53 protein-coding genes and 1 pseudogene (2 of these 54 cut by a window edge) are annotated in these 55,184 nt (G+C 71.5%); 31 read left to right on the top strand and 23 right to left on the bottom strand.

Features of this window, described 5'->3' with window-relative positions; all coding sequences use genetic code 11:
- The 6 genes from EHO50_RS12795 to polX form a co-directional block, all read left to right on the top strand.
- Nucleotides 1-981, top strand: partial view of a pyridoxal-phosphate dependent enzyme gene (locus tag EHO50_RS12795; protein WP_128430008.1) — the 3' portion only. The gene continues 381 nt to the left of window position 1, outside the view; only the last 981 of its 1,362 coding nucleotides appear in the window; its start codon lies off the left edge, out of view; its stop codon occupies nucleotides 979-981.
- Between the two features lie 5 nt (nucleotides 982-986).
- A complete protein-coding gene (locus EHO50_RS12790) occupies nucleotides 987-2,216 on the top strand; it encodes an aminotransferase class V-fold PLP-dependent enzyme (protein ID WP_128430007.1) in 1,230 nt (409 codons plus the stop codon).
- Between the two features lie 97 nt (nucleotides 2,217-2,313).
- Nucleotides 2,314-3,087: a class I SAM-dependent methyltransferase gene (locus tag EHO50_RS12785; RefSeq protein ID WP_128430006.1), complete on the top strand. Its 774-nt coding sequence runs from the start codon at nucleotides 2,314-2,316 to the stop codon at nucleotides 3,085-3,087.
- Nucleotides 3,088-3,250: 163 nt separating this feature from the next.
- Nucleotides 3,251-4,378, top strand: coding sequence for a GNAT family N-acetyltransferase (locus tag EHO50_RS12780; protein WP_128430005.1), 1,128 nt, complete (start codon nucleotides 3,251-3,253; stop codon nucleotides 4,376-4,378).
- A 158-nt stretch (nucleotides 4,379-4,536) separates the two neighbouring features.
- Nucleotides 4,537-5,772 (top strand): DegT/DnrJ/EryC1/StrS family aminotransferase, encoded by a 1,236-nt coding sequence (locus EHO50_RS12775; protein ID WP_128430004.1) that lies wholly within the window; start codon nucleotides 4,537-4,539, stop codon nucleotides 5,770-5,772.
- Between the two features lie 70 nt (nucleotides 5,773-5,842).
- Complete coding sequence (gene polX / locus EHO50_RS12770; protein WP_128430003.1) at nucleotides 5,843-7,579, top strand: DNA polymerase/3'-5' exonuclease PolX; 1,737 nt, start codon at nucleotides 5,843-5,845, stop codon at nucleotides 7,577-7,579.
- Between the two features lie 6 nt (nucleotides 7,580-7,585).
- Here polX and EHO50_RS12765 read toward each other — a convergent pair whose 3' ends face one another.
- Nucleotides 7,586-8,773, bottom strand: coding sequence for a flavin-dependent monooxygenase (locus tag EHO50_RS12765; protein ID WP_128430002.1), 1,188 nt, complete (start codon nucleotides 8,771-8,773; stop codon nucleotides 7,586-7,588).
- Nucleotides 8,774-9,070: 297 nt separating this feature from the next.
- Between EHO50_RS12765 and EHO50_RS12760 the strand changes: the two genes are divergently transcribed.
- The 8 genes from EHO50_RS12760 to EHO50_RS12725 all read left to right on the top strand — a co-directional run bounded on the left by EHO50_RS12760 (nucleotide 9,071) and on the right by EHO50_RS12725 (nucleotide 16,171).
- Nucleotides 9,071-10,186 (top strand): Gfo/Idh/MocA family protein, encoded by a 1,116-nt coding sequence (locus EHO50_RS12760; protein WP_128430001.1) that lies wholly within the window; start codon nucleotides 9,071-9,073, stop codon nucleotides 10,184-10,186.
- Entirely contained in the window at nucleotides 10,183-11,121 is a 939-nt protein-coding gene (locus tag EHO50_RS12755) for a DUF6807 domain-containing protein (RefSeq protein WP_128430000.1), read from the top strand. The genes EHO50_RS12760 and EHO50_RS12755 overlap by 4 nt, the downstream gene beginning before the upstream one ends.
- Entirely contained in the window at nucleotides 11,115-11,867 is a 753-nt protein-coding gene (locus EHO50_RS12750) for a cupin domain-containing protein (RefSeq protein WP_128429999.1), read from the top strand. The genes EHO50_RS12755 and EHO50_RS12750 overlap by 7 nt, the downstream gene beginning before the upstream one ends.
- Nucleotides 11,868-11,929: 62 nt before the next feature.
- Nucleotides 11,930-13,213 carry an ABC transporter substrate-binding protein gene (locus EHO50_RS12745; protein WP_128429998.1) on the top strand — a complete coding sequence of 428 codons (1,284 nt, stop codon included), beginning with the start codon at nucleotides 11,930-11,932 and terminating at the stop codon, nucleotides 13,211-13,213.
- Nucleotides 13,210-14,154 (top strand): carbohydrate ABC transporter permease, encoded by a 945-nt coding sequence (locus EHO50_RS12740; protein WP_128429997.1) that lies wholly within the window; start codon nucleotides 13,210-13,212, stop codon nucleotides 14,152-14,154. Before EHO50_RS12745 ends, EHO50_RS12740 begins: the two co-directional genes overlap by 4 nt.
- Complete coding sequence (locus tag EHO50_RS12735) at nucleotides 14,151-15,017, top strand: carbohydrate ABC transporter permease (RefSeq protein ID WP_128429996.1); 867 nt, start codon at nucleotides 14,151-14,153, stop codon at nucleotides 15,015-15,017. Before EHO50_RS12740 ends, EHO50_RS12735 begins: the two co-directional genes overlap by 4 nt.
- Nucleotides 15,018-15,022: 5 nt before the next feature.
- Nucleotides 15,023-15,613 (top strand): hypothetical protein, encoded by a 591-nt coding sequence (locus EHO50_RS12730; RefSeq protein ID WP_128429995.1) that lies wholly within the window; start codon nucleotides 15,023-15,025, stop codon nucleotides 15,611-15,613.
- A gap of 105 nt (nucleotides 15,614-15,718) precedes the next feature.
- Nucleotides 15,719-16,171: a phospholipase gene (locus tag EHO50_RS12725; protein WP_128429994.1), complete on the top strand. Its 453-nt coding sequence runs from the start codon at nucleotides 15,719-15,721 to the stop codon at nucleotides 16,169-16,171.
- 72 nt (nucleotides 16,172-16,243) lie between these two features.
- On the opposite strand, the gene EHO50_RS12720 is transcribed toward EHO50_RS12725, so the two are convergent.
- Both EHO50_RS12720 and EHO50_RS12715 read right to left on the bottom strand, forming a co-directional pair.
- Nucleotides 16,244-18,499 carry a heavy metal translocating P-type ATPase gene (locus EHO50_RS12720; RefSeq protein ID WP_128429993.1) on the bottom strand — a complete coding sequence of 752 codons (2,256 nt, stop codon included), beginning with the start codon at nucleotides 18,497-18,499 and terminating at the stop codon, nucleotides 16,244-16,246.
- Between the two features lie 67 nt (nucleotides 18,500-18,566).
- Nucleotides 18,567-18,782, bottom strand: coding sequence for a heavy-metal-associated domain-containing protein (locus EHO50_RS12715; RefSeq protein WP_128429992.1), 216 nt, complete (start codon nucleotides 18,780-18,782; stop codon nucleotides 18,567-18,569).
- 215 nt (nucleotides 18,783-18,997) lie between these two features.
- Between EHO50_RS12715 and EHO50_RS12710 the strand changes: the two genes are divergently transcribed.
- From EHO50_RS12710 to EHO50_RS43975, 3 genes are all read left to right on the top strand, one after another.
- A complete protein-coding gene (locus tag EHO50_RS12710; protein ID WP_128429991.1) occupies nucleotides 18,998-19,975 on the top strand; it encodes a hypothetical protein in 978 nt (325 codons plus the stop codon).
- A 142-nt stretch (nucleotides 19,976-20,117) separates the two neighbouring features.
- Entirely contained in the window at nucleotides 20,118-20,573 is a 456-nt protein-coding gene (locus EHO50_RS12705; RefSeq protein ID WP_128429990.1) for an NUDIX domain-containing protein, read from the top strand.
- Nucleotides 20,574-20,581: 8 nt separating this feature from the next.
- Entirely contained in the window at nucleotides 20,582-21,316 is a 735-nt protein-coding gene (locus EHO50_RS43975; protein ID WP_164904800.1) for a hypothetical protein, read from the top strand.
- A gap of 90 nt (nucleotides 21,317-21,406) precedes the next feature.
- Here EHO50_RS43975 and EHO50_RS12700 read toward each other — a convergent pair.
- The 3 genes and pseudogenes from EHO50_RS12700 to EHO50_RS12690 form a co-directional block, all read right to left on the bottom strand.
- Nucleotides 21,407-22,142 (bottom strand): annotated as a pseudogene (locus EHO50_RS12700) (FecCD family ABC transporter permease); the annotation flags it as partial.
- 92 nt (nucleotides 22,143-22,234) lie between these two features.
- Nucleotides 22,235-24,070, bottom strand: coding sequence for a glycoside hydrolase family 15 protein (locus tag EHO50_RS12695; RefSeq protein ID WP_128429989.1), 1,836 nt, complete (start codon nucleotides 24,068-24,070; stop codon nucleotides 22,235-22,237).
- A gap of 606 nt (nucleotides 24,071-24,676) precedes the next feature.
- Nucleotides 24,677-25,456 (bottom strand): DeoR/GlpR family DNA-binding transcription regulator, encoded by a 780-nt coding sequence (locus EHO50_RS12690; RefSeq protein WP_128429988.1) that lies wholly within the window; start codon nucleotides 25,454-25,456, stop codon nucleotides 24,677-24,679.
- Nucleotides 25,457-25,587: 131 nt separating this feature from the next.
- Here EHO50_RS12690 and EHO50_RS12685 point away from each other — a divergent pair, with 131 nt between their 5' ends.
- Complete coding sequence (locus EHO50_RS12685; protein WP_128429987.1) at nucleotides 25,588-26,469, top strand: SIS domain-containing protein; 882 nt, start codon at nucleotides 25,588-25,590, stop codon at nucleotides 26,467-26,469.
- 20 nt (nucleotides 26,470-26,489) lie between these two features.
- Nucleotides 26,490-27,344 (top strand): ketose-bisphosphate aldolase, encoded by an 855-nt coding sequence (locus EHO50_RS12680; protein ID WP_128429986.1) that lies wholly within the window; start codon nucleotides 26,490-26,492, stop codon nucleotides 27,342-27,344.
- 21 nt (nucleotides 27,345-27,365) lie between these two features.
- On the opposite strand, the gene EHO50_RS12675 is transcribed toward EHO50_RS12680, so the two are convergent.
- Complete coding sequence (locus tag EHO50_RS12675; RefSeq protein WP_128430685.1) at nucleotides 27,366-28,499, bottom strand: methyltransferase; 1,134 nt, start codon at nucleotides 28,497-28,499, stop codon at nucleotides 27,366-27,368.
- A 90-nt stretch (nucleotides 28,500-28,589) separates the two neighbouring features.
- Here EHO50_RS12675 and EHO50_RS12670 point away from each other — a divergent pair, with 90 nt between their 5' ends.
- On the top strand, nucleotides 28,590-29,327 hold the full coding sequence (locus tag EHO50_RS12670; RefSeq protein ID WP_128429985.1) for an alpha-ketoglutarate-dependent dioxygenase AlkB family protein: 738 nt from the start codon (nucleotides 28,590-28,592) through the stop codon (nucleotides 29,325-29,327).
- Between the two features lie 36 nt (nucleotides 29,328-29,363).
- A complete protein-coding gene (locus EHO50_RS12665) occupies nucleotides 29,364-30,605 on the top strand; it encodes an ROK family protein (RefSeq protein WP_128429984.1) in 1,242 nt (413 codons plus the stop codon).
- A gap of 10 nt (nucleotides 30,606-30,615) precedes the next feature.
- Here the strand turns inward: EHO50_RS12665 and EHO50_RS12660 are convergent, their stop codons facing one another.
- A complete protein-coding gene (locus tag EHO50_RS12660; RefSeq protein ID WP_128429983.1) occupies nucleotides 30,616-30,993 on the bottom strand; it encodes a YybH family protein in 378 nt (125 codons plus the stop codon).
- A gap of 28 nt (nucleotides 30,994-31,021) precedes the next feature.
- Nucleotides 31,022-31,309: a hypothetical protein gene (locus EHO50_RS12655; RefSeq protein WP_128429982.1), complete on the bottom strand. Its 288-nt coding sequence runs from the start codon at nucleotides 31,307-31,309 to the stop codon at nucleotides 31,022-31,024.
- A gap of 119 nt (nucleotides 31,310-31,428) precedes the next feature.
- Between EHO50_RS12655 and EHO50_RS12650 the strand changes: the two genes are divergently transcribed.
- Nucleotides 31,429-31,896: an RpiB/LacA/LacB family sugar-phosphate isomerase gene (locus EHO50_RS12650; protein ID WP_128429981.1), complete on the top strand. Its 468-nt coding sequence runs from the start codon at nucleotides 31,429-31,431 to the stop codon at nucleotides 31,894-31,896.
- Between the two features lie 25 nt (nucleotides 31,897-31,921).
- Here EHO50_RS12650 and EHO50_RS12645 read toward each other — a convergent pair whose 3' ends face one another.
- From EHO50_RS12645 to EHO50_RS12630, 4 genes are read right to left on the bottom strand one after another with little or no spacing between them, the layout of a single operon-like run.
- The gene (locus EHO50_RS12645; RefSeq protein WP_128429980.1) at nucleotides 31,922-32,353 is read right to left on the bottom strand and encodes a tautomerase family protein; all 432 of its coding nucleotides are present in this window, start codon (nucleotides 32,351-32,353) and stop codon (nucleotides 31,922-31,924) included.
- Nucleotides 32,354-32,394: 41 nt separating this feature from the next.
- Entirely contained in the window at nucleotides 32,395-32,571 is a 177-nt protein-coding gene (locus EHO50_RS12640) for a DUF1272 domain-containing protein (protein WP_128429979.1), read from the bottom strand.
- A gap of 17 nt (nucleotides 32,572-32,588) precedes the next feature.
- A complete protein-coding gene (locus tag EHO50_RS12635; RefSeq protein WP_128429978.1) occupies nucleotides 32,589-33,161 on the bottom strand; it encodes a DUF4865 family protein in 573 nt (190 codons plus the stop codon).
- A complete protein-coding gene (locus tag EHO50_RS12630) occupies nucleotides 33,161-33,763 on the bottom strand; it encodes a TetR/AcrR family transcriptional regulator (protein ID WP_164904826.1) in 603 nt (200 codons plus the stop codon). Before EHO50_RS12630 ends, EHO50_RS12635 begins: the two co-directional genes overlap by 1 nt.
- 183 nt (nucleotides 33,764-33,946) lie before the next feature.
- On the opposite strand from EHO50_RS12630, the gene EHO50_RS12625 reads away from it, so the two are divergent.
- The 3 genes from EHO50_RS12625 to EHO50_RS12615 are packed head-to-tail and all read left to right on the top strand — an operon-like array spanning nucleotide 33,947 to nucleotide 37,541.
- Nucleotides 33,947-34,228 carry an SHOCT domain-containing protein gene (locus EHO50_RS12625; RefSeq protein ID WP_128429977.1) on the top strand — a complete coding sequence of 94 codons (282 nt, stop codon included), beginning with the start codon at nucleotides 33,947-33,949 and terminating at the stop codon, nucleotides 34,226-34,228.
- Nucleotides 34,225-34,974 (top strand): ABC transporter ATP-binding protein, encoded by a 750-nt coding sequence (locus EHO50_RS12620; RefSeq protein WP_128429976.1) that lies wholly within the window; start codon nucleotides 34,225-34,227, stop codon nucleotides 34,972-34,974. Before EHO50_RS12625 ends, EHO50_RS12620 begins: the two co-directional genes overlap by 4 nt.
- 5 nt (nucleotides 34,975-34,979) lie before the next feature.
- A complete protein-coding gene (locus tag EHO50_RS12615; RefSeq protein ID WP_128430683.1) occupies nucleotides 34,980-37,541 on the top strand; it encodes an ABC transporter permease in 2,562 nt (853 codons plus the stop codon).
- A gap of 137 nt (nucleotides 37,542-37,678) precedes the next feature.
- Here the strand turns inward: EHO50_RS12615 and EHO50_RS12610 are convergent, their stop codons facing one another.
- On the bottom strand, nucleotides 37,679-38,221 hold the full coding sequence (locus EHO50_RS12610; protein ID WP_128429975.1) for an ATP-binding protein: 543 nt from the start codon (nucleotides 38,219-38,221) through the stop codon (nucleotides 37,679-37,681).
- A gap of 184 nt (nucleotides 38,222-38,405) precedes the next feature.
- Nucleotides 38,406-38,729 carry a hypothetical protein gene (locus tag EHO50_RS12605; protein WP_128429974.1) on the bottom strand — a complete coding sequence of 108 codons (324 nt, stop codon included), beginning with the start codon at nucleotides 38,727-38,729 and terminating at the stop codon, nucleotides 38,406-38,408.
- Between the two features lie 342 nt (nucleotides 38,730-39,071).
- Here EHO50_RS12605 and cds1 point away from each other — a divergent pair, with 342 nt between their 5' ends.
- The gene (gene cds1, locus EHO50_RS12600; RefSeq protein WP_128429973.1) at nucleotides 39,072-40,196 is read left to right on the top strand and encodes an L-cysteine desulfhydrase Cds1; all 1,125 of its coding nucleotides are present in this window, start codon (nucleotides 39,072-39,074) and stop codon (nucleotides 40,194-40,196) included.
- Between the two features lie 28 nt (nucleotides 40,197-40,224).
- Here the strand turns inward: cds1 and EHO50_RS12595 are convergent, their stop codons facing one another.
- Nucleotides 40,225-40,704 (bottom strand): SRPBCC family protein, encoded by a 480-nt coding sequence (locus EHO50_RS12595; RefSeq protein ID WP_128429972.1) that lies wholly within the window; start codon nucleotides 40,702-40,704, stop codon nucleotides 40,225-40,227.
- A gap of 90 nt (nucleotides 40,705-40,794) precedes the next feature.
- Nucleotides 40,795-41,622 (bottom strand): DeoR/GlpR family DNA-binding transcription regulator, encoded by an 828-nt coding sequence (locus EHO50_RS12590; RefSeq protein WP_128429971.1) that lies wholly within the window; start codon nucleotides 41,620-41,622, stop codon nucleotides 40,795-40,797.
- 291 nt (nucleotides 41,623-41,913) lie between these two features.
- On the opposite strand from EHO50_RS12590, the gene EHO50_RS12585 reads away from it, so the two are divergent.
- Complete coding sequence (locus EHO50_RS12585) at nucleotides 41,914-44,268, top strand: hypothetical protein (protein ID WP_181449608.1); 2,355 nt, start codon at nucleotides 41,914-41,916, stop codon at nucleotides 44,266-44,268.
- Nucleotides 44,269-44,389: 121 nt separating this feature from the next.
- Here EHO50_RS12585 and EHO50_RS12580 read toward each other — a convergent pair whose 3' ends face one another.
- From EHO50_RS12580 to EHO50_RS12565, 4 genes are all read right to left on the bottom strand, one after another.
- Nucleotides 44,390-46,831 (bottom strand): right-handed parallel beta-helix repeat-containing protein, encoded by a 2,442-nt coding sequence (locus tag EHO50_RS12580; protein WP_164904825.1) that lies wholly within the window; start codon nucleotides 46,829-46,831, stop codon nucleotides 44,390-44,392.
- 109 nt (nucleotides 46,832-46,940) lie between these two features.
- Entirely contained in the window at nucleotides 46,941-47,546 is a 606-nt protein-coding gene (locus EHO50_RS12575) for an Rv1733c family protein (RefSeq protein WP_128429970.1), read from the bottom strand.
- A 180-nt stretch (nucleotides 47,547-47,726) separates the two neighbouring features.
- A complete protein-coding gene (locus EHO50_RS12570) occupies nucleotides 47,727-48,554 on the bottom strand; it encodes an MOSC domain-containing protein (RefSeq protein ID WP_128429969.1) in 828 nt (275 codons plus the stop codon).
- A 42-nt stretch (nucleotides 48,555-48,596) separates the two neighbouring features.
- The gene (locus EHO50_RS12565; protein WP_128429968.1) at nucleotides 48,597-49,031 is read right to left on the bottom strand and encodes a DUF6643 family protein; all 435 of its coding nucleotides are present in this window, start codon (nucleotides 49,029-49,031) and stop codon (nucleotides 48,597-48,599) included.
- Nucleotides 49,032-49,328: 297 nt separating this feature from the next.
- On the opposite strand from EHO50_RS12565, the gene EHO50_RS12560 reads away from it, so the two are divergent.
- Complete coding sequence (locus tag EHO50_RS12560; protein WP_128429967.1) at nucleotides 49,329-50,612, top strand: TerD family protein; 1,284 nt, start codon at nucleotides 49,329-49,331, stop codon at nucleotides 50,610-50,612.
- 15 nt (nucleotides 50,613-50,627) lie between these two features.
- Here EHO50_RS12560 and EHO50_RS12555 read toward each other — a convergent pair whose 3' ends face one another.
- Nucleotides 50,628-51,803, bottom strand: a complete 1,176-nt coding sequence (locus EHO50_RS12555; RefSeq protein ID WP_246101125.1) for a glycosyltransferase — start codon at nucleotides 51,801-51,803, stop codon at nucleotides 50,628-50,630.
- Nucleotides 51,804-51,860: 57 nt separating this feature from the next.
- On the opposite strand from EHO50_RS12555, the gene EHO50_RS12550 reads away from it, so the two are divergent.
- Together EHO50_RS12550 and EHO50_RS12545 are read left to right on the top strand one after the other, a co-directional pair.
- The gene (locus EHO50_RS12550) at nucleotides 51,861-52,646 is read left to right on the top strand and encodes a glutamate racemase (RefSeq protein WP_128429965.1); all 786 of its coding nucleotides are present in this window, start codon (nucleotides 51,861-51,863) and stop codon (nucleotides 52,644-52,646) included.
- Between the two features lie 107 nt (nucleotides 52,647-52,753).
- Complete coding sequence (locus EHO50_RS12545; protein WP_128429964.1) at nucleotides 52,754-53,296, top strand: hypothetical protein; 543 nt, start codon at nucleotides 52,754-52,756, stop codon at nucleotides 53,294-53,296.
- Nucleotides 53,297-53,398: 102 nt separating this feature from the next.
- On the opposite strand, the gene EHO50_RS12540 is transcribed toward EHO50_RS12545, so the two are convergent.
- Nucleotides 53,399-54,466 (bottom strand): O-antigen ligase family protein, encoded by a 1,068-nt coding sequence (locus EHO50_RS12540; RefSeq protein WP_128429963.1) that lies wholly within the window; start codon nucleotides 54,464-54,466, stop codon nucleotides 53,399-53,401.
- A 379-nt stretch (nucleotides 54,467-54,845) separates the two neighbouring features.
- On the opposite strand from EHO50_RS12540, the gene lnt reads away from it, so the two are divergent.
- On the top strand, nucleotides 54,846-55,184 hold the 5' end (the start) of the coding sequence (gene lnt, locus EHO50_RS12535; protein ID WP_128429962.1) for an apolipoprotein N-acyltransferase. The gene runs 1,272 nt beyond the window's last position; the window shows 339 of its 1,611 coding nt (coding positions 1-339); it begins with the start codon at nucleotides 54,846-54,848; the stop codon falls past the right edge of the window.

The raw sequence follows: 55,184 nt of genomic DNA, 5'->3' as shown, positions 1-55,184 counted from the left end.
CCCACCGCCACCGACGACCCGCTCACCCTGTTCCACCGCACCCTCTCCGAGCCCGACAGCACCTGTCTGCACACCGACCAGTACTTCAACCCACGCAACACCGAAGCCCACTTCGCCGGCACCGGACCGGAGATCGTCAAGGACCTCGACGGCCAGGCCCCGGACTGGTTCATCGCCTGCGTGGGCACCGCCGGCTCCTCCACAGGCGTCGCCCGCGCCCTGCGCGAACACGACCCCGCCGTACGGGTCGTCGGCCTGGTCGCGGCCAAGTCCGACTTCATCCCCGGCATCCGCACCATCGACGAGGCGCACGAGGTGGGGCTGTTCGACCCCGGGACCTACGACACCATCGAGACGGTGAGCGCCGACGAGGCGATCGAGGGGATGCTGACCCTCAACCGTCGCTGCGGCATCCTGGCGGGCCCCACCGGAGGCGCCGCCTACTTCGGGGCCGTACGCCAACTGCGCGCCGCCGACGAAGGATCGGGCGACGCGGAATCGGGCGACGAAGAACCGACGCAGCGGCAGTCGGCCGTGTTCATCGTCTGCGACCGCGTGGAGAGCTACCTGAGCTACGTCCGTCAGCGTCGCCCCGACCTCTTCGGCCGTCCCCGCCGCAGGAACTCCCCGGCCGACCTGTCGGACGCCGAGATACGCACGGCACCCGCCATCGGCGTCGCCGACGCCCAGACGTGGATCGCCACCGGAGAACCACTCGTCGTCGACCTGCGCAGCCCCTACGCCTACGCGGCCCTGCACATCGACGGCTCGGTCAACATCGTCGACGAGCTCTTCGAGGAACTCCTGCACGGCGGGCTGCCGTTCAGCCGCAACCGCCCGGTCCTGCTGGCCTGCCCGGTCGGCGAGAAGTCCGCCCGCTACGCCGCCCTGCTGACCCGGATGGGACACCCGGACGTCCGCAGTCTCACCGGCGGCGTCATCGCCTGGCGCGACGCGGGCGCACCGCTCGTACGGGACTGACGCCCATGACCACACCCAGGATCGACACCCAAGGTGCGCCCGTCATCGAGGAGTTGACCGAGGAGCTGCGGGAGTGGCAGCGCGCCCTGCGCGCCCAGTTCCCGATCATCACCGCCCACCCGGAACTGGCCTACCTGGACAGCGCCGCCACCGCCCAGAAGCCGCAGGCCGTACTCGACACCGTCCACACCTACCTCACCACGACCAACGCCAACGCGGGCCGCGGCACCTACACCTGGGCCAACCGGACCACATCCCTGGTCGAGCAGGCCCGCGACCGGATCCGGCGGTTCCTTAACGACCCCGACCCGACGCGCTCGGCCGTGCACTTCACCAGCGGCACCACCGAGGGCCTGCGCACCATCGCCCGCGACTGGCTGCCCGGGCTCCTCGCCGACGGCGACGAGATCGTGGTCCCGGTCGCCGACCACGAGGCCAACATCGCGCCCTGGCTGGAGGCACAACGACAACTGGCGCGGCAGGGCGTCCACATCCGCGTCCGGCCGATGCCGTACCAGCAGGCGTCCGGCGACTACGACCACACCGCGCTCACGGAACTGGCCGGTCCGCGAACCCGGTTCGTCGCCGCCAGCCACATCCACCACGTGTACGGCGGCAACATGAACATCCACCGCATCCGCCGTGCGGTCGGCCCGCACGCGGTCATCTGCCTGGACGCCGCCCAGAGCATCGGCCATCTGCCGGTGTCCGTCGCCGACCTGGACGTGGACTTCGTCGTCTTCTCCGGGCACAAGGCCATGGCGCTGCCCGGCACGGGAGCGGTCTGGGCCCGTCAGTCACGTGGCCCGGAGTTCACACCGGGCGGTTGGTCCGGCAGCCCCAACACGGTCGGCATCGCCTCCCTCGCCACCGCCCTGGACTGGCTGGACACCGCCGGCAGCGACCGGATCGGGCAGTGGACCGTCGCCCTGGCGGCCCGGCTCACCGACGGCCTGCGGCGCCTCGACGCCTACGAGATCCTCGGCTGCCAGAGCAGCCTGGCCGCCGACGCGTCCGCACAGCGGCGCCAGGGCATCGTCACCTTCCGGCACCACGCCATCGACTCCGGGGACCTGGGCTTCGTCCTCTTCAGCCACGGCTTCATGGTCCGCTCCGACCAGCACTGCCAGGGCAGCGCGGGGGAGAGGACAGGGTCGGTGCGGGTGAGCCTGCATGTGTACAACACCGCCGACGAGATCGACCGACTGCTGGCCGTCCTTGCCACCCTCGGGTGACGTACCGCCATCAGAGGTAATGGGAACCGTTTCCATCTTGTAGTGTCGGGCGCCGACAGGGTGAGTCGGGTGCGAGACGGCGAGGTGGCACGACCGGATGGGGCTGAGCCTGGCGACGGCGGAGCGGTGGGTGGAGCGCTGGGAACGCCAGCAGCAGCGGTACGCCGTCGACCGCGAGGAGCGTTTCACGGTGATCGGTGACGTGGTCGAGCAGACCGTGACGGGCGGCCCGGCCACGCCGCTGGTCCTCGACCTCGGCTGCGGTCCCGGATCGCTGGCGGCCCGACTGGCCCGGCGGTTGCCGCAGGCGGACATCGTGGGCGTGGACATGGACCCGTTGCTGCTGGAGCTGGCCCGCACCCACCACCCGGACGCGGCCCGTTACGTGGACGCGGTGATCGGCGAGGAGGGCTGGACGCAGGCCCTGCGGCTGGACCGCCCGCTAGACGCGGCCGTGTCGACGACGGCCCTGCACTATCTCGGCGTGGACGCCCTGCACCGTGTCTACCGGCAGCTCGCGGCGCTGCTGCGGCCCGGCGGCGTCCTCGTCAACGGCGACCACTTCCCGCACGACGACACGCGGCTCGCCGAACTCGCCGGCTGCGTCGGCCGCCGCCACGCCGAACGCGGGCACGCCCTCGCCCACGAGGACTGGGCGTCCTGGTGGACGGCAGTCGAGCAGGATCCGGAGCTGACCGACCTCATCGCGGAGCGTGGACGCCGACCCCGACAGCCGAAGACGGCTGCGGCCGACAGCGCGGCGCGCCTGTCCGTGTCCGCACATCAACGACTGCTGAGGCAGGCGGGGTTCGGGCACGTCGGCGTCGTCTGGCAGTACGGCGCCAGCCACGTCGTCGTGGCACTGCGCTGACCGGGAGTCCGCACCAAGCACAGCTAAAGGTTCCTGCAGGCACCTTGACAGCGTGCGTACTGTTTCGCGACGTTTGAGCCTCGCCGCATAGTTCGACATGGGGGAAAATGTGGCGAGGCGCTAGGAATGCGTCTTGGGGGGATTTTTGGGGGGAGCATTCGCCGTGCGATCCAAGAGCGCCATCACGATTCACAGACCCGACGAACTGACCGAGTCGCTGCGCCGGGCGTGGCACGGGGCGATGGACTCCTCGCCCGACTACGCCAACCCGTTCCTGGCGCCGGAGTTCGCGAGGGGAGTCGGCAGGTACCGCGGTGGGGCGCGGGTGGCGGTACTGCACGAGGACGGGGAGGCCGTCGGCTTCTTCCCGTACGAGCGCACCGCCCTCGGTGTCGGGCGTGCCATCGGTCTCGGCCTCTCCGACTGCCAGGCCCTGGTGCACCGTCCGGGCGTCACCTGGGACACCCGGGAACTGCTGCGGGCCTGCGGACTGTCCGTCTTCGAGTTCGATCACCTCGTCGAGGAGCAGAAGCCGTTCGGCCCGTACGTCACCGGCACGTTCGCCTCTCCCGTGCTCGATCTGAAGCCCGGCGAGGGCGACTACGCGCAGTGGTTACGCGCCACGTACCCCGGACAGGCCAAGACGACGCTGAAGAAGGAGCGCCGCCTGGGCCGGAACGTGGGCGAGGTGCGGTTCGTCTACGACGAGCGCGACCCGCGGGTGCTGCGCACGCTCATGCGATGGAAGTCCGCCCAGTACCGCAGGACGGGGCGGATGGACCGGTTCTCCAAGCCGTGGATCGTCGACCTCGTCGAGCACCTCCTCCAGGTCCGCGAGGAACACTTCACCGGCATCCTGTCGGTGGTGTACGCCGGTGACCGGCCGGTCGCCGCGCACTTCGGGCCGAGGTCGCGGACGGTGTTCGCGGCCTGGTTCACCGCGTACGACCCCGAGTTCAGCTACTACTCGCCCGGACTGATGATGCACCTGCGGATGGCCTACGCCGCGGGCCGGGACGGCGTGACGCTGATGGACATGGGGCGTGGCGAGAAGGAGTACAAGGACTGGCTCAAGACCCGTGAGCTGCGGGTGGCCGAAGGGTTCGCGGTGCGCGCGCATCCCGTGGCGGCGGCCCACCGGCTGTGGCGCAGACCCGTGCGCGGCCTGAGGAACACGGTCCTGGCCCACCCCAGACTGCGCGACCCCGCCGACCGGCTGCTGAAGACCGTCGGCACCCTGCGCACCTCGGGCCTGGCCCACTCCTCGGGAGCGGGAGCACGCGCCCGCTGAACGGGGCCCGCTCTCGTCATGCGTAACGCGTCGGCGTCTTGTCCATGGCGTCGCGCGGTCTCGGTTCCCCCTGCACGGCGGCCTCGATCCTCGCGCGCCGACGTGCACCGCCCGCCTCGGGCGACCCTTCCTCGTACCCTTCCACGGAAGAGGTGACCATGCCGTACGGATCGCGGCTCGCCGCGATGATGACACGGCGCATCGGACGCGAATGCGTCTACACGCCCTCCGCCCGGCTCGCCCTGTACCTGGCGCTGCGGCGCTGGTGCCGGCCCGGTGGACGGGTGCTGATGTCCCCGGTGAACGACGACGTGATCCTCTTCGTCGTCCTCGCCGCCGGACTGCGCCCCGTGCAAGCCCCGGTGTCCCAGTGGGACGGCAACATCGACCCGGCCGCCGTACCGGAGTCCACCTGGCGGAACGTGGACGCCGTCCTGACCACGAACCTGTACGGGCTGCCGGACCGGGTCGTCGAACTGCGCCGCCGCTGCGACGAGTTGGGGATCCCGCTGATCGAGGACGCGGCGCACGCCATCGGCACGCATGTCGACGGGCAGCCGATCGGCACCTTCGGCAGGGCGGCGGCGTTCAGCCTGTCCAAGCACGTGGCGGGGATGGCCGGCGGTTTTCTCGCCGTCGAGGACGCGCGCACCCGGCGGGAGTTGGAGCTGCTGCGCGACGATCTGCTGACCCCGCGACGCCTGCGCGCCGACCTGTCCACCACACTGCGCCCGCTGGCCCGCTCCGCCGTACGCTCGCTCCACCTGGTGCGTCCCGTGTGGCGCACCATGCAGCGCCTGGGGCTGCTGGAACGCGACGACTTCCGCATGGCCCTGCACGCACCCCGCCTCGCCGGCAGCGCACGCCACGCGCCGAGCCTGACCGCGTACGAGCCCTGGGTACGGGTCGACCTGCATGGCTTCCGGTCCCGTCACGGGGCCCTGGTCCGGGGGCAGTTGGAGCTGCGGATGGCCATGCTCGACGGCGACCTGGCTCGGCGCCGGGCCGGTGTCTCGCTGCTGTCGGGCACAACCTGGGCCAGCCCGGCACTGCGCGACCGGGCGGGCGACGGCCCGCCGCCCCTCTTCCGGGTACCGCTCCTCGTCCACGACCGCGACGCGCTCCTCGAACGCCTGGTGAATCACGGCGTGGTCGCGGGATACGTCTACGACCCGCCGCTCGACGACTACGCGGGTGCCGAGTTCGTCGAACCGTCCCCCGACCCCTCCGGCGCCCGCTGGTTCGCCGCGCACACCCTGCCGGCCGACCCCCTCCTGGCCCGCAGGATCACCAACGCCCTGACGAAGGAGCGGGCGACCACCGCACACCCGCCGGTCCCGACCACTCCCGTCTTCGACACCACGACCAGGCCGCCCACCCCCCTGGGCCAGTAGCGGTCGTCTTCCGGGTGCCCCGGCGGCGTCGGCCCGCGCCGCCCGGCCCCACCTTGCCTACCCTGGAGGTGTGGCCCGTCCCAACGACGAGGTCGCCGCGCTGCTCCAGGAGTACGCGGATCTGATCTCGATCACCGGAGGAGACGCGTTCAAGGCGCGCGTCTACGAGAAGGCCGCCCGGGCGATCGGCGGCCACCACGCCGATGTGTCCAAGCTCGACGTCAAGGGCCTGAAGGAGATCCCCAACGTCGGCAAGTCGATCGCCGAGAAGGTCGTCGAGTACTTCTCCAACGGCAGCGTCTCCGCCGTCGAGGAGCTGCGGGCGAAGATCCCCGCCGGGGTCCGGCAGCTCACCGCCATCCCCACGCTCGGCCCGAAGAAGGCCCTGGTCATCTACCAGGAGCTGGGCATCTCCACGACCGAGGAACTGGCGGACGCCATCCACGAGGAGCGGCTGCGCGACCTGAAGGGCTTCGGGCCGAAGACGGAGGAGAACATCCTGCACGGCATCAGCCTGCTCCAGTCCTCCGGCGACCGCGTCCTGATCGACGTCGCCATGAGCCTCGCCGAGGACATCGTCGCCGAGATGTCGCAGGTCACCGGCTGCAAACGCTGCTCCTACGCCGGCTCGCTGCGCCGCGTCCGCGAGACCATCGGCGACATCGACATCCTCGTCGCGGCGAAGAAGTCCGAGCCCGTGATGCGGGCCTTCACCGAGCTGCCGTACGTCTCGGAGGTCATCGCGCACGGCGAGAAGAAGACGTCGATCCGCACGAGCAAGGGCCTCCAGGTCGATCTGCGCGTCGTACCGCCGGACTCCTGGGGCGCGGCGCTGCAGTACTTCACCGGCTCCAAGGCGCACAACATCCGCACCCGGGAACTCGCCGTCCACCAAAAGCTCAAGCTCTCCGAGTACGGGCTCTTCGACACCGAGACCGGAAGGAAGATCGTCTCCGAGACCGAGGAGGACGTGTACGCCCGGCTCGGCCTGCCCTGGATCCCGCCCACCCTGCGTGAGGACCGGGGCGAGATCGAGGCCGGGCTGCGCGGCGAGCTGCCCGACCTGGTCCAGGAGAAGGACATCCGGGGTGATCTGCACACCCACACCGACCTCACCGACGGTCTCGCCCCGCTGGAGGAGATGGTCGCCGCGGCCGCCGAACGCGGCTACGCCTACTACGCGGTCACCGACCACGGCCCCGACATGGCCATGCAGCGCATGACCGACGAACGGATCCTGGCCCAGCGCGAACGCGTCCGCGAGCTCGACACGGAGTACGGCAAGCGCGGAAAGCGGGCCGGCATGCGGCTGCTGCACGGCGCCGAGCTGAACATCGGCCCCGACGGCGACGTGGACTGGCCGCCGGAGTTCCTCGCCGGCTTCGACCTGTGCGTGGCCTCCGTGCACTCCCACTTCAACCAGGGGCGCGAGGCACTCACCCGGCGGATCGTGCGGGCCTGCGAGAACCCGCACGTCCACATCATCGGCCACCCCACCACCCGCCTCCTCGGCAAGCGGCCCGGCATCGACGCCGACCTCGACGAGGTCTTCGCCGCCTGCGCCCGCACCGGCACGGCCCTGGAGATCAACTCCCATCCCGACCGGCTCGACCTGCGCGACGAGGACATCCTGCGGGCCGGACGGCACGGCGTGAAGTTCGCCGTCGACAGCGACGCACACGCCGTCATCCACCTGGCCAACCTGCGCTACGGCGTGGGCACGGCACAGCGGGGCTGGCTGACCAAGGACGACGTGATCAACACCTGGCCGCTGACCCGGCTGCGGCGCTTCCTGGACAAGGGCTGACAGCGCCTAGAGGAACGGCGTACCCGGGTCGAGCCCGGACAGGACCCGGCCGTAGATCTCGAGGTTCGTGGCGGGGTTCACGAACGCATGCAGATTCAGGGCGTGCAGGTCCCGCACGGCCCGCTGGATCGGCACTTCCCGGTGCAGGGACGACGCCCCCGACGCTGAGCCGAGCAGATCGACGGCCTCCTTGCACAGCCGCGCCACATAACCGCTCTGCGCCCGGACCCTGGCCCGCTCCTCGGGCGTGTACGGCTCGCCGGACTCGGCCCGCGACTCGATCAGGGCGACGAATTGCGCGGTCAGCAGCTCGGCGCAGGAGATCTTCATGGCCGCCTCGGCCGCCTGGAGATGGGTGAGGGTGGCCTCGTTCTGCCGCGCGTGGAAGGTGTACGTGATGCCCCGTCGGCGACTGCGCTCGCTGAACTCCGCCAGCGCCGAGCGGGCCAGACCGAGGGCGATCGGCGCCGTCCACGCGCAGAACAGCAGCAGCACGGGCATCCGGTAGAACGGGTCGTCGGCGTTGGCCTTCGACGGGAACTCGCCCGCCAGCAGCGGCCCGACCGGCAGCGTGCGATGGGCGGGCACGACCACGTCCCGCGCCACGACGCTGTTGCTGCCGCTTCCGGCCAGCCCCGACACGTACCAGTCGTCGAGGATCTCCAGCTCGGCCATCGGTACGGCGGTCCACAGCAGCTCGGGCAGACCGTCGCCGGAGTCGGACTCGGGCTCGACCCGGACCGTCAGCAGGTGCCAGTCGGCGTCGTGGCAGCCGGTGGCGAAGCCCGAGGTGCCGTTGACGACGTAGCCGCCGTCGGAGCGGACCGCCGTCGCGTCCGGGACCAGGGTGCCGCCGACCCGCACATCGGGGCTCGTGAAGATCTCGTCCTGTGCCTCGTCGGGGAACAGCGCCGCGATGTAGGAGCAGCCGGCCTGGATCACCGTCTTGAACGCGGTCGAGCCGCACGCGGCGGCGATCTCGGCCACCGCGTCCACCTGGGTGCTCGGCCGGCTCTGGTAGCCGCCGTACCGTCGGGGGACGTTCATCCGGTGGATCCCGGCGTCCGCCAGTGCCGCCGCGACCTCGGGCGCGACCCGCCGCTCCTGTTCGGTGCGCAGCGCGTGCTCGCGGACGACGGGCCGTAGAGCCCGTACGCGGGCGACCAGATCGACATCGGTGCCGGCTACTGCCATGGGTGACCTCCCGGGCACGACGAGTCATCACCGTGACGCGGATGCCGAGTGCTGTCAACGCCCCACTCCTGAGCCCAAGTTGAAGCGCTGGATCGCTTCGGCGCGCCCTGTGATCTTCGTTCGTTTGAGCGGCGGTCGCGACGGGGAGCGTGCGGAACGTGGGTCGAGCCGAACGGGTCAGGCTTTGCCCATGTCGCCGCAGAGGGGTTGTCCTGACATTAGGTCCCTGCCTAGGGTCAACTCGAAGTGCAAGCGCTTTCTGAGCGGGCTGTCCGTCGGCCGTCCGAGGAGAACTGCATGTCCCCAAGCACCGCCCGCCGTCGCGTCGCCGTGATCGGCACCGGCGCCATCGTCAGCGGCAGCCATCTCCCCGCGCTGAGACACCACGCCGACCGGGTGGAGCTGGTCGCCGCCGTCGACGTGGACCAGGCCAGGCTGGACGCCTTCCGGGAGCTCGCGGGCGAGGACGTCGCCGGGTACACCTCGGCCGGCGACATGCTGGATGCCGTACGCCCCGACCTGGTCCTGATCGGCACGCCGCCGTGGCTGCACCGGGAGCAGACGGTCACCGCGCTCAAGGCGGGCGCCTGGGTGCTGTGCGAGAAGCCGCTGTGTCTGTCGCTCGCCGAGTACGACGACATCGCGGCGGCCGAGGAGGCGTCGGGCGTGTACGCGTCCGCGGTCTTCCAGCACCGGTACGGCTCCGGTGCCGTGCACGCCCGTGAGCTGATCACGAGCGGTGAGCTGGGCGCCCCGCTGGTCGCGCACTGCCAGACGACCTGGCACCGTGACGCCGCGTACTTCGCGGTGCCCTGGCGCGGGCGGTGGGCGACCGAGGGCGGCGGGCCGACGATGGGGCACGGCATCCACCAGTTCGACCTGCTGCTGCATCTGCTCGGACCGTGGGCGGAGATCCGGGCCATGGCCGCGCGCCTGGTCCACGACACCGAGAGCGAGGACGTCTCTACGGCCCTCGTGCGCTTCGAGAACGGCGCCCTCGCCACCGTCGTCAACAGCGTGCTCTCCCCGCACGAGGTGAGCCGCATCCGCATCGACTGCGCCGACGCGACGGTCGAACTCACCCACCTGTACGGCAACCGCAACGACGACTGGGTCTACACCCCGGCCCCCCACGTCCCCTCCGAGCGTGTCACCGCCTGGCGCACCCCCGCGGCGGACGTGCCCAGCTCGCACACGGCGCAGCTCGGCACCCTCCTCGACGCCTACGACAACGGTGTCCGACCGCCCGGCAGCGGCCCCGACGCCCGGGCCACCCTCGCCTTCGCCGCAGCCCTCTACAAGGCCGCGTTCACGGGAAGCCCGGTGCTCGCGGGCGAGATCAGCCCCGGCGACCCCTTCTACCAGGCCATGCACGGCGACCACCCCCACTGGGCCCTCAAGGAGCGCGCATGAGCATCCGCGTCACCCACGTCCACGGCGACCACATCGCCGTCGAGGCGGCGAACGGCACGGAGATCCTCCGCTACGTCTACCGCCCCGACCCGGAGGCCTTCGAGTCCCGCAAGCCCTACGCCCACCCCGTGCGCACCCTCGCCGGGCACACCGTGACCGGCTACCGGCCGAGCGACCACCGCTGGCACAAGGGCCTGCAGATGACGGCGAGCCATCTGTCCGGGCAGAACTTCTGGGGCGGCAACAGCTATGTCCACGGCGAGGGTTATCTCCCGCTGCCCGAGCGGGTCGGCTCCATGCGGCACGACGGCTTCGCCGACTTCGCGGCCGAGGACGATCGGCTGGCCTTCACCGAGGAGCTCACCTGGGTCGAGAACGGCGGCCAGGAGTGGGCGCGCGAGGTGCGCGGGCTGACCGTCCACTCGGTGGACGAGGAGGCCGGCGCCTGGGCCCTGGACTGGTCGATCCGGCTCACCAACCTCCGTGCCGAGCCGCTGGCCTTCGGCTCGCCCACCACCGCCGGACGCGAGATGGCCGGCTACACCGGACTCCAGTGGCGCGGCCCCCGGGACTTCACCGGCGGCACCGCCTTCGGCCCCGACCTCGACGGGGGAGCCGGCGCGGACGCGGGCAAGCTGATGGGCACGCAGGGCCCGTGGCTGGCCTTCACCACCGAGCACGACGACGTCGACGGCCACTCCACGCTCGTCTTCGCGCATGCGCCCGAGAACCTCGACGCGAACGCCGCGATCCACGAGTCCCACTGGTTCGTGCGCTCGGAGCCCATCCCGACGGTGGCGTTCTCCTGGGCGTTCTTCGAGGAGTTCGAGCTGCCGCCGGGCGAGTCCTTCGCGTACCGGTACCGCGTGGTGTTCGCCGACGGGGCCTGGGACCGGGAGCGGGTGGGCTCTCACCTGGAGGCAATGCCGTGGTGAAGCCGAACCTTCCGCATCCGCTGCCCGGCGCCGTAGGCCTGTCCCATCTCAGCGCCTACGACTGGGAGGCCGCGGACGGGGTGTGCGGAGGCAGCCCGCATCTGCACCTGGTGTGCACGGAGGCGTACGTCGTCACCGGCGGCCGGGGTGCCGTACAGACGCTGAGCCCCGACGGCTACCGGGACATCCCCCTGGAGGCCGGCTCGGTCGCCTGGTTCACGCCCGGGACTGTGCACCGTATGGTCCAGGGCGGCGATCTGCGCATCACCGTGCTGATGCAGAACAGCGGCCTGCCCGAGGCCGGGGACGCCGTCTTCACCTTCCCGCCCGAAGTGCTCGCCGACCCCGAGAAGTACGCGGCCGCCTCTGTACTCCCGCCCGGTACCGGCCCGGAGACCGCCGAGGCCGCCCGGCGCCGCAGGGACCTCGCCGTCGAGGGCTACCTCGCCCTGCGCGAGGCGCTCGTCGCCGGTGACAACGGCCCGTACCGGGAGTTCCAGCGCGCCGCCGCCCGGCTCGTCCGTGCCAAGGTGCCGAACTGGCGGGAGCTGTGGCGGGCCGGCGCGCTGGCCACGGCCGAGCGCACGGGCGCCCAGCTCGATGCGCTGGAGGCGGGCGAACCGGCGTACCTCGCCGACGCGACAGCGCACGAGGCCGGGCCGACCAGGCTCGGCGGGTTCGGGATGTGCGGGCGCCGGGACGAGTACAACCTGCCGGGGGTCACGCTGCCGTACCAAGGCGAGTAGCAGGCTCAGGGGGGCCGAGGGGGGCCAACAGAAAGTCCGAGGAGAGAAGAGGTGACCTCGGCATGCCCGGACACAGGACAACGGGGTTCTGCGCGTCGGCCGCCGCACTCGTGCTCTGCGCGATGCTGGCCGGCTGCGGAGGATCCGGGGAGTCGGTCGGCGGCGGCAAGGTCGTGCTGCGCTACACGTGGTGGGGCAACCCCGACCGCGCGGAGCGCACCGAGCAGGCCGTCGCCCTGTTCGAGAAACAGCACCCGAACGTCCGGGTGCAGACGTCGTTCTCGGCCTACGAGGCCTACAAGCAGAAGCTCGCCACGCAGGCCGCGGGCGGTGACGCCCCCGACGTGATGCAGCTCGACTACCGGCAGATCGACCAGTACGCCTCCGGCGGCGTCCTGCTCGACCTCGCCGAGCAGAAGGCCGACTTGCGCACCGGTGAGATCGACGCGGGCCTGCTCGCCACCGGAAGGCTGGACGGCACACAGTACGCGATCCCCCAGGGGCGTGGCACCGAGACCGTCGTCTACGACGTCAAGGCGTGGAAGGCGTCTGGCGTCCCCCTCCCCGCCAAGGACTGGACCTGGAGTGAATGGGCCGACGCCATGCGGGCGTTGGCGAAGAAGACCGGCAAGCCCGGCGCCACCGACCCCGGCCAGAGCGAGGACTGCTTCGAGGTGTGGCTGCGCGGCCAGGGCAAGTCCCTCTACACCAAGGACGGCGGGCTCGGCTTCACCGCCGCCGACCTGGCCCGCTGGTGGACCTTCACCGACGAACTCCGGCGCGCGGGCGTCGTATCGCCCGCCGAGCAGACCACCCAGCTCGACGGCTCCGTCGAGAACACCCCGCTCGGACGCGGCGAGGCCACGGCCGACGCCAACTGGGATGCCCCGTCCAGCGGTTACCTCGCCCTCATACCGAGCGGCGTCGCCCTCGCGCCGATGCCCTCGGGCGAGGACGGCACGCCCGGCCAGTACTTCAAACCGTCGATGTTCCTGGGCGTCGGGGCCAACACCGGCCACCCGAAGGAGGCGGCCCAGCTCGTGGACTTCCTCATCAACGACGAGCAGGCCGCGAAGATCCTCGGAGCCACCCGCGGCATCCCCGTCAACGAGTCGATCCGTGAGGCGATCGAGCCGCAGCTCAAGGACTTCGACAGGACGATCGCCGACTACCAGGCCTCCCTGGAGGGCTCCCTCAAGGCACCGCCTCAGGCACCGCCCTCCGGCGACAACGCCCTGCAGGCCACCTTCCAGCGCGACTACGACCAGGTGTCGTACGAGCGCATGTCGCCCCGCGAGGCGGCCGAGAACTACGTCACCGAGGCGAAGGCGGAGCTGAGGTCATGACCACCACCGACATCCCCGCGCCCGCCGCCAGGAAACCGGGGGCGACCACCGCCCCGAAGCGCCGCCCCAAGCGCGAAAGCCAGGGCCCCGCCTGGGTGTTCCTGTCCCCGTGGGTGCTCGGCGCGATCGTCCTGACGCTGCTGCCGATGGCTGTCTCGCTGTACCTGTCCTTCACGGACTACGACCTGTTCAATCCGCCGCGCTGGGTGGGCCTGCGCAACTACGTCCAGATGTTCACCGAGGACCCGCGCTACTGGCGGTCGGTGCTGACCACACTGACGTACGTCGTCATCGCCGTGCCCCTGCAACTCGCGCTCGCCCTCGTCGTCGCGCTCGCCCTGAAGTCCATGAAGCGCGGCAAGGGCTTCTACCGGTCGGCGTTCTACGCCCCCTCGCTGCTCGGCGCGTCGATGTCCATCGCCCTGGTCTGGCGCGCGATCTTCAACGACGGCGGCACGGTGGACAACCTCCTCGGCACCGGCGGCTGGGTCAACAAGCCCGGCTGGGCGCTGCTCGCCGTGGCGTTGCTGACGGTGTGGCAGTTCGGGGCGCCGATGGTCATCTTCCTGGCCGGCCTCCAGCAGATCCCGGGCGAGCTGTACGAGGCGGCGGCAGTCGACGGGGCCGGGAAATGGCGGCAGTTCCTGTCCGTCACGGTGCCGATGCTGTCACCCGTCCTGTTCTTCAACCTCGTACTCCAGACCATCCAGGCCTTCCAGGTCTTCACGCCCGCCTTCGCGCTGAGCGCCGGCAAGGGCGGCCCAGCCGACTCGACCCTCGTCTACACCCTCTACCTCTATGACCGCGGCTTCGTCGCCTCTCACATGGGCTACGCCTCCGCCATGGCCTGGGTGCTGCTGATCGTCATCGGCGGCGTCACAGCGGTGCTGTTCCGCACCTCGCGCTCCTGGGTCTTCTACGCCTCCGAGGGGGACCGATGACCACCACCACAACTCCGGTTGTCCGCAAGCCCGTTGCCTGGGGCCGGATCGCCCTGCACGTCGGCTGTCTGGCCGCGCTGCTGGTCATGCTGTACCCGCTGGCGTGGCTGCTGGCGACCTCTCTGAAGCCCGCCGACGAGGTCATCGCGAGCCTTGACCTGCTGCCCAGCCACCTGGAGTGGTCGAACTACTCCACCGCCCTGGACGGCGTGAACGACGTGTCCGTCTGGCGGCTGCTGTCCAACTCGCTGCTGATCGCCGGTGGCGCGGTCCTCGGCAACGTCATCAGCTGCTCCCTCGCCGCCTACGCCTTCGCACGCCTGCGATTTCGCTTCCGCGGCCCGCTGTTCGCGTTCATGATCGCGACGATCATGCTGCCGCACCACGCGGTACTGATCCCGCAGTACATCATCTTCAACCGGCTCGGCCTGGTGAACACGTACTGGCCGCTGATCCTGCCGAAGTTCCTCGCCACCGAGGCGTTCTTCGTCTTCCTCATCGTGCAGTTCATGCGCGGTCTGCCGCGCGAGCTGGAGGAGGCGGCCCGTATCGACGGCTGCGGCCCGTTCCGCAGCTTCTTCAAGGTCGTGCTCCCGCTCACCCGGCCCGCGCTGATCACGACCGCCATCTTCACCTTCATCTGGACCTGGAACGACTTCTTCACCCAGCTCATCTACCTCTTCGACCCGGACAAGTTCACGCTCACCCTGGCCCTGCGGTCGTTCGTGGACGCGTCCAGCACCTCGGCGTTCGGCCCGATGTTCGCGATGTCCGTGATCGCGCTGCTGCCGATCGTGCTGTTCTTCCTCGCCTTCCAGCGCCTGCTGGTGGAGGGCATGGCCAGCTCCGGGCTCAAGGGGTGAGCGAGATGGGAACACAGGAGCCGGGCGAGGTCTTCGGGCCGCGGATGACCCTGTTCGCCGACGTGCTGAGCGTCGGCCTCGCCACGGCCGTGGCGAGCCTGCCCGTCGTGACGGTGCCGGCCGCGCTGTCGAGTGCGTGCGCGGTGCTGCGGGGCGCGGGGGAGGGGCAACCGGCCACTGCCGGGCGGTACTTCGCGGTGCTTCGGCGGCGGCTTCGGATCGGCGACTTGGCGGCAGGTGTCATAGCCCTGGCCGGTGCGCTGCTGTGCGCCGCCGACCTGGCGCTGGCCGGGGCGGGGCTGCCCGGGGCGCCACTGTTCGCGGTGGTCGCCGGGGCGATCGGCGCGGCCGCCACGGTGGTGGGCCTCAGGGCCTGTGCGCGCCCCGAGTCACTGACCGACTGGCCGGCCGCCGTACGTGCGGCGGCACGGGACGCCGTACAGGACACGGGCGGCAGCGGACTGGTGCTGCTCGCGGTCGTCACGGCCGCCCTGTGCGGGTGGATGCTGCTGCCGCTCGCCTTCCTGGCTCCGGGGCCGTTGGCCCTGGCGCTCACTGCCGTTCATCTCCGACGGACCGGAACATCCAAGAGTTAAGGGCGCATTGGGGCACATGTGGTGTGAAGGCGAGGTGCGGGCGTCAATCATCTTGTCATGAACCTGCGCCCCGACGGGCGGGTCGCAGCCTCATGGAGGTGTGGAATGCACCGCACACTCGCCACCGGTCTCGCCGCCTCAGCCCTCTCCCTCCTGACCGTCGTCACCACGGCCTCAGCGGCGGACGCCGCTCCCGCCGACAAGCCCCAGGTGCTCGCCAGCTGGACGCAGACCAGCGCGTCCAGCTACAACGCCTGGGTCGCCGCCCGTTCCAACCAGTCCACCTGGGCCGCCTACGGTTTCGACTGGTCCACCGACTACTGCTCCTCCTCGCCCGACAACCCCTTCGGCTTCCCGTTCGCCACGTCCTGCGCCCGGCACGACTTCGGCTACCGCAACTACAAGGCGCTGGGCACCTTCAGTGCCAACAAGTCACGCCTCGACAGCGCCTTCTACGAGGACCTCAAGCGTGTGTGCGCTGGCTACAGCGGTGCCTCCAAGTCCGCCTGCAACAGCACGGCTTGGACCTACTACCAGGCCGTGAAGGCCTTCGGCTGACAGCCGCCTGATGTCCCGTCACAGGCCAAGGGGCGCCGCACGTCGCGGCGCCCCTTCCGGCTCGGCGGGGTGTCAGTCGGCGGCTCGGAACGAGCGCAGCCGCAGGGAGTTGCCGACCACGAAGACCGAGGAGAAGGCCATGGCCGCACCGGCGATCATCGGGTTGAGCAGTCCCGCTGCGGCGAGCGGCAGCGCGGCGACGTTGTAGGCGAAGGCCCAGAACAGGTTCGACCGTATGGTGCCGAGCGTCCGGCGGGAGAGCCGGATGGCATCGGCGGCGGCGCGCAGATCGCCGCGCACCAGGGTGAGGTCGCCGGCCTCGATCGCGGCGTCCGTGCCGGTGCCCATCGCCAGGCCGAGGTCGGCCCGGGCCAGGGCGGCCGCGTCGTTGACGCCGTCGCCGACCATCGCCACCGAACGGCCCTCGCCCTGCAGTCGCTTGACGACATCGGCCTTGTCCTGCGGCAGCACCTCGGCGATGACGTCCTCGGGCGCGATGCCGACCTCGCGGGCGACGGCCTCGGCCACGGCCCGGTTGTCGCCGGTCAGCAGGATCGGGGTGAGGCCGAGGGCGCGCAGTCGCCGGATCGCCTCCGGGCTGGTCTCCTTCACCGCGTCGGCGACCTCCAGGACGGCCCGCGCCTCGCCGTCCCAGGCGACCGCGATGGCGGTACGACCGGACGCCTCGGCCTCGGACTTGGCCCGCCGCAGCGGCTCGGGCAGCTCCATGGCCCACTCCTCCAGCAGCCGCTCCCGGCCCACCAGCACCGCATGGCCCTCGACGATGCCCTGTACCCCCAGACCCGGCACGTTCGCGAAGTCCTCCGGCGTGGGCAGCGACCCCAGCTTCTCCACCGCCCCGTCGGCCACGGCACGGGCGACCGGGTGTTCGGAGGCATGCTCCAACGCGCCCGCGAGCCGCAGGACTTCGGCCTCGTCGGCGTTGTCGGTGGTGTGCACGGCCAGCAGGGTCATCCGGCCGGTGGTCACGGTGCCGGTCTTGTCGAGGACGATTGTGTCGACCTTGCGCGTGGACTCCAGTACCTCCGGCCCCTTGATCAGGATCCCGAGCTGCGCGCCGCGCCCGGTGCCGACCATCAGTGCGGTCGGCGTGGCCAGGCCCAGGGCGCACGGGCAGGCGATGATCAGTACGGCGACCGCGGCGGTGAAGGCGGCGGCCATCCCCGCGCCGTTGCCGAGCCAGAAGCCGAGGGTGCCCAGCGCGAGGGCGATCACGATCGGCACGAACACGGCGGAGATCCGGTCCGCGAGCCGCTGTGCCGCTGCCTTCCCGTTCTGCGCGTCCTCCACCAACTTGGCCATCCGGGCGAGTTGGGTGTCGGCGCCCACCCGGGTGGCCTCGACGACGAGGCGGCCGCCCGCGTTGATCGTGGCGCCGGTGACGGGGTCGCCCTGGGCCACCTCGACCGGCATGGACTCGCCGGTGAGCATCGAGGCGTCCACCGCGGAGGAGCCCTCGACGACCGTCCCGTCAGTGGCGATTTTCTCGCCGGGACGGACGAGGAAGCGGTCGCCGACCTTCAACTCCGCGACGGAGACCGTCTGTTCGGTGCCGTTCGCGCGCAGGACGGTGACGTCCTTGGCGCCCAGCTCCAGCAGTGCCTTCAGGGCCGCGCCCGCCTTGCGCTTGGAGCGGGCCTCGAAGTAGCGCCCGGCCAGGATGAACGCGGTGACTCCGGCCGCCGCCTCCAGGTAGATGTTCCCGGCACCGTCACTGCGGGAGATGGTCAGCTCGAAGGGGTGCGTCATGCCCGGCTCGCCCGCGGTGCCGAGGAACAGCGCCCACAGCGACCACAGGAACGCGGCCGACGTACCGACCGAGATCAGCGTGTCCATGGTCGCCGCGCCGTGCCGCAGATTGGTGAACGCCGCCCGGTGGAAGGGCCATGCGGCATACGTCACGACGGGCGCCGCCAGGGTCAGCGACAGCCACTGCCAGTACTCGAACTGCAGGGCCGGGATCATGGCCATCGCGATGACGGGGACGGCCAAGGTCACGGCGGTGACCAGCCGCTGCCGCAACGGCCGTAGTCCGTCGTCCTCGTCCCGGCTCTCGGGCGCCTCCCGTACGGGCGGCGCGGGCTCCTGTGCCGTGTACCCGGTCGCCTCGACAGTGGTGATCAGGTCCTGGACGGAGACCTCACCGCCGTAGCTGACCTTCGCCTTCTCGGTGGCGTAGTTGACGGTGGCGGTGACCCCGTCCATGCGGTTCAGCTTCTTCTCGATACGCGCCGCGCACGAGGCGCAGGTCATGCCGCCGATGGCGAGCTCTACCTCGGTGGTGGGCTGGGACGCGGTGGTGGTCATCGCTGCTCCTGGTGCGGGGTGGGGCCCGCCGCCCGGGGCGGCCGGGCACGGGCGGTTCGGGGGCGGGTCAGGCCGCGCGGCCGGTCAGCTCGTAACCGGCCTCGTCGACGACCTCGGCGATCAGGGCGTCGTCGGGCTCGGTGGCACTGGTGACGGTGACCTGCCCGGCGGCCAGATCGACACTGACCTCGGTGACGCCGTCCAGCTCGCCGATGACCTGGGTGAGCGTGGCCTTGCAGTGCGCGCAGCTCATGCCGGAGACGGCGTACGTGGTGGTGGACATGGGTTCCTCCTGCGAGTCCGGGTGGCGATCGACCCCGATACGGGGCGGGGGTATCCTTGCCGGAGTCCTGTATACCCCTAGGGGGTACCGAACGCAAGCGCCGGAGTGAGGTTGACTTGATACCCCCAGGGGGTATGGTGAACTGCATCGAGAGCTCATATCGAGGCTCATATCAAGAGCTCGTACCGAAGGACCCTGACCCGCAGGAGACCGCCATGCATGCCGGACTGAAGATCACCGCGTTCGCCGCCGCACTGGCAGCGACCTTCGGCACCGCTTACGGCGTGGGCATGGGCATCGACCCCGTGGTCGAGGACCCCGCGCCCGCCCGCCACGACAGCCACAGCGAGCCGTCACCGACACCGGAGGGAGGCGGCGGCCACGGTGGGCACGAGACGAAGCCGGCCGGCGGGCTGCAGATCTCCGAGGGCGGCTACACCCTCGACCTGAGGACCCCGAACGTCACCTCAGGGACCCGCTCCGACCTGCGCTTCGTCATTCGCGACAGCGGCGGCCGAGCCGTCACCGCCTACCAGCGCGAGCACGAGAAGGAACTCCACCTCATCGTCGCCTCGCGCGACCTGGTCACCTACCGCCACCTGCACCCCACCCGCGCCGCCGACGGCACCTGGAGCATCCCCGTCGAGCTGCCCCGCGCGGGCGGCTACCGCGTCTTCGCCGACTTCACCCCGGCGAAGAAGGGCGCCGAGAACCTCACCCTCGGGGCGGATCTCGCCGCCTCGGGCTCCTACGAGCCGCAGAAACTGCCCGCGCCGAATTCCACCGCGAAGATCCACGGCTACGAGGTCCGTCTGGACGGCGGCCTGCGCCCGGGCAAGCAGAGCGAGCTGAAGCTGAAGGTGTCGCGAAACGGCCGCCCCGTGACCGACCTCCAGCCCTACCTCGGCGCCTACGGCCACCTGGTGGCTCTGCGCTCCGGCGATCTCGCCTACCTCCACGTTCACCCCCATGGCGAATCCGGCGACGGCAGGACCGAACCCGGCCCGGACATCTCGTTCACGGCCACGGCGCCGAGCAGCGGCACGTACCGGCTGTTCCTCGACTTCAAGCACGAGGGCGAGGTCCACACGGCGGCGTTCACGGTCCGGGCAGGGGGCGCGGCCACCGCGCAGGAACCGGCCGAGGAGCCCGCGCACGGGACGCACGGGAACGAGCCCGAACACGGGCACTGAGGGCCTGCATGGCCGAGGCTCTCCAGGGGTAACCACTGATACCGCGGGCGCGGTCAGTGCTACCGGCTATAGCTCGGCTATCGGCTATCGGCTATCGGCTATCGGCTATCAGCTACCGGTTATCGGCTATCGGGGGACACCTATGGAACTTCCTGACGGACTTCGACTGGACGGCGGACGCCTGGTGTTCCCCGAATCGGTGTGCGTCCTGCATCTGACCGATGCCGGGGAGATCCTGCTGGTCCGTCAGGAACGGACGACACATCGCCGCTCCACCCTGGAACTGCCCGGCGGGAAGGTGCGGGAGGGGGAGCACCTGGTCGAAGCCGCGCTACGGGAGCTGTCGGAGGAGTCGGGGTGCGTGGCGCACGACGGCGAGGAACTGCTCACCCTGGACATGGACTTCTCCGTCTCCGTGCACCGGACCCATCTGGTGCGGGTTCACAAGCTCGTTCCGTCCCAAGGGAGCGCGGAATTCGGCCTGGTCTGGATGCCGCTGGAGGAAGCGCACCATCTGGTACTCGGCGGTGAGATCACGCACGCTCCCACAGTCGCGGCGATCCTGCTCCAGTCCCGGTCGCGCCAGGACGAGGAGTGACCAGTGTGATGGATGGGTTACCGTCCGTCTTCGCCGAAGTCGTCGGCGGTGTGCTGCTGGTGCTGGGTACGGCCACCGCGCACCGTGCGCTGGGTGCGTGGAAGACGCGGGCGGAGCGCCGTATCTGGCGGCCCATCATGAAGAACGGCCGCCCTCTGGGACTGGTGCTCACCTGTCGGCACGGGCCGCTTCCGCGCAGTACGCACCGTACGAGCATCAACGAGGTCAGGGTGCTGCTCGAGTTCACTCCGACCCTCGACAAGATCGGGATCGAGTATCGGATCACGGACTCACTGGACGCCGCCGACTCCGAGCTCTCCACCGCGAACCTGCTGATTCTCGGTGGACCGGCCGTCAACGACGTCTCCCGGCGGGCGTTCGAGGCCATCCAGGACAGATTGCCGGTGAGTATCAACCTGGAAGAAGTCGCGATCACCATCGCCAATCGACGTTATGCACCCGAGTACGACGCCGAGGTGCACAAGGTCGTCAAGGACTACGGCCTGGTCGTTCGTTGCCAGAACCCCTTCGATCCCTCGCGCGGGACCGCGGCCTTCCTCGTGATGGGCTGCCATGGCTTCGGCACGGCAGGCTCGGCCCGGCTCCTGCGCGACCCCGGTCTGGCACGGCAGTTGGCTGCGGAGGTGGACCAGCGGGATTTTGTGGCGATAGCGGAGATCCGGGTGCATGGGCAGGAGTACGGCACGCGGATCGTCGAGTCGTTTCTCTTTCCCCGTCGTTGAGACACGGTCAGATCCCCCCACCCGCCGCTGCCTGCGCAGCAGCAGCCCCAGATACACCCCGCCGACGACCGCGGTCACCACGCCGACCGGCAGCTGGGCCGACTCGTGGATGCGCTGGGACGCGAAGTCGGCGGTGACCACGAGGAACGCTCCGGTGCAGGTGGCCGCCAGGAGGTTGGGTCCGGGGGCCCGGGTGAGGCGGCGGGCCAGCTGGGGGGCGATGAGGGCCACGAACGGGATCGGGCCGGCCGCCGCGGTGGCCACCGCGCAGGCCGCCGGGGCCAGCACCAGGATCACCAACCGGGTGCGCTGGACCGGCACCCCGAGCCCGCCCGCCACGTCGTCGCCCATCTCCAGGATCTTCAGCCGGCTCGCGGCGAGCGCCACGAGCGGCAGCACCACGAGCAGGCCGAGGGCGGCCGGGCGGACCTCCTGCCAACCCCGGCCGTTGAGGCTGCCGTTGAGCCACACCATGGCCTGCGCGGCCTGGGTGAACCTGGCCTTGGCGAGGAGATAGGCGTTGCCGCCATGCCAGCACATACACGAGGGCCGCGGTCGCGAGGCCTCCGCCGACCGCCCCGACCGCGATCTGCCCGCCGGTGCCGCCGACGAGCAGGACCACCAGCAGGCCTCCGGTGGCGGAGCCGTAGGTGAAGCCCACGATGTCGGGGCTGCCCAGCGGATTGCGGGTCAGGCTCTGGAACAGGGCGCCGCTCAGGCCCAGCGCCGCACCGGCGAGGATGCCGGTCAGCAGGCGGGGCAGCCGGAGGTCGTTGATCACGAAGTCGGTGCGCGGGCTGCCGTTGCCCAGCAGCGTGCGGACCATGTCCGCGGGGGAGAGCCTCAAGCCTGCTGTCGACCACCGCCATCCGCGCGGGGGAGATCCGTCTGAAAGCCTCGCCTTCGTTCGGACTCCGGTCAGCCCAGGGCGCGATCCAGGTTGAAGGCCGCACTGATCAGGGCGAGATGGGTGAACGCCTGGGGGAAGTTGCCCTGTTGCTCGCCCGTGTGGCTGATCTCCTCGGCGTACAGGCCCAGATGGTTGGCGTACGTCAGCATCTTCTCGAAGGCCAGCCGTGCCTCGTCGACGCGGCCGGCGCGGACCATGGCCTCGACGTACCAGAACGAGCAGATCGAGAACGTGCCCTCGTCGCCGTGCAGTCCGTCGGGGCTCGCCGCCGGGTCGTAGCGGTAGACCAGCGAGTCGGACACCAGGTCCTGGGTGAGGGCGTCGAGGGTGGACAGCCACTTGGGGTCGGTCGGCGAGATGAACTTCGTCAGCGGCATCATCAGCACGGCCGCGTCGAGCACGTCGCCGTCCTCGTGCTGGACGAAGGCCTGGCGGCTCTCGGACCAGCCCCGACGCATGATGCGCCGGTAGATCGTGTCCCGGCACCGCTGCCAGCGCGGCAGATCGGCGGGCAGCCCGCGCCGGTTGGCCATGCGGATGCCCCGCTCGATCGCCACCCAGCACATCAGCCGCGAGTACAGGAAGTTCTTACGTCCGCCGCGGGTCTCCCAGATGCCCTCGTCGGGCTGGTCCCAGTGCTCGCACACCCAGTCCACCAGCGCGCACACCTCGTCCCACTGGTCGCTGGAGATCGGCTGCGCCCACTTGTCGTAGAGGTAGATCGAGTCGATCAGCGCGCCGTAGATGTCGAGCTGGAGCTGGTCGGCGGCGGCGTTGCCGACGCGCACTGGGGCGGAACCGAGGTGCCCCTCCAAGTGGTCGAGTTCGCGCTCGGTCAGATCGGTGCGGCCGTCGATGCCGTACATGATCTGCAACGGACCCGCGTGACAGCCGTCGCTCCGACTGACGTACTGGACCAGGAACTTCATGAACGCCTCGGCCTCACCCGTGAAGCCCAGCCGCAGCAGCGCGTACACACAGAAGGCGGCGTCACGCACCCACACGTACCGGTAGTCCCAGTTGCGTTCGCCGCCCGGCTGCTCGGGCAGGCTCGTCGTCGGCGCGGCCACGATCGCGCCGGTGGGCGCGTAGGTGAGCAGCTTCAGGGTGAGGGCGGAGCGGTGCACCATCTCCCGCCAGCGGCCCCGGTACTTGGACGCGGACAGCCAGTGCCGCCAGTACGCCACCGTGCTGTTGAACTGTTCCTCGGCCTCGGTCCGCGCGCACCGCCGTGGGTTCACCTCGCCGCCGACCTGGTCCAGCGCGAACACCGCCGACTCGCCCTGGGAGAGCTTGAATTCGGCGCACACGTCGGGCCCGTCGACCTCCAGCGGCACGGTCGCGGTCAGGCCGAGCGACAGCTTCTCGGACTCGAAGACCGCGACGTCACCCACCCTGCGGACGGTGTGCGGCCGGGTGCCGTAGTCGAAGCGCGGCGCGACCCGCGTACGGAAGGGGATCGACCCGCGCACGCACACCACGCGCCGGATCAGCCGGTGCCGTTCGGTCTCCACCAGGCCGCCGTCCACCGGCATGAAGTCCTGCACCTCTCCGACGCCGTCCTCGGTGAAGAACCGGGTGATCAGGACGTTCGTGTCGGGGAAGTAGAACTGCTTGGTCCGCGCCGACACTGCTGCCGCCAGCTCGAAACAGCCGCCCCGCTCCGCGTCCAGGATCGCCGCGAAGACACTCGGGGCGTCGAAGGACGGGCAGCAGTACCAGTCGATCGTGCCGTCCGTCCCCACCAGGGCCACGCTGCGCAGATCGCCGATCAGCCCGTGCTCGGCGATCGGCACATAGCGCGACGCCGCCCGTACGTGCCCACCGCTCGGTGTCGTGCTCATCGCAGCCTCCCTGGGCCCGCCATGCGCCTCGCTCCCAGCGTAGGTGGAATCGACCGGGTGGGGGCCGGAACCGGGGGCCGGGCGCGCGGGACCAGGGAATCGCCCCGCACGGACGCTCAGGCCGCGCCGACCTCCATCCGCGCGGACCTCGGGTTGCGCCGACGCTCAGGTTGCGCCGGCTTCCGGCCGCGGCGGCGCTTGGGTTGCGCTGGCTTCCGGTCGCGCCGACCTCGCCCCCGGCCGCGCTCAGGTTGCGCCGGCCTCGGGTCGCGGCGGCGCTTGGGTTGGGCTGGCTTCCGGTTGCGCCGGCTTCCAGCCGCGCCGACCTCGGGTTGCGACGATGCTCAGCTTGCGGCGGCCTCCGGCCGCGGGGGCGCTCAGGTTGCGCTGGCCTCGGGTCGCGGTGGCGTTTGGGTTGGGCTGGCTTTCGGTTGCGCCGGCTTCCGGTCGCGCCGACCTCGGGTCACGCCGATGCTCAGGTTGCGCCGGCCTCGGGTCGCGGCGGCGCTTGGGTTGGGCTGGCTTCCGGTTGCGCCGGCTTCCAGCCGCGGCGACGCTCAGGTTGCGCCGGCTTCCGGCCGTGCCGACCTCAGACCGGGCCGCCCCTCAGACCGAGACGACCCTCAGGCCCGCCTCCTCGAAACGCCGTACGGTGTCGGGGGCGGCCGCCGTGTCCGTGACCAGTGTGTCCACCGCGTCGGCCGCGCAGATCCGGGCGAACGCCCGCTGGCCCAGCTTGCTGGAGTCCGCGGCCACGATCACCCGCTCGGCCCGCTCGCACAGCAGCCGGTTGATCGCCGCCTCCGCCTCGTCGTGCGCGGCGGCGCCGTGCGTGACGTCGAAGGCGACGACGCCGAGCACCGCCACATCGATGGTGATCTGGGCCAGCACAGCGTCCGCGAGCGGCCCGATGAGCTCGTACGACTGCGGGCGCGCGACCCCGCCGGTGACCACGATCTTGAACTGGGGGCGCACGGCCAGCTCGTTGGCGATGTTGAGCGCGTTGGTGACGATCGTCAACGCGGGCGAGCCGGACGCCAGGTCGCTGCGTACGGCCAGGGCCCGCGCCACCTCAGTGGTCGTCGTACCGCCGGTCAGCCCCACCGCCTCGCCGGGCGCGACGAGGCCGGCCACCGCCTTGGCGATGCGCTGCTTCTCGGAGGCGTGCCGGGCCGTCTTGTAGCGCAGCGGCAGTTCGTACGACACCCCGTGCACGACCGCGCCGCCCCGCGTACGCACGAGCATCTGCTGCTCGGCGAGCTGGTCGAAGTCGCGGCGGATCGTGGCGGACGACACCTCCAGCTCTGCGGCCGCCTCCTCGACGTCCAGCCGACCCCGCTCGACGAGCAGCTCCAGCAGTGCCTTCCAGCGGGCGTCGCGCGACATCCGCCCTCCATTCCTCGATCTCCCGGCGACCTTAGCGCACGCCTCGCCAGCCGAATGCTTGATTCTGCTCGAAATCTGGCGCTATCTTGCAAGAACAATCATGTGCGGGTGGGAGTGCGGAAGGTGGCGGCATGACGCATGTCGAGGACGAGCTCAACAGTCAGCCCGAGTGCTGGACGCGCGCCGCGGCGGAGGCGGCCGGCCTCGGCGGGGTGCTGCCGGCGCCGGGGGAGCGGGTCGCGGTCGTCGGCTGCGGCACGTCGTACTTCATGGCACAGGCGTTCGCCGTGCTGCGCGAGGGGTCGGGCCAAGGGGAGACCGACGCCTTCGCCGCGTCGGAGTTCCCGCCCGGACGGACGTACGACCGAGTCGTCGCCCTCACCCGCTCCGGTACCACGACCGAAGTGCTGGACCTGCTGGGACGGCTGAAGGGACGCACGCGTACCACGGCGATCACCGCCGACCCGAGCACGCCCGTCATGACGGCCGCCGACGAGGTCGTCGTCCTCGACTACGCGGACGAACGGTCCGTCGTGCAGACCCGGTTCGCGACCACCGCCCTCACCCTGCTCCGCGCCCACCTCGGCCTGCACCCCGACGCGGCCGTGGCCGACGCCCGCACCGCGCTCGCCGACGATCTGCCCGAAGGGCTCGTGGAATGCGGGCAGTTCACCTTCCTCGGCCGTGGCTGGACCGTGGGGTTGGCCAACGAGGCCGGCCTGAAGATGCGCGAGGCCTCGCTGTCCTGGACCGAGTCCTACCCGGCCATGGAGTACCGGCACGGCCCGATCAGCATCACCACGAGCTCCACCGCCACCTGGATGTTCGGTGAGGCGCCCGAGGGGCTGGCCGAACAGGTGCGCGCCACCGGCGGCCTGTGGATCGAGGGCCGTCTCGACCCGCTCGCCGAACTGGTCCGCGCTCAGCGGCTCGCGGTCGCCGTCGCCGCGGCCCGCGGGCTCGATCCGGACCGGCCGCGTCACCTCACCCGCTCGGTGATCCTCGCCCCCTGACGCGCCGAGAAAGGAGAGCCGTGCCCCTCGTGACCACCGGCGAGCTCATCACCCGCGCCGCCGCAGCCCGCTCCGCCGTCGCCGCCTTCAACGTCATCACCCTGGAGCATGTCGAGGCCGTCATCGCCGGTGCGGAGTCGGTGAGTTCGTCCGTCGTGCTCCAAGTCAGCGAGAACGCCGTCAAGTTCCGCTACGGACGCCTCCTCCCGCTCGCCCGCGCGGCCGTCGCCGCCGCCGAACGGGCCGCCGTCCCCGTCGCGTTGCACCTCGACCACGTCCAGAGCGACGATTTGCTGCGTCAGGCGCCGGGCGCCGGATTCAGCTCGGTCATGTACGACGCGGCCCGACTGCCGTACGCGGACAACCTCGCCGCCACGAAGGCAGCCGTCGACTGGGCGCACGCCCAAGGCCTCTGGATCGAGGCCGAGTTGGGCCGACTGGGCGGCAAGAACGGGGAGGCGCCGCTCGACGCCCACGCCCCCGGGGCCCGCACCGACCCCGCCGAGGCCCATGCCTTCGTCACCGACTCCGGCGTCGACGCGCTCGCGGTCGCCATCGGCAGCTCGCACGCCATGACCACCCGCACCGCCACCCTCGACCACGACCTCCTCAAGCGCCTGTCCGCCACCCTGGACGTCCCCCTCGTCCTGCACGGCTCCTCCGGCGTCCCCGACGGCGAACTGACCGCGGCGGTCGCGGGCGGCATCGCCAAGGTCAACATCGGCACGGCCCTCAACATCGCCATGACGGGAGCGATCCGCGACTTCCTCGCCGCCCACCCCGAGGCCGTCGACTCACGCAAGTACCTGAGTGTGGGGCGCGAGGCGATGGTACGGGCGGTGGCCGACATCATCGGGGTGCTGAGGGCTCCCTGACCCGGCCGTACCCCCTGACGCCTACCGCTTGACGGCCCTCAGTACCACGAACTTCGCGTCACTGGCGACGAGTCGGCTGTTCCCGAACAGTCGCCGCAGCTTCACGTGGTAGCCGAGATGCCGGTTGCCGATCACCCACAGCTCACCGCCCGGCCTGAGCGCGCGCCGCGCCCCCGTGAACATCCGCCAGGCCGTGGCGTCGGTCGTCGCCTGGTGGGAGTGGAACGGGGGATTGTTGAGCACCAGGTCGACACTCCCGGCCGGCACGCCCGCCAGCCCGTCCCCGACCCGGAACTCGGCGTGCCCCTGCACCCCGTTCGCCCTGTACGTCGCCTCCGCCGAGGCCACGGCCTGGAACGACTCGTCCACGAACAGCACCTCGGCCGCCGGGTTCGCCAGCGCCACCGCCGTCCCGACGACGCCGTTGCCGCAGCCGAGGTCCACCACCCGCTGGGCGCCCTTGCCGTCCGGAAGGTGTCCCAGGAAGAACCGCGTACCGATGTCGAGCCGGTCGGCACAGAAGACGCCCGCGTGATTGACGACCGTGCGCCCCGAGACCGCGCCGATGCCGTCGGGGAGCGTGTAGGTGTACGGCCACGGGTTGGCGGGCCGCTCCGGCGACGGCTCGGGCGTGCAGAAGATCAGCCGGGCCTTCTTCTCGGCGAGCGAGGTGCGGGTCGGGCCGAGGATCCGCTCGAACAGCTGGAGCGTGGAGGTGTGGATCTCCTTCACCATCCCGGTGCCGACCACCACCGTGCCCTCGTGCACCGCGGGCGCCAGCCGCAGCAGCTGGTCCTCCAGCAGGGCCAGGCTCTTCGGTACCCGCACGAGCAGCACGTCGATGCGGTCCGGCGGCGGATCCTGGGTGGTGAGCAGCCGGACGGAGCCGGGCTCGACGCCGCCGCGGGCGAGGTTGGCCCGGGTCGCCTCCTGGGTCAGGTGGGAGTCCGTGATCTGCACGGGCTGGTGCGCGGCGAGCGCCGCGACCAGGGCACCCCAGCGATCACCGACCACCACGACCGTGCCGGACAGCGGGGTCTCCTGCTCCGCCAGATGCCTGAGGAGGTACTCGTCGGAGGCGTCCCAGGCACGCAGCCTGTCACGCGGGTCCTCGGGGAAACGGGTCAGCGCGAGCTCGCCCCAGGGCGTCGTCATACGGTCGTTCATCGTGCGTCAAGGCTAAGCGACCCCGCGAGGTGCAGGTGCCGAGCCGCAGCTCACGACCGGTGCGGGAGGATGGAAGGCATGGACGCCGAGCTGTTCCCCCGGGAACGTACGGAGGTCGCGCCGGGCGCGGTGCATGTGCCCGACTGGCTGGATCCGGGCCGCCAGCGCGAGCTGCTGGAGGCGTGTCGCGAGTGGGCCCGCCCACCGGCCGGCCTGCGCACGGTCCGCACCCCCGGCGGCGGCACCATGACCGCCCGGCAGGTCTGCCTGGGCTGGCACTGGGGGCCCGTACGGAGGTGCCCGAACTGCGGTCGAGCCGTACGGGACAATCCCGAGTGCCCGGGCTGGCACTGGTACCCGTACGGCTACGCCCGCACGGTCGTCGACGGCGACGCCGCCCCGGTGAAACCGTTCCCCCAGTGGCTGGGCGAGCTGGGCCGGCGCGCGGTGCGGGACGCGCTGGGGGAAGCGGAGCGGGATGTGCCGGGCGAACCGGTGGCGGCGTACGACATCGCCCTGATCAACTTCTACGACGCCGACGCCCGCATGGGCATGCACCGCGACAGCGACGAGAAGTCGGACGCCCCGGTGGTGTCCCTGAGCCTCGGCGACACCTGCGTCTTCCGCTTCGGCAACACCGAGACCCGGTCCCGGCCGTACACGGACGTCGAGCTGCGCAGCGGCGATCTGTTCGTGTTCGGCGGTCCCTCGCGGCTCGCCCACCACGGAGTGCCGAGGGTGCAGCCGGGCACCGCACCGCCGGAGTTGGGGCTGACCGGGCGGCTGAACATCACGCTCAGAGTGAGCGGGCTGTAGGCCGCCACATCTGCGGATCATGGGAGACTCGCCCTCATGAGCGGCAAGGCGGACCCCCGGCCGGCGGGGGAAGGGACCACCTCGAGGACGCGGTTGGACCGGGGGCGCGGTGCGCTCGGACCCGCGTTGGAGCTCGTGCACACCGGACGCGCCCCCACGCGTGCCGTCCTCACCGCCGAGCTCGGCGTGACCCGGGCCACGGCCGGCGCGGTCGCCGCCGAGCTGGAGGCGCTCGGCCTGATCCGGGTCGACGCCCGGCCCGGCGCCGCGGCCGGTTCGCAGGGCCGGCCCTCGCACCGGCTGGCGGTCGCCGAGGACGGGCCGGTCGTCCTCGCCGCACAGGTACATGCCGACGGCTTCCGGGCGGCGCTGGTCGGCCTCGGCGGCCGTATCGTCGCCACCGCGCCCGGCTGCGAGACGGTGGACGCCGATCCGGCCAAGGTCCTCGGCTCGGTCGTCGAAGCGGGCGCCGACCTGCTGCGCACGACCGGACGGCGCTGCGTCGGCGCCGGACTCGCCGTACCGTCCGCCGTCGCGGAACCGGACGGCCTGGCGCTCAACCCGCTGCACCTGGCCTGGCCCGTGGGTGCGCCCGTCCGCCGTATCTTCGCGGAGCGCGTGCGCGAGGCCGGGATCACCGGACCGGCCTTCGCCGGCAACGACGTCAACCTCGCCGCCCTCGCCGAGCACCGGCACGGCGCGGGTCGCGGCGCCCGCCATCTGCTGTGCGTGGCCACGGGGCACCGGGGCGTCGGCGGTGCGCTCGTGCTGGACGGCCGTCTGCACACCGGCAGTTCGGGCCTGGCCCTGGAGGTCGGCCATCTCACCGTGAACCCCGAGGGCAGACCCTGCCACTGCGGCAGCCGCGGCTGCCTCGACGTTGAAGCCGACCCGCTGGCTCTCCTCACGGCGGCCGGCCGCGAGCCGGGCCCCGAGGTCTCCCTGCTCCAGCAGGCCAAGGACCTGATCCGTACCCGGTACGACGACCCGGCGGTCCGCACGGCCACCGAGGCCCTCATCGACCGCCTCGGCCTGGGCCTGGCCGGCCTGGTCAACATCCTCAACCCGGACCGCATCATCCTCGGCGGCCTCCACCGCACCCTCCTGGACGCCGACCCCGGCCGCCTGCGCGCGGTCGTCGCCGACCGCAGCCTGTGGGGCCAGAGCGGCGGCGTCCCGATCCTCGCGTGCACCCTCGACCACAACAGCCTCGTCGGCGCGGCCGAGTTGGCCTGGCAGCCGGTGCTGGACGATCCGCTGGGGGCGCTCGCCCATTAGTCCCGTCGGCCTAGTGGGCCTGTTGCGGCAGGCCGAGCTCGCGGCGTACCTGTGGCGTGTCCTCGTACACCCGCCACTCGCCGACCAGTGCGCCCGTGACACGGGCGGTCCACAGCGCCGGGCCCGCCAGCTCCGGCCGTGAGCAGACCGAGTATCCGGACACCGTGGCGACGTCGTCGTGGACGGTCAGCTCGGTGAACACGTTGCGGTAGTCCCCGAAGGCCGTGAAGAACCCGCGCCACGCATCGAGGCAGGCCTGCTTCCCGCGGACGGTACCGCCGTCGGTGTCGACGAAGGTGTGGTCGTCGGACATCAGCGACGCCAGGTCTGTGAGGTCCTGGTCGTTGATCGCGGCGTTGAAGCGCCGGACGACGTCCACCGGATCCATCCCCACACTCCCCTTCCCGGCAGCGGGCTCACCGCTCCTCGGCCGTCTCCAGGATCCGCGTCCGAGGCGCTCCGGCCAGGGCGGGCGCGCTCTCGGACGAGGACCACACCCTTGTCCTGAGGAAGCCCAGGAACCGCTCGGCGTCGGCCGCGTCGTCGAAGTCCAGGTCGACGACGACGTAGGCGGGGTCGTCGACGGGCTGCTGGACACGGTAGTGGCGTACGCCCGCGTCGGCGCGCGCCGGAGCGAAGCGGTCGAAGGCGGTCTTCCAGGTGGCGAAGTCCGTGATCGGATGCTCGATGTGCAGGGTCGCCATGATCCCTCCTCGGCCGTTCCCGGCGGTCATCTCGGTTCGGCCGTTACCGGCGGCCACCTCCATGCTCGGCCGCCGCTCGGACGGCCGCACTCCCGGCGGACATGGGTACTCTTCGAGACATGCGGATCTCCGTCTCCTCGGACATGGACGAACCCGTGGCCCGTCTCCTCGTCACCGAGCTGCGCGGTCGCGGCCACGACGTCGTCACCCACGGGGCGCTCAGCCCCGGCGACGACCCCCAGTGGGCCGCCTGCTCCGAGGCGGCCGCCCGCGAGGTCGCCGCCGGGACGGCCGACCAGGCCGTCGTGTGCTGCTGGACCGGCACCGGCGCGTCGATCGCCGCGAACAAGGTGCCGGGTGTACGGGCCGCCCTGTGCACGGACGCGTACACGGCGGACGGCGCTCGCCGCTGGAACGACGCCAACGTGCTCGCGCTCAGCCTGCGTCTGACGTCCGAGCCGCTGCTCAAGGAGATCCTCGACGCCTGGTTCGCGGCCGAGGCCAGCGCGGACGCCGAGGACCGGGAGAACGTGGCCCGCATCGGCCGCCTGGACCTCGTCGGCCGCCTCGACCTCAGGGAGCCGTGAGGCTCGACAGCGACATCGCGGTGGCCTACGACGACGGTCCGGTGAGGGCGGGTGAGTCGACGGGGGCGGGCGAGTCGGCGTACTGCGCCACTCCCTCGCCGAACGACCAGTTGATCGGCTCGTTCTCGATGAGGTTGACGAACACGTTCCGCGGCTCGGTCCCCGCGTAGGCGTGGGCGAGTTCGGCGATCCGCCGGTACAGCGCCTGCTTCTGCGCGGGGGTCCGCCCGGAGCGCAGGGTGATCGTGACGTACACGAGGCCGTCGTCCCGGTGGATGCCGAGATAGTCGCTGTCATAGCGCAGTGTGCTTCGGGTGCCGTCGTGGCCGACCAGCACCTGGAACCGGTCGTCGGGCGGGATCCCGATCGCCTCCACCAGGGCGTCGTGCACGGCACGGCCGAGGGCGTCCAGCCGCTCGGGGTCGGCTTCCAGGGCGTCGATGCGGACGAAGGGCATGTGGGATCTCCTTGTCACGAGCGTCGCGAACGTCATGTTCGTCACTTACGGCGAGGTCTGGGGACCAGCTCGCCACCGCAGTTGGGACAGATGTCCCGCATGGCCTCGCTGCACGGCACACAGAAGGTGCATTCGTACGAGCAGATACGGGCAGGTGCGTCGAGCGGCAGCCCCGCCGTCTCACAGCGCTCGCAGCGATCGCGCATCTCCAGTGCCATGTCTTCGCCTTTCCTTGTCAGCCCGGCAATCGGTCCCGCCCCGGCGCGGACATGTGCAGCACCTCGTACATGTCGCCGTCGGCCTTGGGCGTCTCGTTCTCCCAGAGGGAGAAGTGGATCAGCTCCCAACGGCTCGTGTCCACGGCAGCCGCCGAGAGCACCGCGCCGCCCTCGCGGGCCAGCCGCTCGGTCTCCCGCGCCGCGTCCGCCATGACATCGGTCAACAGCCCCTCGTCCGGCACCAGTTGGCGCTGCAGTACCGCGACCCGCGCGGGGGAGTCGGTGGCCCCGCCCTCCGCGTACGCCAGCCCGGACCACTGCCGGACCGTCGGGCGGCCGAAGTCGTCGACGACGCCCTGGAAAGGGCCGCCCCAGAGGAAGGCGTTCATGCCCGCGCCCGTGTTCCACAGATAGAACGGCGCGTATTGGTTGACCGGCGATCCGTGCACACCGCGCTCACGCATCAGATAGGCCTTGAGGCCCAGGCCCGGCCAGTGGTCGAGCAGATGCCCCTTGCCGGCCACGCGACGGCGGATGATCCCCATGTCGTAGTCGGCGGGCAGGGCGAGCTCGTACTGCATCGCGTGCATCAGGCGCCTTCCTGGTGGTCCTGGCGCAGTGAGAGAAGGGAGAGCAGGCCCCGCACGCCCACCTCGAAGGCGGCGGGCGAACCGGACGCGCGGGCGAGGACGTAGCCGCCCTGGACGGTCGCGACGATCGTCGCCGCGATCGACTCGCCGTCGAGCCCGGGCGCGAACTGGCCCTGCTCCTTGCCCTCGTCGACGATCCCGGCGAGCCGTTCCCGCAGCCAGTCGAGCGTCTCGTCGACGGGCGCCCGCAGTTCGTCGCTGGCGATCACGTCCGGGTCCATCGTCAGCCGCCCGACCGGACAGCCACGCAGCACATCGCGCTCGCGCCGCAGATACGCCTCGATGCGCTCGTACGGTGTGCCCGGAGCGTCGAGTACTCCCGCGGCGGTAGCCCGCATCTCCTCGGCGGTACGCCGGATCGCGGCCAGGGCGAGATCCGGCTTCCCCTTGAAGTGGTGGTACATGCTGCCCTGCCCGGCGCCCGCGCGCTCCAGGATCGCCTTGGGGCTGGTGCCCACATAGCCGCGCTCCCACAGCAGTTCCCGGGTGGACTCGATCAGTCGGTCCGAGGTGTCCGAGGTGCTCATACCCTCACTGTACATACTAGTAGTTACAGAAGTCGAGCCCTGATCCTCGCCCTTCCGGAGCAGCGGTCCCGGCCTCGCGTACTTCCCGTGAAGTACGCGCACTGCCGCTGGCCGTACGACGACCCGGACCCCCCTCCGGAGCGAGCCTCGAGACATCAACGAACGACCCGTCCGAACCGACTCGGGAGATGACTCGAGATGCAGACCCTGGCTCACTTCGCAGACGGCGGCCCCGGCCCGTGGATCCTGTTCTTCCCGCTGATCTGGGCGGCCGTGGTGATCGGCGGCATCGCGCTGCTGCGCCGCACGGTGTGGCGCGGACGCCGCGGCCCCTGGCGGCCCGCCACCGACGACAACTCGCCCCTCACGGTGCTCGGTCACCGCTTCGCCTCCGGCGAGATCGACGAGGACGAGTACTGGCGCCGACTGTCCGTCCTGGACGAGCAGTTCGGCCGGACCGGCAAGGGCGGTGCGGCATGACGACCACCACCGTCACCCGGTCCGCCGCCCGGGTCGTCGACGCCGTGAAGGTGTACGGCACCGGCGACACCAGCGTGAGGGCCCTGGACGGGGTGAGCGTCGACTTCCCGGTCGGCCGCTTCACCGCGATCATGGGGCCCTCGGGCTCCGGCAAGTCGACCTTGATGCACTGCGCGGCCGGCCTCGACACGCTCACCTCGGGCACCGCCCACATCGGCGAAACCGAGCTGAGCAGCCTCGACGACCGCCGCCTGACCCTCCTGCGCCGCGACCGCGTCGGCTTCGTCTTCCAGGCCTTCAACCTGGTGCCCACGCTGACCGTCGCGGAGAACATCACGCTGCCGCTGGACCTGGCGGGCGGCAAGGGCGACCGGGAGTGGATCGACGCGCTGATCGACGTCGTCGGCCTGCGCGACCGGCTCCACCACCGGCCCTCCGAGCTCTCCGGCGGCCAGCAGCAACGCGTCGCGGTGGCAAGGGCGTTCGCGGGGCAGCCGGACGTCGTCTTCGCCGACGAGCCGACCGGCAACCTCGACTCCCGCTCCGGCGGGGAGGTCCTCGGCCTGCTCGGCCGGGCGGTGCGCCACACGGCCCGCACGGTCGTCATGGTCACCCACGACCCCGTGGCCGCCGCCCACGCCGACGAGGTCGTCTTCCTCGCCGACGGGCGCCTGGTCGACCGTATGGAATCCCCTACCGCCGAAAAGGTCCTGGACCGCATGAAAGCCTTCGAGGTGCCCTCATGAGCGCCATGAACGCATCCGTGCGCCTGAGCTTGTCCTCCTTGCGCGCCCACAAGCGCCGCTTCGCCGGTACGTTCCTCGCAGTGTTCCTCGGCGTCGCCTTCCTCACCGGAACCCTCGTCATGGGCGACACGCTGCGCGCCGGCTTCGACACCATGTTCGGCAACGCGACCAGCGGCACGGACGCCGTCGTCCGCAGCGCCGACGCCATCACCACGCCCGGCGAGAGCGAGGGTGTGCGCGAACCCGTGGACACGGACCTGGTGACCACGATCGAGAAGGTCCCCGGCGTCGCGGCCGCCGCGCCCGACATCCAAGGCGCCGGCCAGCTCGTCGGCAGGAACGGCGACCCCATCGGCGGCCAGGGCCCGCCCACCCTCGCCGGCAACTGGATCGCCGACCCCGAGCTCAACGCGTACCAGCTCGCGGAGGGCCGCGCCCCGCAGAAGTCCGGCGAGGTGGTCATCGACCGCGGCACCGCCGAGCGCGGTGACCTGAACATCGGCGACACGACGACCCTGCGCACGCCCGACCCGGTCAAGGTGACCGTTGTCGGTCTCGCGACCTTCGGCGGCGAGGACGGCATGGCCCAGGTGACCTTCACCGGCATGACCCGGGCCGACGCCGAGAAGTACCTCACGGCCGGGCCCGGCGAGGCGGCGAGCATCCAGGTGCGGGCAGGCCCCGGCGTCACCCAGCAGGAGCTGGTCGACAAGCTGGACCCCGTACTCCCCAAGGGAGTCGAGGCCATCACCGGTCAGGAGTCGGCCGAGGAGAACACCGACATGATCTCCAGCCAGTTCCTGACCCTCTTCACCACCTTCCTCCTGGTCTTCTCCGGCGTCGCCCTCCTGGTGGCGACCTTCTCCATCCACAACACCTTCGCGATCGTCGTGGCCCAACGCACCCGCGAGAACGCCCTGTTGCGCGCCCTGGGTGCCTCACGCCGCCAGGTCACCGCGTCGACCCTCGTCGAGGCGACCGCCGTGGCCGTCACCGCGTCGCTGGCCGGCCTTGCGGGCGGCATCGGCATCGCGGCCGGCCTCCAGGCGCTGTTCCCGGCGATCGGATTCCCCTTCCCCGAGAGCCACTTGGTGATCAGCGCACTGTCCATGGCCCTGCCGCTCGCGGTCGGCGTCGTGGTCTGCCTCGGCTCCGCACTGCTGCCCGCCGCACGCGCAGGCCGCACCGCACCGCTGGCCGCCCTGCGCGAGACGGCCGTCGACACCTCCGCAGCCTCCCGCCTCCGCGCCGTCACCGGCCTGGGCCTGCTGGCCCTCGCGGTCGGCGTGACGCTCAGCGGCGTCCTGGTGACCCCGTCCCTCTGGCTGGCGGGTACCGGCGCCGTCCTGGCCCTGGCCGCCTTCGTGGCCCTCGGCCCGGTCGCCTCCACGACGGCCGTACGGATCCTCGGCGGCCCCCTCGACCGCCTGCGCGGCGTCACCGGCGGCCTCGCCCGCCGCAACGCCCTGCGCAGCCCGAAGCGGACGGCCGCCACCACAGGCGCCCTGATGATCGGCGTGGCCGTCGTCTCCCTCTTCACAGTGTTCGGCGCCTCCCTGAAGGCGACGATGGACCAGACCGTGTCCAGGTCCTTCGCGGGCGACGTGGCCGTCAGCACCCCGTCGTTCGGCGCGGGCGGCAGCGGCCTGAGCCCGCGCCTCGCCGACGCCGTCCAGCGGCTGCCCGAGGTGGACACGGCCGTCGGCCTCGGCCGCGGGGTCGCCGAAGTCGACGGCAAGGGACGCGCGCTGACGGTCACCGACCCGGTCGCCCTGGAACGCACCTTCGACCTCGGCAACGTCCGAGGCTCCCTGCGCGACCTCGGCACGGACGGCATCGCCATCACCGAGAAGGAGGCCGACAAGCAGCACCTGACCACCGGCGACACGACCCAGCTCACCTTCACCGACGGCCGGCAGCAGACCTTCACGGTCCGCGCGGTCTACGGCCAGTCCGAACTCGCCGGCGACTACGTCATCACCCGCGACGCCTGGGCCCCGCACCGCACCCAGGACGCCGACACCCTGCTAGCCGTCTCCTTCAAGGACGGCGTGAGCACGGAGGCGGGCCAGGCGGCGGTGGAGAAGGTCGCAGGCCAGTACGGCAACCCCGAGGTGCAGACCCGCGACGAGTACGCGCAGTCCTCGGCAGGCGGCATCGACATGATGCTGACGCTCGTCTACGCACTGCTCGCCCTCGCGGTCCTCATCGCGCTCCTCGGCATCGCCAACACCCTCACCCTGGCGATCCACGAGCGCACCCGCGAACTGGGCCTGCTGAGGGCCGTGGGCCAGACGCGCTCCCAACTGCGCGCGATGGTCCGCTGGGAGTCGGTCCTGGTGGCCGCCTTCGGCACGGTCGGCGGCCTCACCCTCGGCGCCTTCCTCGGCTGGGTCCTGGTCAAGGCCTCCGACGGCGCGAGCGACAGCACCTTCGCGTTCGCGATGCCGCCCCTGCAACTGGCGGTGGTGGCACTGGTCGGCCTCACGGCCGGAGCCCTGGCGGGCCTACGCCCGGCGCGCAGGGCGGCACGCCTGGACGTACTGCGGGCGATCGCCACCGAGTGACGCCCCCGGGCAGAAGGACCTTCACAACAGACGGCCGGCCGACGGCCAACAAGGCCAACGGCAAGGGCCCACCAACCTCACTGGGCCGACGACACCGGCTGAGGCGCCCCGCAGGCGACCGAACCACCAGAGGTGCCTCAGCCGACGACGGCCGTCCGGGCGGGTGCGGGTTCGGGCCTGTGCAGGTCGACCCGCGAACCGACCTCCACGAACCGGCGCGCGGCCTTCTCCACGGTCGTCCGCCGGGGCGGACGCGCGACCGCGGCCCGAGTGGCCGAGGGCGTCGGAAGGGTGAACCACACGACCTTCCCGGCGTCCCCGTCCGGCCGCACGCCCCAGCTCTCGCTGACCGCCGCCACCATCGCGAGTCCGCGCCCGCAGGTGGCGAGCGTGTCGACGCCCTCGACGTCCGCCACGACCGGCAGTCGCGGGTCATGGTCGCGCACCGAGACCGTCAGCCGGTCCAGCAGCAGCTCGATCTCGACGGTGCACGTCTTGTCCGGCTGGGCGTGCTGGTGGACGTTGGTCAACAGCTCGGTCACACCGAGCGCGGCGCGGTCTATCAAGGGATCCAGATGCCAGTAGCGCAACTGCGCCGATACGATTCTGCGGACCTGGCCGATCCGCGACGGCAGGGCTTGGAGCTCCACCGTGCAGTGCCTGCTTGGGTAACTGATCACGGCTGCGACTCCCCGACTGAAGAGGTCCGGAAGAACACGGAGTACGGATCCAGCAGGGTGCTTGATGGAAACGGCCGCCTGCTGTCATGACCGGCGGGCTGGTTCGCAGCGTTATCGCCGGTAAACCCAGAGTGACGTGAGACCAGAGTGACGCAGGGGTTGCGGTAACGCAACTCGCGGTGACTCAGCCCTTACGTCCCGCAGCCTTCCGTACGGCCTCTATGAACCGGCGCGCCGCGGGGGGACCAGGCTCTCCCGGCGCGGGGTCGTGATCGCCCAGGGTCAGTGAGTAGCGCTTGCCGTTGAGGTCCGCCAACGCCCGGTCGTCCGGCGAGAACCAGGGCTTGGACGCCCGTACCGCTTGCACGGGTGCGCTGTCGATCTCGCTGCCGTAGCTGGTGAGCAGTTGCACCCTGCCGTCGCTGATCCGCACCTGCCCGGCCCGGGTCAGCGAGCGCAGCCGCTTCCCGATCCGCACGCCCGTGGCCCTGAACTCCGCCTCCGCCATGCCCCGCCCCCTTAGTGCGCGTCGGTGTGCCGGCTCGTCCTGGGTGGGTGTGGCCGGCCCTGGTCGTGATCCAGTGTGCCCCCCGTTCGGGATCGCCGTCCCTTCCGGTGCAGTCTGCCCTCGTCCCGCGCCGAGCACCAGTACGCACGTCACGCCTGACCGGGGGCACTCGGAGCACTCGCGCGAATGCGCCCCCACGGGCCCCGTGAGACCGATGGCCCAGGGGTGCCTTTGAGCCTCTCAAAGATGTGTTTATGCAGGTGAGAAGCGTGCGGAAGATGTTTATGCTCGAAGCGACGGCCACGCGATCCGCCGTGGCCGAACAGCACGAGGAGCAGCGCCGTGAGCACCATCCAGCAGACCCCGTCCGGCGTGACCCTCGACGTCGACCACAGCGACGCCGCCTACCGCGTCTGGCTGAAAGAAGCCGTGCGCAAGGTCCAGGCCGACGCCAACCGATCGGCCGACACACACTTGCTGCGCTTCCCGCTGCCGGAGCACTGGGGCATCGACCTGTACCTGAAGGACGAGTCGACCCACCCGACCGGCAGCCTCAAGCACCGCCTGGCCCGTTCGCTCTTCCTCTACGGCCTGTGCAATGGCTGGATCCGGCCGGGTCGCCCCGTGATCGAGGCGTCCAGCGGTTCTACGGCCGTCTCCGAGGCGTACTTCGCGAAGCTGATCGGCGTGCCCTTCATCGCGGTCATGCCGCGCACGACGAGCGCCGAGAAGTGCCGCCTGATCGAGTTCCACGGCGGCCGGTGCCACTTCGTGGACGACTCGCGCAAGATGTACGAGGAGTCCGCCCGCCTCGCGGTGGAGACCGGCGGCCACTACATGGACCAGTTCACCTACGCCGAACGGGCCACGGACTGGCGCGGCAACAACAACATCGCCGAATCCATCTTCCGCCAGCTGGAGTTGGAGCGGTTCCCGGAGCCCGCGTGGATCGTCGCCACGGCCGGCACCGGCGGCACCTCCGCGACCATCGCGCGGTATGTCCACTACATGCAGCACGACACCCGCATCTGTGTCGCCGATCCGGAGAATTCGTGCTTCTTCGAGGGCTGGACCACCGGCGATTCGGACGTCACCTGCGGCCGCGGCTCCCGCATCGAGGGCATCGGCCGACCGCGTATGGAGCCGAGCTTCGTGCCCGGCGCCATCGACCGGATGATGAAGGTGCCGGACGCGGCGAGTGTGGCCGCCGTACGGGCGCTGGAGCAGGGCATCGGACGCAAGGCGGGCGGCTCGACGGGCACCGGCCTGTGGAGCGCGCTGAAGATCGTCGCCGAGATGGTGGCCGAGGGACGGCGGGGGAGCGTGGTGACGCTGCTGTGCGACCCGGGGGACCGGTACCTCGACAAGTACTACTCGGACGCGTGGCTGGCCGAGCAGGGCCTGGACATCGCACCGTACGCGGCGGCCATCGAGCAGCTGCTGGCCACGGGCGTCTGGCCCGAGTGACCGACGCAGACCAGGCGAGCGGCGAAGCCTAGGGCGCCGCGGACGCCAGCCGTCGGTCCAGCGCGGTCACCGCGTCCCGGAACGCCCTGCCGAGGCCGGGCCGCGCGAGGCCGAGGGTGAACCGGAAGGGTGCCGTGCCGTCCACCGCGAAGGTCCATTGCACGCGCGTGCCCGTCCCCGCGGGGGCGAGCCGCCACTCCTCGACCATGGCCCGCGCCCCCGGCGCGTTGGTGACGTCGATGCGGTAGGCGTACACCTCGGGGCTCTTCGCCACGAGGATCGTCTCCTCGAAACGCGTACCGCCCCTGAGCCGGATCTCGCGCCGGGCTCCGTCGTCGAGCGGCCGGGCCAGCGTCACCGCCGAGAACCACTCCGTCCAGCCCGGCACGTCCTCGGCCAGCGCGTGGTGGACCGTCTCCGGGGCAGCGGTGATCTCCCGTGCGAAGACGTGCCGTACGGGTGCGGACTCGACGAAGTCGAGCCCCACCTCTCGCAGCAGGTGAGCCATGGACGAAACCCCCTATGCCGACGCTGCACCGGGCAGCGTCACCATAGCTGGCGCCCCGTCAGATGTCTGCACGGCGAGATGCCGCCGACCTCAGAGGTCCGCACCCTCGTCGGGCTCGCCCGCGACCACCAGCCGCAGATGCTCCGCGATCTCCGAGCGCGCCTCGGTCTCGAGACCGGCGTCCGTGACCAGCGTGTCGACCTGCTCCAGCGCCGCGAACGAACTCAGCCCCACCACGCCCCACTTGGTGTGGTCGGCGACCACCACGACCCGGCGCGCCGACTGCACCAGACGACGGTTGGTCTCGGCCTCCGCGAGGTTCGGCGTGGACAGGCCGGCCTCGACCGATATCCCGTGCACACCGAGGAACAGCACGTCGAAGTGGAGCGCCGCGATCGCCTGGTCGGCCACCGGCCCCACCAGCGAGTCGGACGGCGTGCGCACCCCGCCGGTCAGCACGACCGTGGCCGCGCCCTGCCGGGGGCCCGACGTGCGCTGCGCGGCGTGGAAGACGTCGGCCACCCGCACCGAGTTCGTGACCACCGTGAGGTCGGGCACGTCGACCAGCTGGTGGGCCAGCGCGTACGTCGTCGTACCGCCCGACAGCGCGATCGCGGAGCCCGGCGCGACCAGCTCGGCCGCCGCCCGCGCGATGTCCTCCTTGGCCGTCAGCTCCAGACCCGACTTGGCCTCGAAGCCCGGCTCGTGCGTGCTCGCCTCGACCACCGGGACCGCACCGCCGTGCACCTTCTCCAGCACGCCCTGCCGGGCCAGCGCGTCGAGATCGCGCCGCACCGTCATGTCCGAAACGCCGAGCTTTCGCGTCAGCTCGTTGACGCGCACCCCGCCTCGGCGCCGTACCTCGTCCAGGATCAGGGCGCGCCGCTGCTCCGCGAGGAGGTTCTGATTCTCGCTCACGTACGCTCCGGTCCTTTCGCCTGTGCCGTTCGACATGCCCTGCGCACCTGCTCTGATGAGGACATTCTCGCCCCTCCCGGTGCGCGGGACGTCCCATACTCGCATGGGTCGGTACCGGTCGCGCCACTGGCTGTCACGACGCGCGCATGTCACTTTCGCATCGTGCGCTCCACCGTTCTTCACACGGATCGGGGAGATTCCGTGACGAGAGGTGTAAGAGACACCCTCCGGGGAGATCCTTGTGCCCGCACAGACAGAAGCCGACGGCTCGTCACGGGGGAAGTGCGAACAGTGGAACATGCTCAAGAACGTGCTGCGAGAAACGGGGCGGACCCGGCGACGGACGGTCCCGTCGAGGGGCCAGGGGGCGCCCGGATCGCCTTGGAACTCCTGGTCCACGGTGTCGGCGGCACCACACCGCAGGACATGCTCGACGATCCGCGAACGGTGCGGATCACCGGCGACGACACGGCCGCCGTCTTCCGCCGCACCGAGGATGTCGACGCCGAACACAGACCGGACGAATACCGGGGCAAACCGGTCCCCGAAGCCTACGTCTGGTGCAACCTCACCTCAGGAAACAGTGCCCGCGCCCTGTGGCTGCTGTTACTGCCGTTCATGGTCGTCAACCTCGCCCACTGGATGCGCCCCACCGCGCGGGACCGCGACCGTACGGTGCGCTTCTACGGCCTCCTCGTGCGGCTCGCGGGACTGACGCTGACGGTGCTGCTGGTCGCGGCCGCGTGCGAGGTCGCCCTGGACCTCACGGCCTGGCAGTGCGCGGGCACGCGCGCGTGCGCCGAGCGGCACAGCTGGCTGGGCTTCCTGTCGCCCGTCGTCTCGGACGGCAGCTGGTGGAGCCGCCCGGGCCGCAGGCTCGCCCTCGCCGCCGTGGTGCCGGCCGCGCTGACCGGCCTGCTGTGGTACCTCTCCCGCCGCACCTGGAGCGCGTACGAGTCCCAGCAGCCGATGTCCCGCGAGCCCGAGCCCGACGAGGAGTCCGGCCGCACCTCCCTGGGCCGCCCCGGCTTCTGGTACGGCCGTCGCCTGGTCGCCCGGCTGCGCGCCGCGCACACCGCCGCCGGCCTGCTGACGGTCGCCGCGGCGGTGGGCTCGGCGGCGGCGCGCTTCGACCGCAGGCCCGGCGGACCCGCCCTCCTCGACACACTGGGATGGCTGCTCGAAGCGGCGATCGTCGCCGGGGCGGCCGTCGTGGTGTGGGTGGTCTGCCGCCGGGGCCGCAGCGAGAACCGCCTCGACCAGGAACTCGACGAGCATCTCGTACGACGCCTGCCGCTGGCCTCTCTCGTCCTGCTGGCGCTCGCCCTGGTGTACGCCGGGTGGGAGCGGCCGGGCTGGCAGTCGGCGGGCCGGCTGCCGGGCGACCCCACCTTCGGCGCCATCGCCTTCCTCCAGGGCCTGCTCGTCATCGTCCTCGCCGTCGTGGCCCACGTCTTGCACCGCACTAGTCCCGACCCGCGCGCCGCGATGCGCGGACTCGGCGGACCGGCCGTGGTGATGCTGGCCAGTGCCCTCGGCGGCGTGATGTCGGGCGGGGTCGCCCAGCGGGTGGCCGACTGGCTGGACGGAACGGGCACGTCCATGGCCGGCCCGCCCGTCCTGCTGACCTGGCAGGCGTCCGTCATCCCGCCGCTGCTGATCCTCCTGCTGCTGCTCTGCGGCGGGCTGGCACGGCGGGCCTGGCAGCTGCGCCGCACCGAGCTGGGCACGGTGGAGCTCGACTATGCGGGGGAGCCCCAGGACACGGCACGCACCCGCCGTATCGCGAGCACGCGCGCGATGGCCACGCTCACCGACCGCGCCCCCCTCTTCGTCGCCGTCACCGCTGCCGCCACCCTGCTCCTCGGCGCCGGAGCGCTGGTCGGCGCCCTGACGACCGACGAGACACCGAATGCGGCCGCCGACGAGACGTACGCCTTCGTCCACGGCGCCGCCGAGACGGCGCAGGCGCTGGGCTCCTGGCTGATCGGCGTCGGCTTCATACTCTTCGTCACCTGGGGCAGGCGCGCCTACAAGGACGCCTCCGCGCGGCGCACGATCGGCATCCTGTGGGACGTCGGCACCTTCTGGCCGCGCGCCGCGCACCCCTTCGCACCGCCCTGCTACGCCGAGCGCGCGGTACCCGACCTGACCTGGCGGATGGCGACCTGGACGCGCGCCGAGGACGGCCGCCGCCTCGTCATCTCAGGGCACTCCCAGGGCAGCGTGCTCGCGGCCGCGGCGGCCTGGCAGCTGACACCGGCCGACCGCAAGCGGGTCGCGCTCCTGACCTACGGCTCCCCGCTGGAACGCCTCTACGGCCGTTGGTTCCCGGCCCACTTCGGCCCGGCCGCGCTCAGCTCCCTGCACGCCGAGGTCGACTGCTGGCGCAACCTGTACCGGCTCACCGACCCCATCGGCGGCCCGGTCCGCCTGCCCGGCGACTGCGGCCCCGCGGTGGACCGCGAGGCCCTCAAGGACCCCCTGGCGTACGGCCGTACACCCGAACACCCCTTGCCGGCTCCGATCCTCGGCCACAGCGACTACCAGGCGGACCTGGCGTTCGCGGAAGAACGGGAGCGACTGCTGGCACGGCTGCGTCCGGAGGTGCCGGCGCAGAGGCCGGAGACCGTACCCGAGGGCTGATCCCACTGAAAATGAGGGCACCAGAAGGTGAGCTCTTCCTACAGGAGGTGCGGGCTCAAGGGCCGTCGTCGGGCGCGTTCGGTGCTGAGGGCTGTGTCGCGCGAACGTGGCTGGCCCGTACTCAGGGCAGTTCCGGCAGATCCTCCGCGTACAGCAGGGTCAGGTCGTCCGTGCTCGGCTCGTCGAGCTGGGCGACCCGGCTCGCGTGTCGCTCCACCATCGCCTCGAAGGTCTGGCGTGCCGTACGGCCGTTGCCGAACGCCGGGCCCTTGGGGATCGCCGTGAAGTACTTCAACAGGGCCTCGGCGAGGCCCGGGCCGAGGCGGTACTCGTGCTCCTCGGCCTGCTGCTCCACGATCCGCAGCAGCTCGTCGGGGCCGTAGTCACTGAAGGTGATGGTCCGTGAGAAGCGGGACGCCACACCCGGGTTGACCGAGAGGAAGCGCTCCATCTCGGCCGTGTAGCCGGCCACGATCACCACGACCGCGTCCCGGTGGTCCTCCATCAGCTTCACCAGCGTGTCGATGGCCTCCTTGCCGAAGTCCCGGCCCGAGTCCTCCGGCGACAGCGCGTACGCCTCGTCGATGAACAGCACACCGCCACGCGCCTTGTCGAAGGCCTCCTGCGTGCGGATCGCCGTGGAGCCGATGTGCTCGCCGACCAGGTCGACGCGGGACACCTCGACCAGGTGGCCCTTTTCCAGGACACCGAGGGAGGCGAGGATCTCGCCGTAGAGGCGGGCGACCGTCGTCTTGCCGGTGCCGGGGGAGCCGGTGAAGACCAGGTGCCGCTTGACCGACGCGGCCTTCAGACCCGCCTGCTGGCGGCGCCGGCCCACCTCGATCATGTCGGTGAGGGCGCGGACCTCGCGCTTGACGCTCTCCAGGCCCACCAGCGCGTCCAGTTCACCGAGGACGGCCTTGGACGTCCGCGCCGGCTGCTCGGGCTCCGAGGCGGCGATCAACGGCTCCTGCTCGGTGCTGCGCTGGCCGGGGATGGCGCCGAGGAGCCCGGGGGACTGGCGCACCGTCTGTACGGCGGGCTCCGGCGCCGGGGGCGGCTGCCTGAGGCCCGCGCTCTCGTCGCTGGTGCAGTCCTCCACGTCGGGGCCCACCCCGGAAGCCGCGTCCGGGCCACCGTCCGCGAACTCGTAACCGCCGCGCGCGCACCGCTCCGTGCGGCACTTCTTCAGCGTCGTACGGCAGCCGTCGATCACATGGAAGCCGTAGCCGGCGCTGCCCCTCACCCGGCAGTTCAGGAAGGTGCCGCGGCCGCCCGCAGAGACGTAGAACCCTGCCTCCGCGGGGGAGTCGACGGTGCAGCGCTCGATGGTGGGGTCGGCGCCCTTGGTGACGATCACGCCGGTCTGGGTGCCGTCCAGGGTGCAGTTGTTGAGAGTGCCGCCGCTGCCGTGGTCCCGGAACCAGGCGCCCGTCGCCGCGTCCCGGATACGGCAGTCGTCGAGCTGGGCGGTGGCGCCGTCGCTCACCGACACGGCGGTGTTGCGCACCTGGGACAGGTCGCTGTCGACCACGTCCGCGCGGGAGCCGCGGTCGAGGACGAACAGGGCGTCCGGCACGTCGTGCACCCGGCAGGATTCCAGTACCGCGGTGGCGCCGTCGCTGACCCACACCGCCGGATAGTCGCCCGTGCTGTCGAAGATCTCGCACTGATTGGCGTCCACGCGCGTGCCCGGATCCCACACCGACAGGCCGTTGCGCCCGAACTGACGCACCGTCGTGCGGGTCAGGGTGAGCACGGAGCGGGAGCGCAGGTCGACCGCGTTCTCCGGGATGTCGTGGATACGGCAGTCGGCCAGCGTCAGCACGGCGTCCGTGTCGAGCGTGATGCCGTCGGCGGTGGTGCGGTGCACATCGCAGTCGGTGAGGTGGGCGGTGGCCCGGCCGGTGACCTGGACGCCGGAGCCCCTGACCTCGTAGACCTCGCAACCCACCGCTTCCAGCGCGGAGTTCTCCCCCGTAGCCGTCAGCCCCGAGCCCGAGGCGTGGTGGACCCGGCAGCGCTCCAGACGGGGGTGCGCCCCGCCGCGCACGGCGATGCCCGCCTGGCCTGCCGCGACGACCTCGCACTCCTCGAACACCCCGCCCCCGCCGTCGAGTACGGCGATGCCGATGCCCGCGGGATTGTCGACGGTGCAGCGGCGCACGGTCGGGCGCGCGCCGCCACGCACCTCGATCCCGGCCGCGGACCGCGTGACGACCCGGACGTCCGACAGCTCCGGGGCGCCCTCCTCGACGAGCAGCGCGGGCGCCGCCGCGTCTTGGCCCTCCACATGCAGGTCCTGGACCACTGCAGAGGCGCGTACCGTCAGCGGCACACCGTCGAGCGGCGCGATGCGTACGGAGCCCGGAGAGCCCTCGGGGCCGCGCAGGGTCACCGCCCGCTGGACGACGAGGTTCTCCCGGTAGGTGCCGGGCGCGACGGTGAGGACGTCACCGTCGGCCGCGGCTTCCAGGGCGGCCGCGAGCGATGCGTACTCACCCGTGCGGCGCCGCCACCGCGATGTGCCGGTGTGCGTCACCTGGACCGTGCCCTGTGCCATGGCGTTGATGTGCCCCCACCTCGAAGTACGCGGGTTTTGCTGCCGAAGAGTTCGGCCGGTCCACCGTAGCGTGCGCGCGGGCGGTGGGTTGACCAGAGCCGGAAGGCCGTCAGCTGCCGGTGCCGGTCCGGCCCCAGTCCGGACCCGCCTTGTCCCACGCCTGGTCCCAACGCGCGTACCGGTGACGGACCATGCGCCAGACGACCAGCCGTCTGCCGGCCTCGACAAGGCCTGCGGCGAGCAGGGCCGCGCCGAATCCGGCGAGCACGGCGTGCGTCGCCGCCGTCGCGGGGTCCAACGGGCGGGCGACCGTGTGGCCCTGCTGGTCCGTCCATATCGTGAAGCGGTCGCCGGGCTGTGGGGTCTCGAGGTTCGCCATGACCGAACCCTGGTGCACGCTGCCGTCCGGCGCGGTCCAGTCGGCCACGACCCTGCTACGCATGTTCCGCCCGGTGGCGGCTTCGGGGTCCGCGTCCAGCGGGGAGCCTTCCACCTTGCGGACCACGGTCGCCGTCACCAGGTGCCGGGAGGCGCGCTGCTCGCGGACGGACTTCTGCAGGGCACCTTGGGCGAGGCCGCCGACCAGGGAGCCGGCAAAGGGCGTGACGACCACGATCAGCAGTAACGCCGCGAGGGCGACCCAGGCCTCGGCCAGGTCGGTCGCACGGCGCAGCGGATTGTGTCGCCAGCGCCAGAGTCCGCTGATCGCCCGCATCGTCCGCACACCCCCTTCCCGCTCCGTGATAACCCCTCACCGAGCCGTTCACGCGCGGCCCCCGCCGAAGAGAGAGCGAAATCACCTGCCTCCGGGACCTCTCATGAACTTCTCACGAAAAGCCCAACGCGCGGGCACCCGGCCCCGGTTCCCGCGCATTGCCGCTCCACGAGATCCTTCTCAGTCGAGGATCGTGACCGGATCGCCGACCCGGATCGTGCCGCGGGAAAGGGGCACCAGGTTCTGGCCGAAGACCAGCTTGCCGCCCAGGCGGCGGTGCCGGCCGAGGGTGTGCAGGGGCTCCCTGCCGCGCTCGGCGGTGGCCTGGTCGGTGGTGGTCACCACGCACCGCCCGCATTGCTTGGGAACACGGAAGGTCACCTCGCCGATGGCGATGCGCGACCAGTCGTCCTCGGCCCACGCAGCGGTGCCCGACACGACCACGTTAGGCCGGAAGCGGTTCATGGGCAGCGGACCCTCCTGCGCGTGATCACCCTGCGCGATGAGGGAGTTGAGAGCGTCGAGGGACGCTGTGGTGGTGAGCAGCAGCGGGTAGCCGTCGGCGAAGCTGACCGTCTCGCCCGGCAGGGCGTACTCCGGATCGACGGGCCGGCGCGTGCCGGGGTCGTCCATGAACGCGAGGCGCACATCGGCGCCGAGATGAGCGCTGCACCAGGCATGGGCGGCATCGTCCTCGGCGAGGACCGCCTCGACCTTGTCGCGGAAGATCTCCACCGGCACCGTGCCGACCGCCCGCGGCACCGGCACGGTCAGTGGGTCCGTGCCGGGCGCGGACAACCGGACACCGCCGCCGGGCAGCAGCTCGGCGGCGGCCAGCGCGAGGCGCGGTTGCTGGCGCTGGGTAACGACCTTTCCCCCGTCGTCGATCAGCACCCAGCGTCGATCTCCGGCCAGCCCCCAGGGCTCCACGACGGCCTCCCGGGGCGCTGTGCCCCGGAACGCCTTGACCGGATGAACGTGAATCGACTGCAGCTGTGCGTGCCCCATACGGCCATCGTGCCAGGTGGCGCCGACAGCCCGGGGAACGGGTCAGTAGCCGCGGTACTGCTGGTTGTTGTACGGGTCCTGGTAAGGAGCCGGGGCGGGGCGGGGAGCCGCGGGGCGCATCGCCTCGTAGCCCATGCCGCCGGGCGCCACCGGCCGAGGCTGCTGAGCCTGCGGACCCGGATAGCCACGCGGCGCGGCCGCCTGCTGCGGGATGTACGCCGCGGGCGCCTGCTGCAGCGGAGCGGGCTGCTGAACCTGCGGATAACCGTAGGAGGGCTGAGACGGGGCCGCCGGGAGGGCGGGCAGCGCGGACGGCAGCGCGGGCAGATTGCTGCCCGGCGTGTCGTACGCGGCAGGGACCCGGATCGGGGCGATCTGCGGGGTGCCCCGCTCGGCCACGAGTGAGTCGTAGATCGGGGTGTCCGGGAAGGAGGCGGAGTAGTAGCCGCCGCCATAGGTGGAGCGGGGGGAGGTCATGGCGCATACGTTAAGCCCACGATGTGCTGGTTGGGGAGACCGATAAGAGGGTTGTTTTATGTGTCCGCGGTGACGCCGGATCCCCAATGCGAGCGAACTTGGCAAAAAGGGACGCCAATCCGCGCCCGGATCGTGTAAATGCCGAGTTCCGGGCGGGTTACCAGGGGTTGGCCCCCGGTGTTCCTGTGGCCCCCATGGGAGTTCGTTGTCGCGGGGAATAGGTTGGCCCTGTAAAGAACCCAGTGAGCTGCCGGGACGTGCCTGGCGCGGTGACCCGTGATGGGGGCGGACATGTCAATGCCGAAAGGATCGAATGTTCCAGTGCCGACGGCCGCACTGAGGGTCGAATTGGGCTGGCGCTCCGGACCGGGCGTGCCCGACGTGGACGCCTCGGCGCTGTTGCTGGTCGGTGGAAAAGTGCGCTCCGACGGGGACTTCGTCTTCTACAACCAGCCGGTGCACTCATCCGACGCCGTGCGGCACGAGGGCAAGCGGGACGCCGGCGGCCAAGTGACCGACAGCCTCCTCGTCGACCTCGCGCGCGTGGAGCCCGCCATCGAGACCGTCATCCTCGCCGCCTCCGCGGACGGCGGTGCGTTCGGCCAGGTTCCGGACCTATACATCGAGGTCAAGGACGCCGCCCAGGGCACCGTCGTCGCGCGTTTCGACAGTGCGGGCGCCACCGTGGAAACCGCTTTCGTACTCGGTGAGTTCTACCGTCGCCAGGGCGCCTGGAAATTCCGGGCCGTCGGCCAGGGCTACAGCAGCGGCCTCGAGGGCCTCGCCACCGATTACGGCATCACGGTCGACGAACCCCAGCAGACAGCCCCCGCTCCGGCCCCCGTGGCCCCGCCGGTCACGCCCCCGCCTGTCGCGCCTCCAGTGACCATGGCGCCGCCCGCCATGCCGCCGGTCCCTCCGCCCGTTCCTCAGGCGCCGCCGGTCAGCCTGAGCAAGGTGACGCTCACCAAGGCCTCCCCCTCCGTCTCGCTGAACAAGCAGGGCGGCACCTCGGGCGCCATGCGCGTGAACCTCAACTGGCAGGTGCGCAAGCAGTTCTCGGGCTGGGCGAGCAAGCTGGGCCGCCCGGTCGCCATGCACAACGACCTCGACCTCGACCTGTGCGCCCTGTACGAGCTCACCGACGGCAGCAAGGGAGTCATCCAGTCCCTCGGCAACGCCTTCGGCGCCCTGCACCAGCCCCCGTACATGCACCTCGACGGCGACGACCGCACCGGTGCCGTGTCCAGTGGCGAGAACCTCACCATCAACCTCGACCACCAGCGGGACTTCCGGCGCATCCTGATCTTCGTGACCATCTACGAAGGAGCCCGTTCCTTCGCCGACCTGCACGCCACGGTCACCCTCACGCCGCAGCACGGCGCCCCGGTCGACTTCTCGCTCGACGAGTGCACGATCCCCTCGACGGTGTGCGCGCTCGCCCTGATCACCAACACCGGCAGCGACCTGGTCGTCCAGCGCGAGGCCCGCTACCTGGTGCCCGAGCGCGGCGTGAGCCCGCAGCGCACCGTCGACTATGCCTACGGGTGGGGCATGAACTGGACGCCCGGTCGCAAGTAGTCAGCCCTCATCCAGTCAGCCCTCGTCGGGCACCGTGTCCGGGCGCGTGTAGGTGCGGCCCTTCCAGGCCGCGCCGCGCCCCCGGTAGTGCTGCACCGCGGAATCGACCGTCATGAGGAGATAGAGGAACGCGGTGAACGGGAGCAGGGGAGCGAGCCACAGGGGCTGGCGGTAGTAGCGGAGCATCGGCGCGTACGTCCCTGTCATCACCAGCCACGCGATACCGCCGATGACCGCCGACGCCGGATGCCCGCAGGCCAGGCCTGCGACGACGGCCAGCGGCGGCACGAGATAGACGAGCGCGAGCCCGACAACCGTCCCGGCCAGCACCAGCGGGTTGTGCCGCAACTGCGCGTACGCGCTGCGCGACACCATCCGCCACAGGTCGCTCAGCCGCGGATACGGCCGCACGCTGTCCACCCGCTCGGCCAGCCCCAGCCAGATGTGGCCACCGCCGCCCTTGACGGCACGCGCGAGCGCCACGTCGTCGATGACGGCGTGCCGGATGGCGTCCGGAATCCGCGCCCGCTCGGCGGCCTCGGCGCGCAGCAGTACGCAGCCGCCCGCCGCGGCCGCCGTCCGCGTCCCCTTCTTACCGATCCGGCGGAACGGGTACAGCTGCGCGAAGAAGTACACGAACGCCGGTACGACCAGCCGCTCCCACAGGCTCTCCACCCGCAACCGGGCCATCTGGGAGACGACGTCGAATCCCCCCGTGCGCGCCGCCGCGACCTGCTCCTGCAGGCTGTCGGGCGCATGCGCGATGTCGGCATCCGTCAGCAGCAGGTACTCGGGATCACGCGCGCGTGCCAGGTCGATGCCGTGCCGCACCGCCCACAGCTTGCCGGTCCAGCCCGCGGGCGGCTCACCGGGGGAGGCCACGGTCAGCGGCAGCCCGCCGTGCCGCCGAGCGAGCTCGCGCGCCAGTTCTCCGGTGCCGTCCGAACTGCCGTCGTCGATCAGGAAGATCTCGGCGCGCCCCGGGTAGTCCTGGGCGAGCAGCGACGGCAGGCTGTCGGCCAGTACGGCGGCCTCGTCGCGCGCCGGTACGACGACGCAGACCGACGGCCACGCGTCGGGTTCCGTACGCCGCGGAAGTCTGACGTCCGTACGCCAGAAGAAGCCCTGGCAGAGCAGCAGCCACAGCCAGGCGGCGAGTGATCCGGCGGCAGTCCACGCGATGGCGCTCACGCGCGCAGTCTGCCCCACCGCAGGGGCCGGTAAGGGCCCATCGTCTATCGTGGCCGGGTGAAGATCGCGCTGATGGACTCCGGAATCGGCTTGCTCGCGGCCACCGCCGCGGTGCGACGGTTGCGACCCGACGCACATCTCGTGCTCTCCCTCGACCCCGACGGCATGCCCTGGGGCCCACGGACCACCGAGGACCTCACGCAGCGCGCCGTGGCCGTCGCGGACGCCGCCGCCGCGCACCGGCCCGACGCCCTGATCATCGGCTGCAACACCGCGACCGTGCACGCCCTGCCGACCCTGCGGGCCCGCCTCGAACCCGGCATACCCGTCATCGGCACGGTCCCGGCCATCAAGCCGGCCGCGGCCGGCGGCGGCCCCGTCGCGATCTGGGCCACGCCCGCCACCACCGGCAGCCCCTACCAGCGGGGCCTTATCGAGGACTTCGCCGACGGCGTGGCCGTCACCGAGGTGCCGTGCTTCGGGCTGGCCGAGGCGGTCGAGCACGCGGACGAGACGGCGATCGAGGCCGCCGTCGCCGCGGCCGCCTCCCTGACACCCAAGGACGTGACGACCGTCGTCCTGGGCTGCACGCACTACGAGCTCGTCGCCGAGCGCATCCGCGCCGCCGTCCAGCGCCCCGGCTTCCCGCCGCTCGTCCTGCACGGCTCCGCCGGCGCCGTCGCCGCCCAGGCGCTGCGCCGGCTCGGCGAGCAGCCGGCCCCCGCGGCCCAGGCGAACGGCACCCTGACTGTGCTGCTGAGCGGCCGCGAGGGCACGCTGCCCGTGCCCGCCCTCGCCTACGAGGAAGGGCGTCTTCTGCAGGAGATCAGCCCCGCGCGGTAACCGACGGTCACAAAACGGATGGCATCGGTCCGTCAGAAGCACCGGTCGGCGCAGTCACCCTGCGCAGCGCGGTACCAGCGCAGCGAAACCTGAGTAACCTCATAACCATGAGGGACCACCCCCACGGAGCGCAGCGGCACCCCGATGTCTGGACCGGGCGGGCGACCAACCGGGTCCAGTGGCTGCTGGCGCTCGTCGGTGCCGCTTGTATGGCGCTCGGGATCGAGTTGGCCATCGACTCGCCGTGGACGGACGGCGTCGCCCCGCTCGTCATGGCCGTCGTCGGCTGCATCGCGGCCGGGCTGCTGGTCCTCTTCGGCACTCTGGCGTTCGTGCATGTCGCTCTGAGGGTCGACCAGGAGTGCCTCGAGGTGCGCTGCGGCCACATCGGTGTGCCACGCCGCCGCATTCCGCTGTCCGAGGTCGCGGGCGCCGACTTCGTCGCCCACGTCACTCCGCGTCACTGGGGCGGCTGGGGCTACCGGTGGCGGCCCGAGAAGGGCACCGCGGTCGTCGTACGCCGTGGCGAGGGCTTGGTGCTTCGGCTGTGGGACGGCCACACGTTCACGATCACCGTGGACGACGCGGAGGTGGCCGTAAGGGTCATCAGGGACCGGCTGCCGACACGGACGCCCGGCACGGCGCACTGAGACCAAGGCCTGGCCGTCCCCGCGTGGGAGGCCTTCTCAGCCGTGCGTGGCGGGGGCTGTCGGAGCCATATGTGTGGGCCGCCCCCATCGCCGCACGCCGGGTCATGGGGTCAGCCGATCGCCACGCGCGCGTACGTCGATGTCGCGCTCCTGCGACCCATGGACGATCGGACGTGCCGTGGCCAGCCCCGCCAGCAGGCCGGCGCCCACCGACACCGCGGTGAAGCTGAGCGCGTTGCCGACCGCGGCGATGGCCGCCAGCGCCGTCAGGGCCGCGCCCGCGGTGAGGGCGACGGGAGTGGCGCGCGGGGTGCGCCACAGCGCGAACAGCATCCAGCAGAAGGCCGCCGCCAGCAGGATGACGCCGATCAATCCCTGTTCCGCCGCCTGTTGCAGGGGCGCCGAGTGCGGTTTGCCGTCGGACAGCAGCGTCCCGGTGGCCGTCGTGCTGAGCTCCCCGAAGCGTCCGGGGCCCACGCCCAGGGCGGGGTCCTGGCCGGCCAGGTGCAGGGCGTCGTGCCACAGCTGGATCCGGTGCCGCGTCAGCTGACCCGCGAGCCAGTCGGTGAGACCACCGGGCACCGCGTTCCCGGCGACCGCCCAGGTCAGGCCGGTGACGGAGGCGGCGGTCAGGGCCAGTCCCGCGATGCCCACGCCGCGATGGCGGAGGTGGCCGGCGGCGAGCGAGCACAGCACGACAGCAGTACAGGTGACGAAGCCCGAGGTCGAACCGAGGGCACCGGCCGTCACCGCGATGCCAGCGGCCAGCGCGCGCAGGCCCAGTCGCAGCGCCGGTGCCGAGGCGGCCCAGGCGGCGCAGCACGCGGCGCCGGCGGAGAGGGTCAGTACGGCGGCCGTGGCCCCGGCGTGGCCCAGCGGGGTGATGATCTGCGGCCCGGGGGCGAGGTGCGGTACGGCCAGCGTCAGACCCACTCCGGCCACCGCTCCGGCGCAGGGCGCGGCGACCGGCAGCAGCGCCCCGCCGATCCGCCCCGCGGCATAACCGGCGGCCACGGCGAGGATCGCGAGCAGCACACCCTCGGGGCGGCCGTCGTGCACGGCAGCAGAGATCAGCGACCAGGCGGCGCATGCCCCCAGCACGACCACGCCCGCCGCATCAGAAACGTTTCGTCTGTCGCCGTCCTCAACCGGACCTGCCGCAGACGTCATCCCCGTGACATCCACCCCGCCCCCCGAAACCCCGGTCCCCCGACCTGTGACGGGCCCCACCGTCCGGACCTGACCTGACCTGCCGGTACGACTGAGGCTCCGGCATACCGTAACGGCTGATGGCCGATTTGTGGACGTGTCGTGCAGGAACGATGCGTCACCTCAGGGTCAGGGAGTCGGCCGAGTGCTGCGGGGGCGGCGTCGGGGTCCGCGCGCGGAGGAGTGTCGGCCGATGACGTCGCGGTGGCGCCTTCCGCGCGGGACCGGGATCGCAGGGGACCTTGCCGTGGACCCGAAGGGCGCATGCGCCCACGTGGGAGCCCCTGCCCCTACCGGACCGCGCTGTCGGTGCCGAGGTCAACCGCCGTACACTCCCGGAGTGACCGTCACCGCAACTTCCGTGGGCGAGTCGGACCAGCTGCAGCCGCAGATCGCGCCCGCCTCGCGCGCGGCACGCCTCGTGCGCCTGGTTCCGGCCCTCGCCGCGGCGCTCTCCGGAGTGCTGCTCTACGTCAGCTTCCCGCCGCGCACCTTGTGGTGGCTGTCCCTGCCGGCCTTCGCCGTCTTCGGCTGGGTGCTGCGCGGCCGTGGTTGGAAGGCGGGCCTGGGCCTCGGCTATCTCTTCGGCCTCGGCTTCCTGCTGCCGCTGCTGGTGTGGACCGGTGTGGAGGTCGGCCCCGGCCCCTGGCTCGCGCTCGTCGCGATCGAGGCGGTCTTC

It is taken from the genome of Streptomyces cyaneus, from assembly GCF_004028635.1.
GTDB lineage: Bacteria > Actinomycetota > Actinomycetes > Streptomycetales > Streptomycetaceae > Streptomyces > Streptomyces cyaneus.
The sequence above is the reverse complement of the archived record's forward strand: the minus strand, read 5'-3'. Positions and strand labels throughout refer to the sequence as shown.

What these genes read in the sequence shown, in the direction of transcription:
- EHO50_RS12790 (WP_128430007.1), top strand. Translation starts at nt 987, where the DNA reads ATGACCACACCCAGGATCGACACCCAAGGTGCGCCCGTCATCGAGGAG.
- EHO50_RS12785 (WP_128430006.1), top strand. Translation starts at nt 2,314, where the DNA reads ATGGGGCTGAGCCTGGCGACGGCGGAGCGGTGGGTGGAGCGCTGGGAA.
- EHO50_RS12775 (WP_128430004.1), top strand. Translation starts at nt 4,537, where the DNA reads ATGCCGTACGGATCGCGGCTCGCCGCGATGATGACACGGCGCATCGGA.
- EHO50_RS12765 (WP_128430002.1), bottom strand. Translation starts at nt 8,773, where the DNA reads ATGGCAGTAGCCGGCACCGATGTCGATCTGGTCGCCCGCGTACGGGCT.
- EHO50_RS12760 (WP_128430001.1), top strand. Translation starts at nt 9,071, where the DNA reads ATGTCCCCAAGCACCGCCCGCCGTCGCGTCGCCGTGATCGGCACCGGC.
- EHO50_RS12755 (WP_128430000.1), top strand. Translation starts at nt 10,183, where the DNA reads ATGAGCATCCGCGTCACCCACGTCCACGGCGACCACATCGCCGTCGAG.
- EHO50_RS12745 (WP_128429998.1), top strand. Translation starts at nt 11,930, where the DNA reads ATGCCCGGACACAGGACAACGGGGTTCTGCGCGTCGGCCGCCGCACTC.
- EHO50_RS12740 (WP_128429997.1), top strand. Translation starts at nt 13,210, where the DNA reads ATGACCACCACCGACATCCCCGCGCCCGCCGCCAGGAAACCGGGGGCG.
- EHO50_RS12735 (WP_128429996.1), top strand. Translation starts at nt 14,151, where the DNA reads ATGACCACCACCACAACTCCGGTTGTCCGCAAGCCCGTTGCCTGGGGC.
- EHO50_RS12730 (WP_128429995.1), top strand. Translation starts at nt 15,023, where the DNA reads ATGGGAACACAGGAGCCGGGCGAGGTCTTCGGGCCGCGGATGACCCTG.
- EHO50_RS12725 (WP_128429994.1), top strand. Translation starts at nt 15,719, where the DNA reads ATGCACCGCACACTCGCCACCGGTCTCGCCGCCTCAGCCCTCTCCCTC.
- EHO50_RS12720 (WP_128429993.1), bottom strand. Translation starts at nt 18,499, where the DNA reads ATGACCACCACCGCGTCCCAGCCCACCACCGAGGTAGAGCTCGCCATC.
- EHO50_RS12715 (WP_128429992.1), bottom strand. Translation starts at nt 18,782, where the DNA reads ATGTCCACCACCACGTACGCCGTCTCCGGCATGAGCTGCGCGCACTGC.
- EHO50_RS12710 (WP_128429991.1), top strand. Translation starts at nt 18,998, where the DNA reads ATGCATGCCGGACTGAAGATCACCGCGTTCGCCGCCGCACTGGCAGCG.
- EHO50_RS12705 (WP_128429990.1), top strand. Translation starts at nt 20,118, where the DNA reads ATGGAACTTCCTGACGGACTTCGACTGGACGGCGGACGCCTGGTGTTC.
- EHO50_RS43975 (WP_164904800.1), top strand. Translation starts at nt 20,582, where the DNA reads ATGGATGGGTTACCGTCCGTCTTCGCCGAAGTCGTCGGCGGTGTGCTG.
- EHO50_RS12695 (WP_128429989.1), bottom strand. Translation starts at nt 24,070, where the DNA reads ATGAGCACGACACCGAGCGGTGGGCACGTACGGGCGGCGTCGCGCTAT.
- EHO50_RS12690 (WP_128429988.1), bottom strand. Translation starts at nt 25,456, where the DNA reads ATGTCGCGCGACGCCCGCTGGAAGGCACTGCTGGAGCTGCTCGTCGAG.
- EHO50_RS12685 (WP_128429987.1), top strand. Translation starts at nt 25,588, where the DNA reads ATGACGCATGTCGAGGACGAGCTCAACAGTCAGCCCGAGTGCTGGACG.
- EHO50_RS12675 (WP_128430685.1), bottom strand. Translation starts at nt 28,499, where the DNA reads ATGACGACGCCCTGGGGCGAGCTCGCGCTGACCCGTTTCCCCGAGGAC.
- EHO50_RS12670 (WP_128429985.1), top strand. Translation starts at nt 28,590, where the DNA reads ATGGACGCCGAGCTGTTCCCCCGGGAACGTACGGAGGTCGCGCCGGGC.
- EHO50_RS12665 (WP_128429984.1), top strand. Translation starts at nt 29,364, where the DNA reads ATGAGCGGCAAGGCGGACCCCCGGCCGGCGGGGGAAGGGACCACCTCG.
- EHO50_RS12660 (WP_128429983.1), bottom strand. Translation starts at nt 30,993, where the DNA reads ATGGATCCGGTGGACGTCGTCCGGCGCTTCAACGCCGCGATCAACGAC.
- EHO50_RS12655 (WP_128429982.1), bottom strand. Translation starts at nt 31,309, where the DNA reads ATGGCGACCCTGCACATCGAGCATCCGATCACGGACTTCGCCACCTGG.
- EHO50_RS12650 (WP_128429981.1), top strand. Translation starts at nt 31,429, where the DNA reads ATGCGGATCTCCGTCTCCTCGGACATGGACGAACCCGTGGCCCGTCTC.
- EHO50_RS12645 (WP_128429980.1), bottom strand. Translation starts at nt 32,353, where the DNA reads ATGCCCTTCGTCCGCATCGACGCCCTGGAAGCCGACCCCGAGCGGCTG.
- EHO50_RS12640 (WP_128429979.1), bottom strand. Translation starts at nt 32,571, where the DNA reads ATGGCACTGGAGATGCGCGATCGCTGCGAGCGCTGTGAGACGGCGGGG.
- EHO50_RS12635 (WP_128429978.1), bottom strand. Translation starts at nt 33,161, where the DNA reads ATGCACGCGATGCAGTACGAGCTCGCCCTGCCCGCCGACTACGACATG.
- EHO50_RS12630 (WP_164904826.1), bottom strand. Translation starts at nt 33,763, where the DNA reads ATGTACAGTGAGGGTATGAGCACCTCGGACACCTCGGACCGACTGATC.
- EHO50_RS12625 (WP_128429977.1), top strand. Translation starts at nt 33,947, where the DNA reads ATGCAGACCCTGGCTCACTTCGCAGACGGCGGCCCCGGCCCGTGGATC.
- EHO50_RS12620 (WP_128429976.1), top strand. Translation starts at nt 34,225, where the DNA reads ATGACGACCACCACCGTCACCCGGTCCGCCGCCCGGGTCGTCGACGCC.
- EHO50_RS12615 (WP_128430683.1), top strand. Translation starts at nt 34,980, where the DNA reads ATGAACGCATCCGTGCGCCTGAGCTTGTCCTCCTTGCGCGCCCACAAG.
- EHO50_RS12605 (WP_128429974.1), bottom strand. Translation starts at nt 38,729, where the DNA reads ATGGCGGAGGCGGAGTTCAGGGCCACGGGCGTGCGGATCGGGAAGCGG.
- EHO50_RS12595 (WP_128429972.1), bottom strand. Translation starts at nt 40,704, where the DNA reads ATGGCTCACCTGCTGCGAGAGGTGGGGCTCGACTTCGTCGAGTCCGCA.
- EHO50_RS12580 (WP_164904825.1), bottom strand. Translation starts at nt 46,831, where the DNA reads ATGGCACAGGGCACGGTCCAGGTGACGCACACCGGCACATCGCGGTGG.
- EHO50_RS12575 (WP_128429970.1), bottom strand. Translation starts at nt 47,546, where the DNA reads ATGCGGGCGATCAGCGGACTCTGGCGCTGGCGACACAATCCGCTGCGC.
- EHO50_RS12570 (WP_128429969.1), bottom strand. Translation starts at nt 48,554, where the DNA reads ATGGGGCACGCACAGCTGCAGTCGATTCACGTTCATCCGGTCAAGGCG.
- EHO50_RS12565 (WP_128429968.1), bottom strand. Translation starts at nt 49,031, where the DNA reads ATGACCTCCCCCCGCTCCACCTATGGCGGCGGCTACTACTCCGCCTCC.
- EHO50_RS12560 (WP_128429967.1), top strand. Translation starts at nt 49,329, where the DNA reads ATGCCGAAAGGATCGAATGTTCCAGTGCCGACGGCCGCACTGAGGGTC.
- EHO50_RS12545 (WP_128429964.1), top strand. Translation starts at nt 52,754, where the DNA reads ATGAGGGACCACCCCCACGGAGCGCAGCGGCACCCCGATGTCTGGACC.
- EHO50_RS12540 (WP_128429963.1), bottom strand. Translation starts at nt 54,466, where the DNA reads ATGACGTCTGCGGCAGGTCCGGTTGAGGACGGCGACAGACGAAACGTT.